General features: G+C 71.1%; 49 protein-coding genes and 2 tRNA genes (2 of these 51 only partly in view). 38 read left to right on the top strand and 13 right to left on the bottom strand.

Annotated elements, in window-relative coordinates:
• The 9 genes from ABT095_RS20370 to ABT095_RS20330 all read left to right on the top strand — a co-directional run.
• Window positions 1-853: the 3' end of an APC family permease gene (locus ABT095_RS20370; protein ID WP_350530858.1), read on the top strand. Its footprint begins 1268 nt before the window's first position; 853 of the gene's 2121 nt are visible here — the last part of the coding sequence; its start codon lies off the left edge, out of view; its stop codon occupies window positions 851-853.
• A 413-nt stretch (window positions 854-1266) separates the two neighbouring features.
• Complete coding sequence (locus ABT095_RS20365; protein ID WP_350530839.1) at window positions 1267-2607, top strand: class I SAM-dependent RNA methyltransferase; 1341 nt, start codon at window positions 1267-1269, stop codon at window positions 2605-2607.
• A 452-nt stretch (window positions 2608-3059) separates the two neighbouring features.
• A complete protein-coding gene (locus ABT095_RS20360; RefSeq protein WP_350530838.1) occupies window positions 3060-4322 on the top strand; it encodes a calcium:cation antiporter family protein in 1263 nt (420 codons plus the stop codon).
• Window positions 4323-4608: 286 nt separating this feature from the next.
• Window positions 4609-4851, top strand: coding sequence for a toxin-antitoxin system HicB family antitoxin (locus tag ABT095_RS20355; protein ID WP_104816130.1), 243 nt, complete (start codon window positions 4609-4611; stop codon window positions 4849-4851).
• The gene (locus ABT095_RS20350; RefSeq protein ID WP_350530837.1) at window positions 4848-5279 is read left to right on the top strand and encodes a fic family toxin-antitoxin system, toxin component; all 432 of its coding nucleotides are present in this window, start codon (window positions 4848-4850) and stop codon (window positions 5277-5279) included. Before ABT095_RS20355 ends, ABT095_RS20350 begins: the two co-directional genes overlap by 4 nt.
• Before the next feature lie 162 nt (window positions 5280-5441).
• Window positions 5442-6269 carry a putative RNA methyltransferase gene (locus tag ABT095_RS20345; protein WP_350530836.1) on the top strand — a complete coding sequence of 276 codons (828 nt, stop codon included), beginning with the start codon at window positions 5442-5444 and terminating at the stop codon, window positions 6267-6269.
• A gap of 87 nt (window positions 6270-6356) precedes the next feature.
• A complete protein-coding gene (locus ABT095_RS20340; protein ID WP_350530835.1) occupies window positions 6357-7646 on the top strand; it encodes an AAA family ATPase in 1290 nt (429 codons plus the stop codon).
• Between the two features lie 126 nt (window positions 7647-7772).
• On the top strand, window positions 7773-8111 hold the full coding sequence (locus ABT095_RS20335; RefSeq protein ID WP_350530857.1) for a nucleotide pyrophosphohydrolase: 339 nt from the start codon (window positions 7773-7775) through the stop codon (window positions 8109-8111).
• 243 nt (window positions 8112-8354) lie between these two features.
• The gene (locus ABT095_RS20330; protein ID WP_350530834.1) at window positions 8355-9386 is read left to right on the top strand and encodes a DUF6099 family protein; all 1032 of its coding nucleotides are present in this window, start codon (window positions 8355-8357) and stop codon (window positions 9384-9386) included.
• Between the two features lie 346 nt (window positions 9387-9732).
• Here the strand turns inward: ABT095_RS20330 and dapD are convergent, their stop codons facing one another.
• Window positions 9733-10722: a 2,3,4,5-tetrahydropyridine-2,6-dicarboxylate N-succinyltransferase gene (dapD, locus tag ABT095_RS20325; protein WP_502884936.1), complete on the bottom strand. Its 990-nt coding sequence runs from the start codon at window positions 10720-10722 to the stop codon at window positions 9733-9735.
• 125 nt (window positions 10723-10847) lie between these two features.
• Between dapD and ABT095_RS20320 the strand changes: the two genes are divergently transcribed.
• The 3 genes from ABT095_RS20320 to argF all read left to right on the top strand — a co-directional run bounded on the left by ABT095_RS20320 (window position 10848) and on the right by argF (window position 16462).
• Window positions 10848-12665, top strand: a complete 1818-nt coding sequence (locus tag ABT095_RS20320) for a 3' terminal RNA ribose 2'-O-methyltransferase Hen1 (RefSeq protein ID WP_350530832.1) — start codon at window positions 10848-10850, stop codon at window positions 12663-12665.
• Window positions 12662-15283 (top strand): polynucleotide kinase-phosphatase, encoded by a 2622-nt coding sequence (locus ABT095_RS20315; RefSeq protein WP_350530831.1) that lies wholly within the window; start codon window positions 12662-12664, stop codon window positions 15281-15283. The genes ABT095_RS20320 and ABT095_RS20315 overlap by 4 nt, the downstream gene beginning before the upstream one ends.
• Before the next feature lie 177 nt (window positions 15284-15460).
• Entirely contained in the window at window positions 15461-16462 is a 1002-nt protein-coding gene (gene argF, locus ABT095_RS20310) for an ornithine carbamoyltransferase (protein WP_350530830.1), read from the top strand.
• Window positions 16463-16512: 50 nt separating this feature from the next.
• Here argF and ABT095_RS20305 read toward each other — a convergent pair whose 3' ends face one another.
• The 4 genes from ABT095_RS20305 to ABT095_RS20290 form a co-directional block, all read right to left on the bottom strand.
• Window positions 16513-17061: a superoxide dismutase family protein gene (locus tag ABT095_RS20305; RefSeq protein WP_350530829.1), complete on the bottom strand. Its 549-nt coding sequence runs from the start codon at window positions 17059-17061 to the stop codon at window positions 16513-16515.
• 238 nt (window positions 17062-17299) lie between these two features.
• Window positions 17300-17707, bottom strand: coding sequence for a type II toxin-antitoxin system VapC family toxin (locus ABT095_RS20300; protein ID WP_350530828.1), 408 nt, complete (start codon window positions 17705-17707; stop codon window positions 17300-17302).
• 180 nt (window positions 17708-17887) lie between these two features.
• On the bottom strand, window positions 17888-18853 hold the full coding sequence (locus tag ABT095_RS20295) for a hypothetical protein (protein ID WP_350530827.1): 966 nt from the start codon (window positions 18851-18853) through the stop codon (window positions 17888-17890).
• A gap of 128 nt (window positions 18854-18981) precedes the next feature.
• The gene (locus ABT095_RS20290) at window positions 18982-19590 is read right to left on the bottom strand and encodes a SigE family RNA polymerase sigma factor (RefSeq protein WP_350530826.1); all 609 of its coding nucleotides are present in this window, start codon (window positions 19588-19590) and stop codon (window positions 18982-18984) included.
• A gap of 424 nt (window positions 19591-20014) precedes the next feature.
• Here ABT095_RS20290 and acnA point away from each other — a divergent pair, with 424 nt between their 5' ends.
• The 6 genes from acnA to ABT095_RS20260 all read left to right on the top strand — a co-directional run bounded on the left by acnA (window position 20015) and on the right by ABT095_RS20260 (window position 28124).
• Entirely contained in the window at window positions 20015-22660 is a 2646-nt protein-coding gene (acnA, locus tag ABT095_RS20285) for an aconitate hydratase AcnA (RefSeq protein WP_350530825.1), read from the top strand.
• A gap of 69 nt (window positions 22661-22729) precedes the next feature.
• Window positions 22730-23353, top strand: a complete 624-nt coding sequence (locus ABT095_RS20280) for a maleylpyruvate isomerase family mycothiol-dependent enzyme (protein WP_350530824.1) — start codon at window positions 22730-22732, stop codon at window positions 23351-23353.
• A gap of 108 nt (window positions 23354-23461) precedes the next feature.
• Window positions 23462-24751 carry a glycoside hydrolase family 18 protein gene (locus tag ABT095_RS20275; protein WP_350530823.1) on the top strand — a complete coding sequence of 430 codons (1290 nt, stop codon included), beginning with the start codon at window positions 23462-23464 and terminating at the stop codon, window positions 24749-24751.
• Window positions 24752-24900: 149 nt separating this feature from the next.
• Window positions 24901-26295 (top strand): N-acetylglucosamine/diacetylchitobiose ABC transporter substrate-binding protein, encoded by a 1395-nt coding sequence (ngcE, locus tag ABT095_RS20270; RefSeq protein WP_350530822.1) that lies wholly within the window; start codon window positions 24901-24903, stop codon window positions 26293-26295.
• A gap of 21 nt (window positions 26296-26316) precedes the next feature.
• Window positions 26317-27249, top strand: a complete 933-nt coding sequence (locus ABT095_RS20265; protein WP_350530821.1) for a carbohydrate ABC transporter permease — start codon at window positions 26317-26319, stop codon at window positions 27247-27249.
• A complete protein-coding gene (locus ABT095_RS20260) occupies window positions 27249-28124 on the top strand; it encodes a carbohydrate ABC transporter permease (protein ID WP_350530820.1) in 876 nt (291 codons plus the stop codon). Before ABT095_RS20265 ends, ABT095_RS20260 begins: the two co-directional genes overlap by 1 nt.
• Window positions 28125-28174: 50 nt before the next feature.
• On the opposite strand, the gene pepN is transcribed toward ABT095_RS20260, so the two are convergent.
• Window positions 28175-30745, bottom strand: coding sequence for an aminopeptidase N (pepN, locus tag ABT095_RS20255; RefSeq protein WP_350530819.1), 2571 nt, complete (start codon window positions 30743-30745; stop codon window positions 28175-28177).
• Between the two features lie 186 nt (window positions 30746-30931).
• Here pepN and ABT095_RS20250 point away from each other — a divergent pair, with 186 nt between their 5' ends.
• Window positions 30932-31567 carry a mycothiol-dependent nitroreductase Rv2466c family protein gene (locus ABT095_RS20250; RefSeq protein ID WP_350530818.1) on the top strand — a complete coding sequence of 212 codons (636 nt, stop codon included), beginning with the start codon at window positions 30932-30934 and terminating at the stop codon, window positions 31565-31567.
• Window positions 31568-31660: 93 nt separating this feature from the next.
• Here ABT095_RS20250 and ABT095_RS20245 read toward each other — a convergent pair whose 3' ends face one another.
• A complete protein-coding gene (locus tag ABT095_RS20245) occupies window positions 31661-33052 on the bottom strand; it encodes an amino acid permease (RefSeq protein WP_502884935.1) in 1392 nt (463 codons plus the stop codon).
• Between the two features lie 265 nt (window positions 33053-33317).
• Between ABT095_RS20245 and ABT095_RS20240 the strand changes: the two genes are divergently transcribed.
• Window positions 33318-33920, top strand: a complete 603-nt coding sequence (locus ABT095_RS20240; protein WP_350530855.1) for a biotin transporter BioY — start codon at window positions 33318-33320, stop codon at window positions 33918-33920.
• Between the two features lie 43 nt (window positions 33921-33963).
• A complete protein-coding gene (locus tag ABT095_RS20235; protein WP_350530817.1) occupies window positions 33964-34449 on the top strand; it encodes a ribose-5-phosphate isomerase in 486 nt (161 codons plus the stop codon).
• 62 nt (window positions 34450-34511) lie between these two features.
• Here ABT095_RS20235 and ABT095_RS20230 read toward each other — a convergent pair whose 3' ends face one another.
• The gene (locus ABT095_RS20230) at window positions 34512-35771 is read right to left on the bottom strand and encodes a GNAT family N-acetyltransferase (protein ID WP_350530816.1); all 1260 of its coding nucleotides are present in this window, start codon (window positions 35769-35771) and stop codon (window positions 34512-34514) included.
• A 130-nt stretch (window positions 35772-35901) separates the two neighbouring features.
• On the opposite strand from ABT095_RS20230, the gene ABT095_RS20225 reads away from it, so the two are divergent.
• Together ABT095_RS20225 and ABT095_RS20220 are read left to right on the top strand one after the other, a co-directional pair.
• A complete protein-coding gene (locus ABT095_RS20225) occupies window positions 35902-37134 on the top strand; it encodes a PP2C family protein-serine/threonine phosphatase (RefSeq protein ID WP_350530815.1) in 1233 nt (410 codons plus the stop codon).
• 456 nt (window positions 37135-37590) lie between these two features.
• The gene (locus ABT095_RS20220; RefSeq protein WP_350530814.1) at window positions 37591-37785 is read left to right on the top strand and encodes a hypothetical protein; all 195 of its coding nucleotides are present in this window, start codon (window positions 37591-37593) and stop codon (window positions 37783-37785) included.
• Window position 37786: 1 nt separating this feature from the next.
• On the opposite strand, the gene ABT095_RS20215 is transcribed toward ABT095_RS20220, so the two are convergent.
• The gene (locus ABT095_RS20215; protein ID WP_350530813.1) at window positions 37787-38554 is read right to left on the bottom strand and encodes a DUF6348 family protein; all 768 of its coding nucleotides are present in this window, start codon (window positions 38552-38554) and stop codon (window positions 37787-37789) included.
• A 140-nt stretch (window positions 38555-38694) separates the two neighbouring features.
• Window positions 38695-38765, bottom strand: a tRNA-Gly gene (locus ABT095_RS20210).
• Between the two features lie 142 nt (window positions 38766-38907).
• On the opposite strand from ABT095_RS20210, the gene ABT095_RS20205 reads away from it, so the two are divergent.
• From ABT095_RS20205 to clpX, 5 genes are all read left to right on the top strand, one after another.
• Window positions 38908-38981: transfer RNA gene (locus ABT095_RS20205), tRNA-Pro, on the top strand.
• A 261-nt stretch (window positions 38982-39242) separates the two neighbouring features.
• Complete coding sequence (gene tig, locus ABT095_RS20200) at window positions 39243-40625, top strand: trigger factor (protein ID WP_350530812.1); 1383 nt, start codon at window positions 39243-39245, stop codon at window positions 40623-40625.
• Window positions 40626-40891: 266 nt separating this feature from the next.
• Window positions 40892-41509: an ATP-dependent Clp protease proteolytic subunit gene (locus ABT095_RS20195; RefSeq protein WP_350530854.1), complete on the top strand. Its 618-nt coding sequence runs from the start codon at window positions 40892-40894 to the stop codon at window positions 41507-41509.
• 60 nt (window positions 41510-41569) lie between these two features.
• A complete protein-coding gene (locus ABT095_RS20190) occupies window positions 41570-42226 on the top strand; it encodes an ATP-dependent Clp protease proteolytic subunit (protein WP_350530811.1) in 657 nt (218 codons plus the stop codon).
• Between the two features lie 300 nt (window positions 42227-42526).
• Window positions 42527-43816: an ATP-dependent Clp protease ATP-binding subunit ClpX gene (clpX, locus tag ABT095_RS20185; RefSeq protein ID WP_350530810.1), complete on the top strand. Its 1290-nt coding sequence runs from the start codon at window positions 42527-42529 to the stop codon at window positions 43814-43816.
• A 49-nt stretch (window positions 43817-43865) separates the two neighbouring features.
• Here clpX and ABT095_RS20180 read toward each other — a convergent pair whose 3' ends face one another.
• Window positions 43866-44702, bottom strand: a complete 837-nt coding sequence (locus tag ABT095_RS20180; protein WP_350530809.1) for a hypothetical protein — start codon at window positions 44700-44702, stop codon at window positions 43866-43868.
• 122 nt (window positions 44703-44824) lie between these two features.
• Here ABT095_RS20180 and ABT095_RS20175 point away from each other — a divergent pair, with 122 nt between their 5' ends.
• From ABT095_RS20175 to ABT095_RS20165, 3 genes are all read left to right on the top strand, one after another.
• Window positions 44825-47434, top strand: coding sequence for a valine--tRNA ligase (locus ABT095_RS20175; RefSeq protein WP_350530853.1), 2610 nt, complete (start codon window positions 44825-44827; stop codon window positions 47432-47434).
• 206 nt (window positions 47435-47640) lie between these two features.
• Window positions 47641-48687 carry a rod shape-determining protein gene (locus ABT095_RS20170; RefSeq protein WP_350530808.1) on the top strand — a complete coding sequence of 349 codons (1047 nt, stop codon included), beginning with the start codon at window positions 47641-47643 and terminating at the stop codon, window positions 48685-48687.
• A 167-nt stretch (window positions 48688-48854) separates the two neighbouring features.
• Window positions 48855-49388 (top strand): hypothetical protein, encoded by a 534-nt coding sequence (locus ABT095_RS20165; protein WP_350530807.1) that lies wholly within the window; start codon window positions 48855-48857, stop codon window positions 49386-49388.
• A 124-nt stretch (window positions 49389-49512) separates the two neighbouring features.
• Here ABT095_RS20165 and wecB read toward each other — a convergent pair whose 3' ends face one another.
• Together wecB and ABT095_RS20155 are read right to left on the bottom strand one after the other, a co-directional pair.
• Window positions 49513-50649, bottom strand: a complete 1137-nt coding sequence (gene wecB, locus ABT095_RS20160; protein WP_350530806.1) for a non-hydrolyzing UDP-N-acetylglucosamine 2-epimerase — start codon at window positions 50647-50649, stop codon at window positions 49513-49515.
• A 13-nt stretch (window positions 50650-50662) separates the two neighbouring features.
• Complete coding sequence (locus ABT095_RS20155; protein WP_350530805.1) at window positions 50663-52075, bottom strand: XrtP-associated glycosyltransferase; 1413 nt, start codon at window positions 52073-52075, stop codon at window positions 50663-50665.
• A gap of 191 nt (window positions 52076-52266) precedes the next feature.
• Between ABT095_RS20155 and folC the strand changes: the two genes are divergently transcribed.
• The 7 genes from folC to mrdA all read left to right on the top strand — a co-directional run.
• Window positions 52267-53628, top strand: coding sequence for a bifunctional tetrahydrofolate synthase/dihydrofolate synthase (folC, locus tag ABT095_RS20150; RefSeq protein ID WP_350530852.1), 1362 nt, complete (start codon window positions 52267-52269; stop codon window positions 53626-53628).
• 2 nt (window positions 53629-53630) lie between these two features.
• Window positions 53631-53966 carry a DUF4233 domain-containing protein gene (locus ABT095_RS20145; RefSeq protein ID WP_350530804.1) on the top strand — a complete coding sequence of 112 codons (336 nt, stop codon included), beginning with the start codon at window positions 53631-53633 and terminating at the stop codon, window positions 53964-53966.
• Between the two features lie 99 nt (window positions 53967-54065).
• Window positions 54066-54479 (top strand): nucleoside-diphosphate kinase, encoded by a 414-nt coding sequence (gene ndk, locus ABT095_RS20140; RefSeq protein ID WP_350530803.1) that lies wholly within the window; start codon window positions 54066-54068, stop codon window positions 54477-54479.
• Window positions 54480-54796: 317 nt separating this feature from the next.
• Window positions 54797-55822 (top strand): rod shape-determining protein, encoded by a 1026-nt coding sequence (locus ABT095_RS20135; protein ID WP_073927935.1) that lies wholly within the window; start codon window positions 54797-54799, stop codon window positions 55820-55822.
• A 36-nt stretch (window positions 55823-55858) separates the two neighbouring features.
• Window positions 55859-56797, top strand: coding sequence for a rod shape-determining protein MreC (mreC, locus tag ABT095_RS20130; RefSeq protein WP_350530802.1), 939 nt, complete (start codon window positions 55859-55861; stop codon window positions 56795-56797).
• A gap of 2 nt (window positions 56798-56799) precedes the next feature.
• A complete protein-coding gene (gene mreD / locus ABT095_RS20125; RefSeq protein WP_350530801.1) occupies window positions 56800-57456 on the top strand; it encodes a rod shape-determining protein MreD in 657 nt (218 codons plus the stop codon).
• Window positions 57457-57483: 27 nt separating this feature from the next.
• Window positions 57484-57671, top strand: the start of a protein-coding gene (gene mrdA / locus ABT095_RS20120) for a penicillin-binding protein 2 (RefSeq protein WP_350530800.1). Its footprint extends 2029 nt past the window's final position; only the first 188 of its 2217 coding nucleotides appear in the window; the start codon lies at window positions 57484-57486; the stop codon falls past the right edge of the window.

Raw genomic sequence — 57671 nt, 5'->3', positions numbered from 1 at the left:
GCTGCGGACCGAGACGGATCCGAAGAAGCGCGCCCACATGCAGCGCAGCCGGGCGATCAACACCTTCGGCCTGGTGATGACCATGGCCGTTCTGATCGTGGTGCTGGTCACCAAGATCAGCCACGCCTGGATCGCGATCGCCACCATGGTGGTGCTCTTCGTGATGATGAAGGCGATCCGCCGCCACTACGACCGTGTCTCGGCCGAGCTGGTCGCGGCCGAGGAGCCGGACGACATCGTGCTGCCCACCCGGGTGCACGCCATCGTGCTGGTCTCCAAGCTCCACAAGCCCGCCCTGCGTGCCCTCGCGTACGCCCGTCTGGCCCGGGCCCACACGCTCGAAGCCGTCACGGTCAACGTGGACCCGGCCGACACTGCCGCACTGAGGCAGGAGTGGGACGAGCGCGGGATCGAGGTACCGCTCAAGGTGCTCGACTCGCCGTACCGGGAGATCACCGGCCCGGTGCTCGACTACGTCAAGAACCTGCGCCGCAGCAGCCCGCGCGACGTGGTGTCGGTCTACATCCCCGAGTACGTGGTCGGCCACTGGTACGAGCACCTGCTGCACAACCAGAGCGCGCTGCGGCTCAAGGGACGCCTGCTCTTCAAGCCGGGTGTGATGGTCACCTCCGTTCCGTGGCAGCTGGAGTCTTCGGAGCGGCGCCAGCCGCAGAAGGCTTGGTCGGCGCCCGGCGCGGTGCGCCGTGGTGAGCCGAGGCCGCAGAATGTACGGGCCGGGGTCTCCGGTGCTTCCGGTACTCCGGGCGCATCCGGTTCCTCCGACTCGGCCGCTGCCGACCGCGGCGCCGACGGCAGCTCTGACGCCAACCGCAGCAAGGACGCATCCTCGTGAGCCGCAACACCCCGCCCCGTTCCTCCGGCCAGTCGGGCAAGTCCGGCGCGAAGTCGGGCAAGTCCGGCTCCAAGCCCGGGCAGGTCGCCCGACCGCGTTGGGGGGTCAAGCCCACTCGCCCGGCCGCCACGGACCGGGACGGCTACACGGCGCAGACCGCTCCGCTGGCACCGGGGGAGTCGGCCGCTCCTGAGCGTCGGCCTTCGGCCGGTGGTCGGGGTCGTGCTGGTGCTGGTGCTGGTGCTGGTGCCGGAGCTGGGGCTGGGGCTGGGGCTCGAGGCGCCGGCGCGGGGTCTGCCGGCGCTGCGTCCGGTGCTGCGTCCGGCGAGGAGAAGGGTGCCGGCGCGCGGAAGGGGCGTGGCGGGCAGCAGGCCCGTGCGCCGCGCAAGCAGGGGGTCCGGCCGCCGAAGTCCGTGCGGACCGCTCAGCCGGCGCTGCGGGTGCCTGCGGGTGACCCGCTGGCCGGGGAGCGCTACGAAGTCGAGGTCGGCCCGGTCGCCCACGGTGGTGGGCACTGCGTCGCACGCCACGAGGGACGGGTGCTGTTCGTCCGGCACGCGCTGCCGGGTGAGCGGGTGATCGCCCAGGTCACCGAAGGGACCACCAAGTCGCGGTTCCTGCGGGCGGACGCGGTCGAGATCCTGACCCCGTCGAAGGACCGGATTGCTGCTCCCTGCCCGTTCGCGGGCCCCGGCAAGTGCGGTGGCTGCGACTGGCAGCACGTCACGCCGGGCGGGCAGCGCAAGCTCAAGGGGCAGGTGCTCACCGAGCAGCTGGCCAAGCTCGCCGGGCTGACCCCCGTCGAGGCCGGTTGGGACGGCAGCGTCGAGCCCGTCGGCGGCAAGCTCCCGGCCGGGGAGGTGCCGCGCTGGCGCAGCCGGGTGCAGTACGCCGTGGACCAGGAGAGCGGCCGGATCGGGCTGCGCAAGCACCGCTCGCACGACATCCAGCTGGTCGACCAGTGCCTGATCGCCGCAGAGGGTGTGGCGGAGCTGAACCTGGAGGCCCGCGATTGGACCGGCCTGGCCTCGGTCGAGATCATCGCCTCCTCCGGCTCCTCCGACCGGCAGCTGATCCTCACCCCGGTGCCGGGTGAGCAGCTCCCGCTGGTCGAGCTGGAGCGGCCGGTGTCGATCGCCCGGATCGACGAGCAGGACAACTTCCACCAGGTGCACGGCCGGACCTTCGTCCGCGAGCGGGCGGCCGGGCGGACCTGGCGCGTCAGCAACGGCGGCTTCTGGCAGATCCACCCGGAGGCGCCGGACACCCTGGTCGATGCCGTGATCGAGGGGCTGGACCCGCAGTGGGGCGAGGACGCGCTCGACCTGTACTGCGGTGTCGGCCTCTTCGCCGGGGCGCTGGCCGACCGGGTAGGTGACGACGGTGCGGTGCTCGGCATCGAGTCCAACAAGCAGGCCGTGATCGACGCTCGCCACAACCTGGCCGCGCTCGAGAACGTCCGGATCGAGTGCGACAAGGTCGAGACGCTGCTCCCGCGCACCGGGATCACCGCGACTGACCTGGTCGTGCTGGACCCGCCGCGGGCGGGTGCCGGCCGCGAGACCGTCCAGCACCTGGCCGGGCTGGAGCCGCGTCGTATCGCCTACGTGGCCTGCGACCCGGCGGCGCTCGCCCGGGACCTGGGGTTCTTCCGGGAGAACGGCTACCGGCCGGTCTCCCTCCGGGCCTTCGACCTCTTCCCGATGACCCACCACTTCGAGTGCGTGGCGATCCTGGAGCCGGCTGCGAAGTAGGCGCAGGGGGAGGACGGGCCAGCGCGGTCTCGTGGGGCTTCGGTGCTTTCGCGGGGGTGACATGGGTGTCCTCCATTGGGCTCGGACTCGGGCGTGGGCTCGGACTCGGGCGTGGGCTCGGACTCGGGCTCGGGCGTGGGCTCGGACTCGGGCGTGGGCTCGGACTCGGGCTCGGGCGTGGGCTCCGGTGTGAGCTCGGGCCCGGCTGGTTCGGTGGTTCGGTAGTTCGTTTGGCGTGCGGGTGGTGTCGACCGGGATCGGTCGGGGCCACCCGCTTCGCTGTTCGGGCGGGTCGGGTTGAGGCGGGTCGGGTCGGGCCGGGGTGGGCGGGCCGGAAGGGGCCGATCGGTCTAGCGCGGCGGGTGCGGGCCGGTGGTGCGCCCTAGCCTCCTGGTAGTGGGTGGGTTGGCTGGTGTGACGAGCTGCTACCGGAACGCTTGTGAGGTCGGCTGATGAGTGCTGCGCCCGAGGTACGGACGGCGGCGGGTGATGTTCCGGCGGCTGAACCGCCAAGTCGGCGAACGACGGCGCTGCGGATCGGTGTGGCCTGTCTGGGGGCGGCTCCTGCGGTGGTGTTGCGGCTGGCGGGGGTGCACCTCTCCCCGCTGCCGGGGATGGTGCTTTTCGGGATCGGGGTGCTGGCGGCCGCGCTGCTGTTGATGTGGGCGGCCGAGACGGCGCGGACGGACATCTCGGGGCCGCTGGCCCTGGCTCTGCTGGCGTTCATCGCGGTGCTGCCCGAGTACGCCGTGGACCTGTACTTCGCCTACACGGCGGGTAGCAGGCCGGAGTACGCGGCGTACGCCGCTGCCAACATGACCGGGGCCAATCGGCTGTTGGTGGGTGTGGGGTGGCCGTTGGTCGCGCTGGCGGCGTACTTCTCAGCCCGGCGGGCCGGGGTCCGGCCGGGGATCGTTCTGCGGCCACACCGCCGGATCGACGTGGCCTTCCTGGGGGTGGCGGCGCTCTTCGCATTCGTCATGCCGCTGACGCGGGAGATCTCGTGGGTGGTCGCGGTGGCGCTGATCGCCTGGTACGGCTATTACCTCTACCGGATCGGGCGCTGCAGCGAGACCGACGAGGAGGAGCTGGTCGGGGTACCGGCCCGGCTGGCGCAACTCCCGGCGAGGCGGCGGAAGGTGACCACGGTGCTGGTCTTCCTGGTGGCCGCCGGCGTGGTCTTCGCCTGTGCTGAGCCCTTCGCGACCTCCCTGGTGGACGCCGGGGCCTCGCTGGGGATCGACCGCTTCCTGCTGGTGCAGTGGCTCGCGCCGCTGGCCTCGGAGGCGCCGGAGCTGATCGTCGCGGTGGTCTTCGCCTGGCGGCTGCGGGGTGACGACGGGCTCGGTGCGTTGCTCTCCAGCAAGGTCAATCAGTGGACGCTGCTCATCGCCTGTCTCCCTCTGGCGTATACGGCGGGCGGGGGTGGTGGATCGCTGCCGTTGGTCGAGCGGCAGGTGGACGAGGTGATGCTGACCGCGGCCCAGACCGTGCTGGCAGTGGTGCTGCTGCTGGACCTGAGGTTTCTGTCTTGGAAGGCGGGGCTGCTCTTCGGGCTCTTCGTGGTGCAGTTCGTGCTGCCGGGGGAGAGCGCCCGGCTGGTGCTGAGCTACGTCTACCTGGGACTTGCGCTCGTACTGCTGAGTCGGAAATGGGCTGAGCTGCGGCCCACTGCGGTGGCGGTGACGGGCCGGGTGGAGGGCGACCCGCACTGAGGACGGAAGGTCACCGAAAGCACCGATCTTCGTTACCTTGGGTGACTGGTCATCACTCTAGGGCGACGAGTGTTCGATGGGAAGGGTCGTCAAGCAGGCTCACGCTCCCGGGGGACGAATTCGCTCGAGTGGCGGTAAAGCCTGCTGGGGGAAAGCGGCGGTGCAGGGGGAGTCGTAGCGCGCAGGCGTACGGGGTAAGGGGGTAGAGCGCGTGGCCGGGGGTGCGTGGCGCGGGGCGGCTTGAATGCGCCCTTGATGTGCTAGCACCTCGGCGCTAGCTTGAGGTATGGCCAAGAAGCAGCTGAATGTCCGGGTGGACGCCACCACCGCCGAGATGGCCCGCGAGCGGGCGGAGCAGCAGGGGATCAGCATGAACCAGTACATCGAACGGCTCGTCCAGCAGGACATGGGTGAGTCCGGGCGGCTGTTCGTGGAGAAGGCGGCCCAGTTCATGAAGGAGTACGAGACGGCGTTCCTCGCCGAGTTCGGCGAGCGTGGTCAGGCCGAACTGCAGGACGTGCGCCGTTGAAACTTGAGGTCGACCTCTCCTGGCTGCTGATGACAGCCGAGCAGTACACGCCGGGCGATCCGCAGGTCACCGACTACGGGTCGCTGCTGGCGGCGGTCGCCCGCCACCAGGCCGACATCTTCGACATCGCCGTCTACCCCGAGCCGCAGGACCGCGCGGCAGCGCTCATGCACCAGCTCATCCGGGTGCCCGCCTTGGAGCGCAACAACGAGCTGTTTGCCACCGCTGTCGCGTACGCGTACCTGTCGGCGAGCGGCTGCTCGGTCGCCACCACCGCACGTGAGGTGCGCAGCCTCGCCCGGGCGATCCGCGAGGGCAAGCTGGGCGTCGGCGGGGTGGCCGAACGGCTGGCCGCCTGGGTGGTGGACGAGCCGGAGGACGAGGAGGTCAGCGGCGAGGACGACGGGGAGGAGGGCGAGGCTGACTAGCCGAGCGTGAGGGCCGAGCGGGGCGATGCACCCTCGGCCGGGGCGGCCGCGTGAGGGTGGGAGCGGGTTCGAGCCCGGGCGGACGGCGCCGGCGCGCGCCGGGCGGCCTGCTCACGCTGAGTACCCTGGGAGTTCGAACCCCCAGGTGAGGACCGACTGACGTTGTTGCAGGACATCGAGCGCTATCTGGCCTGCCCGCACTGCGCGCAGCCGCTCACTCTCGACGGGCGCACCCTGCGCTGCACGGCGGGGCACAGCTTCGACCAGGCCAAGCAGGGCTACGTCAGCCTCCTGCCGGGGGATGCGCACACGGGCACGGGCGACACCGCGGAGATGGTGGCCGCCCGCAGCGACTTCCTCGCGGCCGGGCACTACCGGCCGATCGCGGATGCACTGGCCGCGGCGGCCGGCGACGCTGCCGACGGGTTGGTGACCGACCTCGGGGCCGGTACCGGGTACTACCTCACGCATGTCCTGGAGCAGGCGGCGGGCGGCGTGGGGGCGGCCCTGGACATCTCCAAGTACGCCTTGCGCCGTGCGGCCAAGGCGCACCCGCGGATCGGCGCCGTGGTCTGCGACGCCTGGCGGCCGCTCCCGCTCCAGGACGGCTGCGCGGACTTGGTGCTCAACGTCTTCGCGCCTCGCAACGGCCCCGAGATCCAGCGGGTGCTCCGGCCCGGCGGCCGGCTGCTGGTGGTAACGCCGACCTCCCGTCACCTGGGCGAGTTGGTTGCCGCGCTCGGTCTGCTCTCCGTGGACGAGGACAAGGACCGGCGGATCGACGAGAAGCTCGGGCCATGGCTCGAGCGGGGGGAACAGGCGGAGGTCGACTTCCGGCTGAGCCTGTCCCAGGCCGAGGCGGCGGCCGTGGTCGCGATGGGGCCGAACGCCTGGCACACCGATCCCGGCCGGCTGGCGGCGGCGCTGGCCGAGCTGGGGGATCCGGTGTCCGTGACCGGCTCGGTGCGGGTGACGACCTACTTCCGTTGAGGGGCTCCGAGGAGATCCGGACTCTTAGGGATGAATCTCCCGAGAAGGCACGTTTCGCCTCTTTCGGCGGAGGCTAAGGTCCCCCGAGTGACCAGTGAAGCCTCGCCCGGCCTTCGGACGGGGGAATCCCCGCCGTCCGCCACCCGCCCCACCTTCCGCCCTACCGTCGAGGAGCTCAGGCTCACGTCCTTCAAGTCCTACCGCCGGACCTCCCTGCCGCTCTCACCGCTGACCGTGCTTTACGGACCGTCAGGGGTCGGGAAGTCCAATGCGATGGACTCGCTGACGGTGCTTTCGCGGCTCGCGCTCGGCGAGGCGATCGCGCCCTCGCTGGACGGGTTCGGCGGCACGTCCGGACCGCTCGCCACACCCGTCCGGGGCGGGCTCGCGGGCTGTGTGCCGCACGGGCGCAACGCGATCATCCTGGGCTGCACGGTGCGGTCGGCGATCGGGCCGATCCGCTTGGAACTGGTGATCCGGACGGACGGCGTGGTGCGGGTGGCCAGGGAGTGGCTGACCTGCGACGGACGGACTCTCGTCGAGACCGGCGAGCAGGACGTGGCGCACGGGCGGATCAACGTCACCTGGCACAACGACACCCGGCAGGGTGACATCCGCGCGCCCTTCCCGAGCTGCGCACTGATCACGAGCCAGATCCCGCTCCGGGTGGCCGGCTCGTCCCCGGGCGAGCGGATGGTGCTCGCTGCGAGCGAGCAACTGCTCACCGCACTGCGAGAGGTGTTCCCGCTGCATCCTGTACCCGCGCAGATGCGCGGGTGGGCCAAGGCCGATCCGGAAGCCCGGCTGCTCGGCACCGCCGCCAATATCTCGCCCGTGCTGGCCCGGCTCAAGGGCGAGTGCACCAGGCGGTACGGAAAGCTGCTCAAGGCGGTGCAGGCCGCGGCGCCGCACCCGTTGCTCGGGCTGGACGTCGCGCGGCGGGGGCCGGAGGACCAGGAGCGGCTGATGGCCGTCTTCGACGAGGGCGTCCTCGGGCGGACCGGCGCGGACCAGGCCTCTGACGGCATGCTCCGGCTGCTGGCCTTCGCGGCGGTGCTGCTCACCGGCGCCGGGGTGCTCGACGTCGACCCGGCCGCCGAGGTGCCGCTGGCGCACCGTCAGCTCACGGTGCTGGCCGAGGACCTCGGTGCCGGGCTCGCCGCCGACCAGATCGCGGCTCTGCTGCGGTTGGCGCGCGAAGTGTGCGACCGGGAGGACGTGCGGTTGCTCGGTGCGTTGCAGGACCCGCAGGCGGCGCGGGAGGTGGGTGGGATCGACCTGGTCGAGTGCCGCCGGGATCCGGCGACCGGGCACAGCGTGCTGCGGCCGGAGACTCCGCGGGTGCCGGCCCAGGGAGCGGGTGGGGCGGACAGCTGAGGCCGGAACTCGTCGGGGCCGGCGGGGCAGTGCGCTCGAGTGCGGTAGACCTTGGGGGTGAACGATCGAGAGGTGGGTACGGAGTCGGCGGGCTCGGGGCGGTTTCCGGCCGGGCGGAGCGACGGGCTGGATGCTCTGCAGGAGCGGCTGACGGAGTTCGCCGCCGCGCGGGACTGGCAGCAGTACCACGTGCCGAAGAACCTGGCGGCGGCCCTGAGTGTGGAGGCGGGGGAGCTGCTGGAGATCTTCCAGTGGCTCACGCCCGAGCAGGCGGCGGCGGTGATGGACGATGCCGAGACCGCTCACCGGGTGCGGGACGAAGTAGCCGATGTGATGGCTTACCTGCTGCAATTCTGCACCTCCGTCGGTGTGGATCCGTTGGCCGCGTTGGCGGCCAAGATCGAGCGGAACGAGCTCCGCTTCCCGGCGCCGAAACGGCGCGGCGAGCGAGGAGAGCGAGAGTAGGCGACCTCGGGGCCGTCGAGGCGGAATCCCGCCAGGCCTGTGGACAACCGGGATGCCGGCTCACTCGATTGGGTCAACATCCCGCTGGAATGTCGTCCGTGTGGGTGACATGACTTGTCCACAGGGCCTGGTTATCCACAGCTTTTGACTGGTTGCTGCGCGGAGCTTGACCGCACAGCACGCTTGCGCCGTGAACGACCGTCTGAGAAGGCGGACCGACGTAAGCGAAGGGAGCGGCGAGAGATGGAAGCGCTGCGACTGATCAAGACAGCTCGGCACGCCCTGTCCCAGGCACGCACCGTGCCGGACGTGCTGACGGAGGCTTGGCAGGCCGGGACTCTCACCGAGTTGATCGGTGCCCGGATCGCAGAGACGGAGAGCGGCGAGGTCGGCGCTCTCGGCCAACTGCTCTGCGAAGCCGGGGCGCATGCCGTCAGTTCGGTGGAGCAGCCTGCGACGTCGGGTGGCACGGCCGAGGAGTCCGACTGGCAGCGGGCCGAGTGGAGCGGCGCGGGGCGGGCGGGCCGGTTGACGGAGCTCGGCGAGCTCGTCCCCGCGCTGGAGGAGCTTGAGCGGCTGCTCCACGATGTGGCCGACTCGCTGGTGGTGCTGGCGTGCGGTGCCGAGGGGGAGAGCCTCTACTGGTGCTGCATCGACGGTGTCGACGCCGGGGCGGAGTGCAAGGACCTGGTCGCGGACCTGCTGCAGACGGTCCGCAAGGAGCGCGGGGACGAGGCCGGGCCGACGGCGGTCGAGGCGGGAGAGGCCGAGGCGGCGGAATGGGCGGACGAGTTCGACGAGTCGGTGGCTCTGGAGCGGTCGAGCGAGGGCGCTGGTGCGGGTTCCGGTGTGGGCCGCTCGGGCCGAGGTGGTGCGGGCTTCTCAGGCACGGACCGGGAACGCCCCGGCCCGGGCCGTTCGAGGCCCGGGCCGGCTGTGGAGCAGGACACGGAGGAGGAGGTGCCGCTACTGCTGGTACCGCTCAGTCCGCCGGTCACGGGGCGTGGCTACCAACCGGTGGCCGAGAGGCCGGTGGAGTCGTCGGCCGCGATGCGGTCCTCGGCGGCGCGGGCGCCGGACGACTGCAGGTCGGCGTCGAGCCCGGCGAGGTCCGCGTTGACGGAGTTGAGCAGCTCCTGCATCTGTTCGAGCAGGCTCTTGGGCGCGGCCGGGGTTGCCGGGAGGACGTGCGGAGCGGACTCCAGGGGTGCAGCGGGTGTCTCGGACCAGGGCTCGGACATGAGGGGGCCCCTCCAGCTCGGTAGTGCGGTGTGAGTAGTCAGGGCAGTGACCGGGCGGCTGCCCGGGCCAGCCGCCCCGTTGGTGCAACGAAACGGCTTCCTGACTGGTCACGGCGGACCACTCGTAGCGGTCCAACCACCGCTGTGGTCAGCCGCAGGAGTGACGCCGGGTTTGCGGCGCACCGGCGGCCTCGGCTAACGCCGGCCTGACCGCGGGCCAGAACACAGCACCTCGGGCCGGAACGCAGCACTGAGCACCGGACCGCGGAACTCCCGGGCCGGACACAGCACCCGGGGCGAGATGCAGAACCCCCGGGCCGTCAGATGCGACGGACCGGGGGCAGCGTGGCCCGGTCAGGCCGGGCCTCGAGGAGAGGAGATCAGTTGTGCGCGTGCAGCTCGGCGTTCAGACCGCCCCACGAGCCGGACCGGGCGATGACCTCGACCGCGCCGCTCTGCGAGTTGCGGCGGAAGAGCAGGTTGTCCTGGCCGGACAGCTCCACAGCCTTGGCGATCTTGCCGTCCGGCGTGGTCACCCGGGTGCCCGCGGTGACGTAGAGGCCGGCCTCGACCACGCAGTCACTGCCCAGCGAGATGCCGATGCCGGCGTTGGCGCCGAGCAGGCAGCGCTCGCCGACGGAGACGACCTGCTTGCCGCCACCGGAGAGGGTGCCCATGATCGAGGCGCCGCCACCGATGTCGCTGTGGTCGCCGACCACGACGCCTGCGCTGATCCGGCCCTCGACCATCGAGGTGCCGAGGGTGCCGGCGTTGAAGTTGACGAAGCCCTCGTGCATGACGGTGGTGCCCACGGCCAGGTGAGCACCGAGGCGGACACGGTCCGCGTGCGCGATCCGGACGCCGGACGGTGCCACGTAGTCGGTCATCCGCGGGAACTTGTCGATGCCGTACACGGCCAGCTGGCCACCCCCGGCACGGACGGCGAGGCGGGCCCGCTCGACCTGGTCGACCGGCACTGGGCCGATGCTCGTCCAGGCGACGTTGGCCAGCAGGCCGAACAGACCGTCCAGGTTCTGCCCGTGCGGGCGGACCAGGCGGTGGCTCAGCAGGTGCAGGCGCAGGTACGCGTCGTGCGCGTCGATCGGCTTCTCGTCCAGCGAGGCGATGGTGGTGCGCACCGCGACGACCTCGACGCCCCGACGCGCGTCGGCACGCAGGGCCTCGGAGGCGCCTGCGCCGAGCTCGGCGTCGGCCTCGGCGGCGGTCAGGCGCACGGTGCCGGCCGGGCCGGGCTCCGAGACCAGCTTCGGCGCGGGGTACCAGGTGTCGAGGACGGTGCCGTCGGCGGCGATGGTCGCCAGACCGGAGGCGACAGCGCCGCTTGCGAGGGTGGAGGTTTCAGCAGTCACATCGTGCACGTTAACGAATCCCGGGTGCCGGTGCTGAACGCGCTCACCGTGCGGACAGCGGGGGCAGGGGCGTGGGAGACGAAACTCGATACCCCTGTTCGTGCTGCTCAGCGATACTCGGACGGGTGTTCATCTCGATCTCCACCACCGGTACGGCCGAACGCCCGGCTACTGACCTGGGCTTTCTGCTGCACAAACACCCTGACCGGGTCCAGCGGTTCGACACCTCGCACGGTGAGGCGCACGTCTTCTACCCCGAGGCCACCGAGGCGGTCTGCACGGCTGCCCTGCTGCTGGACATCGACCCCGTCGCCCTCGTACGCCGAGGTCGCGGCAAGGGACGCGGCGGCTCACCGGACTTCGCGCTCGCCCAATACGTCAACGACCGCCCCTATGCCGCTTCGTCCCTGCTGGCGGTGGCGCTGCGGACGGTGTTCCGAACGGCCATGAAGGGCGTCTGCGAACACCGGCCCGCGCTGGCGGAGGTGGCGATCCCGCTGCGGATCTCGCTTCCCGCCGTGCCGGTGAAGGCTGCCGGGGAGGGAGCCGAAGGGCTGACGGAGAGCGAGCCGGCCGCGATGGTGCGGCGACTCTTCGAACCTCTCGGCTGGCAGGTGACGGCGGAGCCCGTCCCGCTGGACGAGGAGTTCCCCGAGTGGGGCCTTTCGCGTTACGTCCGGGTGGAGCTGCAGGGAGACCTCCGGCTCGCCGAGGCGCTGCAGCAGCTCTATGTACTGCTTCCCGTCCTGGACGGTTCCAAGCACTACTGGGTCGCTCCGGACGAGGTGGACAAGCTGCTCGCCGCGGGCGGCGGCTGGCTGGTGAGCCACCCGGAGCTGGCCCTGATCACGCGGCGCTACCTGGCGCGTCGTTGGGCGCTGACCCGCACGGCGATGTCCAGGCTGGAGCTGGCTCGCCTGGCCGAGGCCGACGACCGCGAGGCGGAGGAGCTCGACAACGCGGTGGCCGAGCTGGCCGCTGACGAGCTGCCCGACGAAGCGACCGCCGGACTGCCCCGACTGCCCGGACTGCCCGGCCGCCCGGTCGGCGGACCGGTTGCAGGACTGGCCGGCGAGCAGGCTGACGGACCCTGCTTGACCGGGAAGACCAATGGTGAGGCCCTCACGTCTGCCAACCGCGCGGAGGAGGTGAGAGAGGAGATGACAGCTGTGGCGACCGAGCGAACGGACCACGAGGACGGGGCCGACCTGGCGGGCGAGCCGTCGGCGGAGAAGAAGCCGGTGACGCTCGCCGTGCAGCGGCGCCGCGCGATCCTGGACGCGCTGGCCGAGACGGGAGCGTCCCGGGTGCTCGACCTCGGTTGCGGTCAGGGCGAGCTCGTCGAGGCGCTGCTCAAGGAGACCAAGGTGGCCGAGGTACTCGGAGTGGACGTCTCGGTGAAGGCCCTGACGGTGGCCGCCCGTCGGCTCCGGCTGGACCGGATGACGGAGCGGCAGTCAGCCCGGGTCAAGCTCGTGCAGGGTGCTCTCACCTACACCGACGCACGGCTGAAGGGCTACGACGCCGCCGTCCTCTCCGAGGTGATCGAGCACCTTGACCTGCCCCGGTTGCCCGCGCTGGAGTACGCGGTCTTCGGTGCGGCCCGCCCCGGCGCGGTCGTCGTGACCACCCCGAACGTCGAGTACAACGTGCGCTGGGACAGCCTGCCCGCCGGGCACGTACGGCACTCCGACCACCGGTTCGAGTGGGACAGAGCGACCTTTCGGTCCTGGGCGGAGCAGATCGGGCGCACCTACGGGTACACGGTCACCATCCGCCCGGTGGGCCCGTACGACGAGGAGGTGGGTGCCCCGACCCAGCTCGCACTGTTCCGGGCCGGATCAGCCGACCCGGCCTCGGACATCACCAACACCAACACCAGCAACACCAACACCAACACCACCCACACCGACACCGCCTCTGAAGGGAGCGTGACCCGATGACCGAGGAGACCAGAGCCCACCAGGAACCGACGGAGCAGCCGGAGCAGTCTCCCCGGCGCCGCGTCCTGCCGGTCACCGACGTCTCGCTCGTGGTGCTGGTCGGGACCACGGGCGCGGGCAAGTCCAGCTTCGCGCGGGCGCACTTCAAGCCGACCGAGGTGGTCTCCTCCGACTTCTGCCGGGGGCTCGTCTCGGACGACGAGAACGATCAGTCGGCCTCCTCGGACGCCTTCGACGTGCTGCACTACATCGTCGGCAAGCGGCTCGCGGCCGGACGCCTGACAGTGGTCGACGCCACCAATGTCCAGCCCGAGGCGCGCAAGCAGTTGGTCCGGATCGCCCGCGAGCACGACGTGCTCCCGATCGCGATCGTGCTCGACATCCCGCCTGCCGTCTGCGCCGAGCGCAACCGGCACCGGCCGGACCGTCAGCTGCCCCAGCACGTGATCCCGCGTCAGCAGCGCGAGCTTCGGCGCTCGATCAAGGGGCTGGAGCGCGAGGGCTTCCGCAAGGTGCACATCCTGCGTGGCGAGGCCGAGGTGGCCGCGGCCGAGATCGAGCTGGAGAAGCGCTACAACGACCTGCGGCACCTCACCGGCCCGTTCGACATCGTGGGTGACATCCACGGCTGCCGCTCCGAGCTGGAGACGCTGCTCACCCGGCTCGGGTACACGCTCGCCCGGGACGAGCAGGGCCGGCCGGTCGACGCCGTCCACCCGCAGGGCCGTACCGCCGTGTTCGTCGGAGACCTGGTCGACCGCGGGCCGGACAGTCCCGGTGTCCTGCGCCTGGTGATGGGGATGGTCGCGGCCGGCCACGCCGTCTGCGTCCCCGGGAACCACGAGAACAAGCTCGGACGCTGGATGGGCGGTCGGAAGGTTACCGTCTCGTACGGTCTGCAGGAGACGCTGGACCAGATGGCGGGGGAGGACGAGGAGTTCCACCGTCAGGTCCGGTCCTTCATCCAGGGGCTCGTCAGCCACTACCTGCTCGACGGCGGGAACCTGGTGGTCTGCCACGCCGGTCTGCCGGAGAAGTACCACGGCCGAGCCTCCGGCCGGGTCCGCTCGCACGCGCTCTACGGGGACACCACCGGGGAGACGGACGAGTACGGCCTGCCGGTCCGCTACCCGTGGGCGGAGGAGTACCGGGGCCGGGCACTGGTGGTCTACGGGCACACCCCCGTACCCACCGCGAGCTTCGTCAACAACACCATCTGCCTCGACACCGGCTGCGTGTTCGGCGGCAGCCTGACCGCTCTGCGGTACCCCGAGCGGGAGCTGGTGAGTGTCGAGGCCGAGCAGGAGTGGTACGCCCCGATCCGTCCGCTGCACAGTGACGCGCCGGGTGGCCGGGAGGGGCGTCCGCTCGACCTGGCCGACGTCTCCGGGCGCCGGATCGTCGAGACGGCGCTGCACGGGCGGATCTCCGTCCGGGAGGAGAACGCCGCTGCCGCGCTGGAGGTGATGAGCCGCTTCGCCCTCGACCCGAGGCTGCTCGCCTACCTCCCGCCGACCATGGCGCCCAGCGCGACCTCCCGCCGGGAGGGCTACCTGGAGCACCCCGAGGAGGCCTTCGCGGCCTACCGGGAGGACGGCGTGCGCCAGGTGGTGTGCGAGGAGAAGCACATGGGCTCCCGCGCGGTCGTCCTGGTCGCCCGGGATGACGAGTCGCTGGAGAAGCGGTTCGGTGTCCCCGGCCCCGGGGCGATCTGGACCAGGACGGGCCGGGCATTCCTCAGTGACGAGGAGCTGACCGGTGCGGTGCTGGACCGGGTGCGGGCCGCCGCCGAGCGGGCCGGGTTGTTCGACGAGCTGGGCACCGGCTGGCTGCTGCTCGATGCCGAGCTGATGCCGTGGTCGCTCAAGGCCGTCGAGCTGCTGCGCCGTCAGTACGCGGCGGTCGGAGCGGCGGCCGGTTCGGCGCTGCCCACGGTGCTCTCGGCGCTGGACCAGGCCGGTGCCCGGGGGCTCGACCTCGGCGAGCTGACCGAGCGCCAGCGGCGCCGGGCGGCGGACGCCGAGGCGTTCACCGCCGCGTACCGGCGCTACTGCTGGCCGACGGAGGGCCTGGCCGGCATCCGGCTGGCGCCGTTCCAGGTGCTGGCAGCCGAGGGGGCGAACCTCGCGGTCCGCCCGCACGACGAGCACCTGGCGTGGATCGACCGACTGGTGGCGGCTGACGACCGCGAGGCGCCGATCCTCCAGACGACCGGTCGGCTGGTGGTGGACACCCTTGACGAGGAGTCCGTCAGCGCCGGTGTCGCCTGGTGGGAGGGGCTCACCACGGCCGGCGGCGAGGGCATGGTGGTGAAGCCGCTCTGTTCGCTCGCACGCGGCACCGCCGGGAAGGGCGGCCCCAACGGGCTGATCCAGCCGGGCATCAAGGTCCGTGGGCGGGAGTACCTGCGGATCATCTACGGTCCGGACTACACCGAGTACCTGGACCAGCTGCGCCAGCGCTTCCTCGGCCACAAGCGCTCGCTGGCCCTCCGGGAGTACGCCCTCGGTCTGGAAGCGCTGGACCGGCTGGCCACGGGCGAGCCGCTCTGGCGGGTCCACGAGGCGGTGTTCGCCGTCCTGGCACTGGAGTCGGAGCCGGTGGACCCCCGGCTGTAGGTAGGTCAGCAGGCAGGTAGGCAGGCAGGCCCGGGCCAGGAGGGTAGGTCGGGGTCGGAGGGCGTGTGTCCGGGACGGGGAAGAAGAAGGGAGTGCATAAGAATGCGCGTCTTCGTATACACTTCCCCATCTCGGCACCCGGCCACCGTCCCGCCCACGCAACCCCAGGAGCCCGGCATGGCGTTCAACCTTCGGAACCGGCACTTCCTCAAGGAGCTCGACTTCACTCCGCAGGAGTTCCACTTCCTGCTGGGTCTCTCCGCGCAGCTGAAGGCAGCCAAGTACGCCGGGACGGAGCAGCCGAGGCTGCGCGGCAAGAACATCGCGTTGATCTTCGAGAAGACCTCCACCCGGACCCGGTGCGCATTCGAGGTCGCGGCCCATGACCAGGGCGCGACCACGACGTACCTGGACCCGGCCGGTTCGCAGATGGGGCACAAGGAGTCGATCAAGGACACGGCCCGGGTGCTCGGGCGGATGTTCGACGGGATCGAGTACCGCGGTCATGGGCAGGAGGTCGTCGAGGAGCTGGCGGAGTACGCCGGAGTGCCGGTCTGGAACGGGCTGACCGACGAGTGGCACCCCACCCAGATGCTGGCGGACGTGCTCACCATCCAGGAGCACGGCGCCAAGCCGCTGACCGAGACCACTCTCGTCTACCTCGGCGACGCCCGCTGCAACACCGGCAACTCGCTGCTCGTCACCGGTGCTCTGCTGGGGATGGACATCCGGATCGTCGCGCCCAAGCAGCTATGGCCCACCGAGGAGGTGCAGAAGGCGGCCGAGTCGCTGGCCGGGTCGACCGGTGCCCGGATCACCCTCACCGAGGACGTGGCCGCCGGAGTCGCCGGCGCCGACTTCCTCTACACCGACGTCTGGGTCTCGATGGGCGAGCCCAAGGAGGTCTGGGCCGAGCGGATCGCGCTGCTCAAGCCGTACCAGGTCTCGATGGACACGGTCCGGGCCACCGGCAACCCGGACGTGAAGTTCCTGCACTGCCTCCCGGCCTTCCACGACCTCGGCACCGCGATCGGCCGTCAGATGTACGAGACGACGGGCATGTCCGAGCTGGAGGTGACCGACGAGGTCTTCGAGTCCCGGCACTCGGTGGTCTTCGACCAGGCGGAGAACCGCCTGCACACCATCAAGGCCGTGCTGGTGGCGACCCTGGGCGCCTGAGGTCCCAGCGGGAGTGACCGGGTGCGGGCCCGGTCGGGAGCTGAGCCCCGTCAGAAGTCCACGTCGATGCAGGCCGCGCGGTCGGCGGCGGCGTGGGTGCCGGTCGGGGTGTCCGCCGGGGTGCCCGCGTGGAGGACCAGGGAGCGGGCCTCACCCGGGCGGAAGTCCCAGTCGACCGTGCTCTGGGCCGTGCCGGTGCCTTCGTCGTCGGTGAGGACAGTGAGCCGCAGCTCGTTGCTGTCGTTCGCGTAGGCCGGATCGGTGGAGGGCTGCACGGGGTCGAGCTGGTCCTGGTAGTGGGGGCCGGCGGCGGCCGGGTCCGCCCCGCAGCGCCCGGTGTGGGCGTGGACGGGGAAGGAGTGTCTGGCTGCGACTCCCGAGAGCCGCAGCTGCACGGTCGTCCGGCCGCCGGCCCGGACGACCGTCACGTGGGCGTGGGCACCGAAGGGCACGAGGTCCTGGGCGTAGCTGACCGCTGTCGGCGGCAGGAAGGCCGTGGCCGGGGCGAAGTCCGCGTCCATGGTGGTCACGGGGGCGGCGAACGACGGCAGGACCGCCAGCGGCAGCAGGGCGGCGGGGACGGAGAACGGCAGGGGCATCGCGGCGGCCTTTCAGGACGGGCGCCCGGGGAGCAGGGCACCTGGAGCAGGGTCACCGCATACCGTGGCGGCCCGCCCCGGCCGAGCCTCGCTGCCGTGCCGGAGTGTCACCCGCTGGGGTGTCACCCGTACGAGCGGCCTGACCCCGGTCCCCGTTCTGGCCCCGGTTCCCGTTCTGGCCCCGGTTCCCGTTCCGGCCCGGGCTCGCCCCAGCCGTCCTAACGGCGAACCAGGGCAGTCAGCTCCCGGACGGGCCGATGCCCCGGATCTCGCAGCGGGGTCCGCTGGCCCGCATCAGCCGGAGGTCGGCCGTCACCAGTGGGGCGTCCAGGGATTCGGCGACCGCCACGTACGCGGCGTCGTCCGGGGTCAGGTTGTCCTTCAGTTCCCACACCCGGTCGAGCAGCGGACCGAGGGCGACCTTGTGGAAGGCCAGCACGGGGAGCCGGGCCGCGATGGCCGCGACCTCCTCGGCGGTGTTCTCCTTCGCGAGGTAGCGCCCGCGAAGTGACTGCATCACCTCGATGAGGAGGTGTTCCGGGGCTGCCCAGGCCGGGTCGGCGGCGAGGGCGGCGCGAGCCGCGTCGCCCCGGGGGCCGCGGTCAGCGAGGGAGAGCACCAGGGCGGAGGCGTCGACGACGATCACGGGAGGCTCCGGAGCGGGAGGTGGCGGGCGGGTCCCTCACCGTAACGGGGAGCCGACACCCCCGGGCCTGGCGGGTCGTCAGCTCCGGAGCAGCGAGTTCCTGAGCGGCGAGCTCCGGAGCTGCGGGACCCGGGGCGTCGGCCTTGGGCGTCCGAGCTCGGGATGTCCGAGCTCCGGCCGTCAGTTCCGGCCGACCTGCGGGAGTGCTCCAGCGGTCGTGCCGCCGTCCAAGTAAGACGTGATCGTGCGCCGTGCCTTCGCGGCGAACTCCTCGGGCACCGAGGCCTGGAGTTCGGGGCTGGTCGCGGCGGCCTTGAGCTGGTCCAGAGTGACGGTCGGGGGCGTGGGTGAGGGCGTGGGTGAGGGCGAGCCGGGCCCGTTGGTGTACTGGAGGCGGTCGGCGGAGGCGACGACCAGGGTGCCGTCCGCGCGGAGCAGCCAGACGTCCCGCGTGGTCATGCCGTAATCGGTGACGTCCTCGCTCAGGCGGAGGCGGCTGCCGTCCGGCAGGGTGCTCGTGGTGCAGGCGCGGTAGTTGCCGGGGGCGGGGTGGGTGCAGCCGAGCAGGGTGTCCAGGGGCTGCTTCAGGCTGAAGCGGGTGCCCGTCCACGGGTTCGTGGTGCCCTGGTCGTGGCCCGGTCCGTAGCCGGTGCGGAGCGAGACGTTGACGGTCTCGGTGTATGCCGGGGCGCTGGACGCGTCGGCTCCGGCGAGGGTAGCGCTGCTCAGCACCGCCACCTGCCGGCCGTTTCCGGCCGGCAGAACGAGCTGGGAGCCCTGAGCCAGGAGCCGGGGCGTGCCGGCCGGGAGCGCGTCGTAGAGTGCGAGCAGCGCTGCCTGGCCGGTCAGGGGGGTGCCGTGGGTCTGCCCGGTGGTGGCAACCGTGGTGGCAGCCTTAGGGCTCTCGGTGGCCCCGGCGGCGGCCGAGGTTGAGGCTGCACCGGGGACGAGCAGCAGCCCGCCGCCCACCCCCAGGGCGGCGACCGCCGCCACCGAGGCGGCGATCCCCGCCCGTCGGCGCCGCCGCAGCGCACGACCCTGGGCGGCGGCGCCGACCACCAGCGAGGTCAGCTCGGGGTGGACGGCGGTCATGGTGCGGTGAAGGGTCTCGGAGAGCTGCTGTCCGCTCTGGTCCAGGTCTTCCATGGGAGGAACTCCGTTCTGGTGGATGGCGGCGGGAGTACAGGCCGGGAGAACAAATGGGGGGTACAGGCAGGGAGAACAGACGGGGGTACAGGCAGGGAGAACGAGCAGGCAGGGAGCCAGGCTGGTCGTCAGGGCCCCAGGAGGAGGTCGGCCCGGGGGCTGAGGGCCGCGCGGAGGCGGGTGAGGGAGCGGAGGCACTGGCTGCGGACGGCGCCGGGGGTGAGCCCGAGTTCGGCGGCGGTCTCCTCGACGCTGCGGTCCTCCCAGTAGCGGAGGACGAGCACGGCGCGGTCGCGCGGCGGCAGGCCGCTGAGCGCGGTGAGCAGGGTGAGGCGCAGGGCGGTGTCGCCGTCGCTCTCGGCCGGGAGTTCGGGGAACTCGCCGAGGGTGGGCTGTTCGGAGCTGCGGCGCAGTCGGCGGTGCGAGAGGTAGGTCCGGAGCAGAACGCTGCGGCTGTACGCCTCCGGGCTGTCGGCCCGCTGGACCCGCCCCCAGGCCGCGTACAGCTTGGCGAGGGTGGTCTGGGTGAGGTCCTCGGCGAGGTGCCAGTCACCGCACAGCAGGAGCGCGGTCCGGAACAGGTGCGCCCCCCTGACCTGGGCGAACTCCTCGAACCCGCCCGCCGAGCCCGTCGAGCCCGCCGAGCCCGTCGAGCCCGCCGCGCCCGCCGCGCCCGCAGCAGGTCCCGCGGCTGAGCCCGCCGCAGAGCCCGCCGCGCCCGCCACGGATCCCGCCATCGATCCCGCCGCGTCCGACCGCCGTCGACGTGTCCCGATCACTCGTCCCCCAGAAGTCCCCGGCCCGGCCGTCCGCCGTGCCCAGGCCCGGCGGTCTGCCGCGCCTGGTGGACTTGACGCCTGAGCGGGCGGCCCGCGTTACGCGCTCCCGGTGGAGGAAATCCGCGCGGCACCAGAGAGTGGTGGGGGCGGGAGCTGACAGAGACGGTCGTGGGCCCCGTCGGAGGGCATGCCTGACGTCATCCGTGCAGGGGCATGCATTATGGTTTATCTCGACATCGAGATAACTCCGCGCTAGGATTTATCTTGACGTCAAGATACTTGCCGGAAGGCGCACATCACCCAGCCTCGGCCGGTCGAGCCAAGTAAGGCTTACCTTACCAGCGCCCCACGCACCGCACGAAGCACCTAGAAGGAGTCAGTCGTGTCCGCGAACAGCTTCGACGCCCGCAGCTCGCTGCAGGTGGGCGACGAGTCGTACGAGATCTTCAAGCTCTCTGCCGTCGAGGGTTCCGAGCGGCTGCCGTACAGCCTCAAGGTGCTGCTGGAGAACCTGCTCCGCACGGAGGACGGCGCGAACATCACCGCCGACCACATCCGCGCCCTCGGCAACTGGGACGCCACCGCCGAGCCGAGCGAGGAGATCCAGTTCACGCCGGCCCGCGTGATCATGCAGGACTTCACCGGTGTGCCGTGCGTCGTCGACCTCGCCACCATGCGTGAGGCCGTCAAGGAGCTGGGCGGCGACCCGGCGAAGATCAACCCGCTGGCCCCGGCCGAGCTGGTCATCGACCACTCCGTCATCGCCGACAAGTTCGGCACCAAGGACGCGTTCACCCAGAACGTCGAGATCGAGTACGGCCGCAACAAGGAGCGCTACCAGTTCCTGCGCTGGGGCCAGACCGCGTTCGACGAGTTCAAGGTCGTCCCGCCGGGCACCGGCATCGTGCACCAGGTCAACATCGAGCACCTGGCCCGCACGGTCATGGTCCGGGGCGGCCAGGCGTACCCCGACACCTGCGTCGGCACCGACTCGCACACCACCATGGTCAACGGCTTGGGCGTGCTGGGCTGGGGCGTCGGCGGCATCGAGGCCGAGGCCGCGATGCTCGGCCAGCCGGTCTCCATGCTGATCCCGCGCGTGGTCGGCTTCAAGCTCAACGGCCAGCTCCCGGCCGGCACCACCGCCACCGACCTGGTGCTCACCATCACCGAGATGCTGCGCAAGCACGGTGTGGTCGGCAAGTTCGTCGAGTTCTACGGCGAGGGCGTCACCGCGATCCCGCTGGCGAACCGCGCCACCATCGGCAACATGTCGCCGGAGTTCGGCTCGACCTGTGCGATCTTCCCGATCGACGCCGAGACCATCAACTACCTCAAGCTCACCGGCCGTGACGAGCAGCAGCTCGCCCTGGTCGAGGCGTACGCCAAGGAGCAGGGCCTCTGGCACGACCCGTCGGTCGAGCCGGTCTACTCCGAGTACCTCGAGCTGGACGTCTCCACCGTCGTCCCGTCGATCTCCGGCCCGAAGCGCCCGCAGGACCGCGTGATCCTGGCCGAGGCCGCCACCAAGTTCGCCGAGGTGCTGCCGACCTACTCGGCCGAGGCGAGCAAGCCGACCGCCGTCACCGCCCCCGACGGCTCGTCCTACGAGATCGACAACGGCGCGGTCGTGATCGCCTCGATCACCTCCTGCACCAACACCTCCAACCCCTCCGTCATGCTGGGCGCCGCCCTGCTGGCGAAGAAGGCCGTGGAGAAGGGCCTGCACGTCAAGCCCTGGGTCAAGACCACCCTGGCCCCCGGGTCCAAGGTCGTCATGGACTACTACGAGAAGGCCGGCCTGCTCCCGTACATGGAGAAGCTGGGCTTCAACCTGGTCGGCTACGGCTGCGTCACCTGCATCGGCAACTCGGGCCCGCTGCCCGAGGAGGTCTCGGCCGCGGTCAACGCCTCCGACCTGGCCGTCGTCTCGGTGCTCTCCGGCAACCGCAACTTCGAGGGCCGGATCAACCCCGACGTCAAGATGAACTACCTGGCCTCCCCGCCGCTGGTGGTCGCCTACGCCCTCGCCGGCAACATGAACGTCGACATCACCCGTGACGCCCTGGGCCAGGACGCCGACGGCAACGACGTCTTCCTCGCCGACATCTGGCCGTCGGAGAAGGAGGTCGCCGACGTGGTGGCCGCCTCGATCGACCAGGACATGTTCGACAAGGGCTACCAGGACGTCTTCGCGGGCGACCAGCGCTGGCAGTCGCTCCCCGTCCCGACCGGCAACACCTTCGAGTGGGACGCCGAGTCCACCTACGTCCGCAAGCCCCCGTACTTCGAGGGCATGGCCAAGACCCCGAGCCCGGTGAGCGACATCTCCGGCGCCCGCGTGCTGGCCAAGCTGGGCGACTCGGTCACCACCGACCACATCTCCCCGGCCGGCAACATCAAGCCGGGCACCCCGGCCGCGCAGTACCTCACCGAGCACGGTGTGGAGAAGCGCGACTTCAACTCGTACGGGTCCCGTCGTGGCAACCACGAGGTGATGATCCGCGGTACCTTCGCCAACATCCGCCTGCGCAACCAGATCGCGCCGGGCACCGAGGGCGGTTACACCCGCGACTTCACCCAGGCCGACGCGCCGGTGTCGTTCATCTACGACGCCTCGCAGAACTACCAGGCCGCCGGCATCCCGCTGGTCGTCCTGGCCGGCAAGGAGTACGGCTCCGGTTCGTCCCGTGACTGGGCCGCCAAGGGCACCGCGCTGCTCGGCGTCAAGGCCGTCATCGCCGAGTCCTACGAGCGCATCCACCGCTCGAACCTGATCGGCATGGGCGTCCTGCCGCTGCAGTTCCCGGCCGGCCAGAACGCCGAGTCGCTGGGCCTGACCGGCGAGGAGACCTTCGAGTTCACCGGCGTGACCGAGCTCAACGAGGGCCGCACCCCGAAGACCGTCAAGGTCAAGGCCGGCGAGATCGAGTTCGACGCGGTCGTGCGCATCGACACCCCCGGCGAGGCGGACTACTACCGCAACGGCGGCATCCTGCAGTACGTGCTGCGCAGCCTCATCGGCTGAGCCAGTAGGTAGTACCGAGGGTCGGACCGCCGAGCAGCGGTCCGGCCCTCGGCGTGTTACCACGGAGGTGTGAGCACCGACCCGTGGGCCCTGATCCACGCCGAGCGCCGGGCGCTGCTGGCGGACGTGCAGCAGCTGACCCCCGAGCAGTGGCGCACCCCCTCGCTCTGCACCGGCCGGTCGGTGCGGGACACCTTGGCGCACATGGCCGCCACTGCCCGGATGACCCCGCCGGGCTTCTTCCTGAAGATGATCCGGGCCGGCTTCAGCTTCGAGGCGATGACCGGCCGCGAGATCGCCGAGCTGACCGAGGGGACGATCCAGCAGACGGTGGACGCCTTCGCCGCGCAGCTGGACTCGACCTCCCACCCGCCGGGCCCGGACGACAGCTGGCTGGGCGAGACGGTGGTGCACGGTGAGGACATCCGCCGCCCGCTGGGCATCCGGCACGCGTACCCGCCCGAGGCGCTGGCCCGGTGCGCGGACTTCTACCGCAAGTCCAACCTGCTGATCGGCGGCAAGCGCCGGGTGGCCGGGCTGCGGCTGCGAGCGAGTGACACCGACTGGTCGGCGGGGGAGGGGCCCGAGGTCAGCGGCCCGATGCTGGAGCTGCTGCTGGCGATCACCGGCCGCCCGGCGGGCCTGGCACAGCTGTCCGGCGAGGGCCTTCCTATGCTCGGCGGCCGGATGTGAGCCCCTGCCCCTTGTGCGGCACCACCCAGGTGGACTAAACCTCTGTCTCAGCTTGGTCTGGACCAATGCCCCAGGCCGATTGACGCTGATTCGGAGAACGGGTCCATCATGCCCAGAAGAACGTCAGCACTGCTCGCGGCCGCCACGCTGGCCGCCCTGATCACCGCCCCCGCCACCGCGGCCCAGGCTCGTGAGAGCCTGCACGGCCAGCGGGTCGGCTACTTCACCCAGTGGGGCATCTACAGCGGTTTCTCCGCCAAGAAGGTGCAGACCTCCGGCCAGGCCGGGAAGCTCACCGTGCTCAACTACGCCTTCGGCAACGTCTCCTCGGACGGCACCTGCTTCGAGGTGAACGGCGCCGGGGTCGGCGACGCCTGGGCCGACTACCAGCGCCCGGTCGGTGCGGACGAGTCGGTGGACGGCGTGGCCGATGCCGACGGGCAGGCGGTGAAGGGCAACTTCAACCAGCTGCGCAAGCTCAAGGCCGCCAACCCGCAGCTCAAGGCCGTGATCTCGCTGGGCGGTTGGACCTGGTCCAAGTACTTCTCGGACGCCGCCGCCACCGACGCCTCGCGGAAGAAGTTCGTCTCCTCCTGCCTGGACCTCTACCTCAAGGGCAATCTGCCGGGCGTGGCAGAAGGTGCGGCCGCAGGGGTGTTTGACGGCATCGACATCGACTGGGAGTACCCCGGCGGCGGTGGCGACCCGGGCAACGTGGTCCGGCCCGAGGACGGGCACAACTACACCCTGCTGATGCAGGAGTTCCGCCGTCAGCTGGACGCGCTCGGCCGCACCCAAGGGCGCAGGCACTACCTGCTGACCGCCGCCGTCCCCTCGAACGAGACCAAGGCCGACCGGCTGGAGATCCCGGCCGTGGCCAGGGCGGTCGACTGGCTCAACCTGATGACCTACGACCTGCACGGCACCTGGGAGTCGGCCACCGACCACAACGCCAACCTCTACTCGGACAGCGCCGATCCGGCCGCCGACAACCGCTCGTACAGTGCCGACCGCGTGGTGCGGCACTACCTGTCCAAGGGGCTGCCGCCGCGCAAGGCCGTGCTGGGCGTGCCGTTCTACGGCTACGGCTGGACGGGTGTGCCGGCGGGTGACAAGTTCGGGCTGTACCAGGGCTCGACCGGTCCGGCCCGGGGTGGCAACCTGCCGTACAACCAGATCAAGGACCTGCCCGGCACCGTGCACTACGACTGGGCGCACGGTGCGACCTGGAAGTACGACGGCACCGAGTTCTGGTCCTTCGACACCCCGCAGCTGCTCACCCGCAAGGCGCAGTACGCGAGTTGGCACGGGCTCGGCGGGGTGATGGCCTGGGCGCTGGACAACGACGACGCGCAGGGGTCGCTGGTGGCCGCGCTGGACAAGGGGCTGCGCGACTGAGCCGTACCTGACAAGATAGTCCCGGCGCAGCTTTGCGCGACATCGCCTGGTGGATGTTGCGCAAAGCTGCGCATTTCTATGTTCAAGCGAGCAGTAACGCGCTACATTCTGGCCTCGAATGGCAACGAAGACGGAGAAGCGAGGCTCGGATGAGTGCGGCAGCTGGGTACAACCGTCGTGAACTCTTCAGGCGTGCGGCGGGGCTGACCGCGCTCGCGGTGACCGGCGGGCCGCTGCTCGCCGCGTGCGCCGGCGGGGGCGGCGGGGCCACGGGTACGGCCAGTGCGGTGGCGACCAGTGCGGGCAACCCGCTCGGGGTGGAGGCCTCGGCGCCACTGGAGGTGGTGATCTTCAAGGGTGGCTTCGGTGACGACTACGCCAAGGCCTTCGAGGCGCTGTACACGAAGACGTACGCGAGCGCGAAGATCACCCACACGCCGACCCAGGACGTCACCGGCCTGCTCCAGCCGCGCTTCAACGCCGGCAGCCCGCCGGACGTGGTGGACGACTCCGGCGCCAAGCAGATCAAGCTCGACGTCCTGCACAAGGCCGGCCAGCTCGCGGACCTGACCCCGCTGCTGGAGGCCCCCTACCTGGACGACCCGAGCAAGAAGGTCAAGGACGTCCTGCAGCCCGGCACGATCGAGCACGGCTCCTTCGACGGCAAGATGTACTCCCTCAACTACGTGTACTCGATCTCCGGGCTCTGGTACTCCGGCAAGCTCTTCAAGGAGAAGGGCTGGACGGCGCCGAAGACCTGGGCCGACTTCATCACCCTCTGCGCCACCATCAAGGCCGCGGGCGTCGCGCCCTTCTGCCACCAGGGCAAGTACCCGTACTACATCAACGTCGTCATCATGGACCTGCTCGCCCGCCAGGGCGGGGCGGACATCATCCACCGGGTCGACGCGCTCGACACCACCGTCTGGGACGGCCCCGAGGCCAAGGCCGCGATCGAGGCGGTCTACCAGCTGGTCGACCACGACTACCTGCTGCCGGGCACCAACGGCATGACCCACACCGAGTCGCAGACCGCCTGGAACCAGTACAAGGCCGCCTTCGTGCCCTGCGGCTCCTGGCTGGAGAACGAGCAGCTCAAGCTCACCCCGGACGACTTCGAGATGACCTTCCTCCCGATGCCGAGCCTGCCGGGCGACAAGCTGCCGCCCACCTCGCTGCGCGCCGGGGCGGACGAGCCCTTCATCGTGCCGGCCAAGGCCAAGAACGTGCAGGGCGGCATGGAGTTCCTGCGGATGATGCTGACCAAGGAGGGCGCCGGACAGTTCGCCCAGCAGGCCAACGCCGTCACCGTGCTCAAGGACGGCATCGGGCCGGACGTGAAGCTGCGCCCGGGCACCAAGTCGGCGGTGGCCGCGCTGACGGCGGCCGGATCCGACGTCTTCAACTACGACTACCCCAACACCCAGAGCGCCTTCGACATCGAACTCGGCAACGCCAGCACCGAGTTGATGGCGAACCGGATCAAGCCGGACGAGTGGCTCAAGCGGGCCAAGTCGGCTGCCGAAAAGGCCAAGAAGGCCTAGGTACGGGGAAGGACGACGCTCATGCGGCACCGCCGGTACCCGTTCATCATCGGGTTCCTCATCGCTCCGGTCACGCTCTACGCGGCCCTGGTGCTCTGGCCGTACCTGCAGACCTTCGGGTACTCGCTGACCGACTGGAACGGCCAGTCCCAGGAGATGCACTTCGTGGGCCTGGGCAACTACGGCAAGTTGCTGCACGACGAGGTCTTCCTCGGCGCGCTGGGACACAACCTGCTGCTGCTGGCGGTGCTGCCCGTGGCGACGATCCTGCTCGCACTGTTCTTCGCCTTCATGCTCAACGTCGGCGGGCGCGGCGGCGCCGGAGGAGTGCGGGGGGTGCGCGGGGCGGCGGCCTACAAGGTGCTGTTCTTCCTCCCTCAGGTGCTCTCGGTGGCGATCCTGGCCGTGCTCTGGGAGGCGGTCTACCGCCCGGACGGCGGCGGGCTGTTCAACGGCGTCCTGCAGGTGCTCGGCCTGCAGGACGCCGGCCACCCGGTCGAGTGGCTGGCCGACCCCGACCTGGTGCTCTGGTGCATCCTCGGGGTGCTGATCTGGGCCGGAGCCGGCTTCTACCTGGTGCTCTTCTCGGCCGCCATGCAGTCGGTGCCCAAGGACATCTACGAATCCGCGCTGCTGGACGGCGCCGGGCGCGGCCAGACCTTCTTCCGGATCACCCTGCCGCTGCTGTGGGACACCGTGCAGACGGCCTGGGTCTACCTCGCGATCGCCGCGATGGACGTCTTCGCACTGGTCTCCACCATGACGGTCGGCGCCAGCTACGGCGGCGGCCCGGACCACCGCAGCGAGATCATCGCGACCTACCTGATGCGCAACTTCCTCTTCTTCGGCAAGGCGGGCTACGCGTGCGCGATGGGCGTCGTGATCTTCTTCTTCACCCTCGTGCTGTCGGCCGTCGCGCTGCGGGTGACCCGGCGCGAGCGGATCGAGTTCTGATGGGCGCGCGCAAGGAGCGGACCAGCCCGCTGAACGTGTTCTCGCACGGGTTCCTGCTGCTGTGGGCCGTGATGATCGTGCTGCCGCTGCTCTGGGTGGTGCTCGGCTCCTTCAAGAGCGATGCCGAGATCGGCGGCAGCGCGTGGTCCTGGCCGGCGCACTGGGGCTTCGACGCCTTCGCCCGGGCCTGGAGCAAGGGCGGCATCGGCGGGTTCTTCCTCAACACCGTGATCGTGCTGGCCGGTTCGCTCACCCTGACGATGCTGCTCGGGGCGATGGCCGCGTACGTGCTGGCGCGGTACGAGTTCCCGGGCAACCGGGTGATCTACTACTTCTTCGTGGCCGGGGCGATGTTCCCGGTGTACCTGGCGCTGGTGCCGCTCTTCTTCATGGTGCGGCGGCTCGGTGAGATCTCCCCGCTGCTCGGGCTGAACAGCTACCTCGGGCTGATCCTGGTGTACGTCGCGTACTCGCTGCCGTTCACCGTCTTCTTCCTGCACGCCTTCCTGCGGACGCTGCCGACGGCCGTGCACGAGGCGGCGATGCTCGACGGGTGCTCGCACAGCCGGGCGTTCTTCCAGGTGATGCTGCCGATGGCCCGGCCGGGCCTGGTCAGCGTCGGGATCTTCAACCTGCTGGGGCAGTGGAACCAGTACATCCTGCCGGTCACCCTGATGCAGCCCACGTCCGGGACGGACGCGAACCGCTCGATGCTGTCGCAGGGGCTGGTGAACCTGGCGCTGCAGCAGGGGTACGCGGGGGATCCGGCGGCGCTGTTCGCGGGGATGACGATCGCGATGCTGCCGGTGCTGGTGGTCTACCTGTCGTTCCAGCGGCAGGTCCAGGCCGGCCTGACGGCCGGGACGCTCAAGTAAGGGAAACCACCGGGGGCGCGGGGCCCGCGCCCCCAGGCGGGTGGTGCAACTCAGGCAGATCGGTCGCAGGCCTGGGCGCGGAGGGCCCGGGCCAGGTCGTCGCGGCCCTCGAGGACGAGGCGGCGCAGGGCCGGGGCGGCCTGCGGGTGCTCGGCCAGCCAGGCGTCGGTGGCCGCGAGGGTGGCGTCGGTGGTCTGGTAGCGCGGGAAGAAGCCGCCGACGATCCGCATCGCGATCTCGATGCTGCGCTGTGCCCAGGCCGTCTCGAGGAGGCCGAAGTACGGCTCCAGGTAGCCGGCCGTCAGCCCGCGCTGGCCGGCCAGGTTGAAACCGGCGATGTTGGCCTCGACCAGGGCGTTGGGCAGCTCGTCGGAGTCCACCACCGCCGTCCAGGCGGCGGCCTTGGCCTCTGCCGTGGGCCGGGCGGCCAGGCAGTGGGTGAGGTGCTGCTTGCCGCTGGCGGTGTTGTCGAGCGCGAGCTCCGTCCGCAGCTCGGCCTCATCCGCGTGCCCGGCGGCGGCCAGCGCCAGCCACAGCTCCCAGCGCAGCTCCTGGTCGACCTCCAGACCGTCGATCCGGGCCGTGCCCGCGAGCAGCCCCTGGACCAGCTGCAGGTGCTCGGCCCCGCCCGCGTTCTGGGTCAGGAACCGGGCCCAGGCCAGCTGGTGGTCACTGGCGGGCTCGGCGGCGCGCAGCTCGCGCAGCGCGCCCTCCGCCAGCAGCCGGGCGCCCTCGGCGCGCCACTCGGGCGCGGCGTACAGGTCGAGCGCCGCCTTGGACTGCTGGTGCAGCGACTGCAGCACGCCGATGTCCGACTCCGTCCCGGCGAAGCGCAGCACCAGGTCGATGTAGTCGCGGGCGGGCATCAGCCCGTCCCGGGTGAGGTTCCAGACCGCCGACCAGGCCAGGGCACGGGCCAGCGGATCGGCGACGTCGCCGAGCGAGGAGCGCAGGGTGGCCAGCGAGTGGTCGTCGAAGCGGATCTTGCAGTACGTCAGGTCGTCGTCGTTGAGCAGCACCAGCGCGGGGCGCGGCCGCCCGGCCAGCTCGGGGACGACCGTGCGGGCGCCGGTCACGTCCAGCTCGATCCGGTCGGTGCGGACCAGTGTGCCGTCCGCGGCCCGGTCGTAGCAGCCGACCGCGAGGCGGTGCGGGCGCAGGCCGCTCGCGTCGTCCTGCTCGATCGCGAACTCGGTGATCCGGCCCTCGGCGTCGCAGGTCACCTGCGGGGTGAGCAGGTTGACCCCGGAGGTCTGCAGCCAGGCGGCCGACCAGGCCGTCAGGTCACGCCCGCTGGTGGCCTCCAGGGCCTCCAGCAGGTCGCCGAGCACCGTGTTGCCGAACGCGTGCCGCTTGAAGTACTGCCGGACACCCTCGAGGAAGGCGTCCCGGCCGACGTACGCCACCAGCTGCTTGAGCACCGAGGCGCCCTTGGCGTAGGTGATGCCGTCGAAGTTGAGCTTCGCGGCCTCCAGGTCGGGGATGTCGGCCGTGATCGGGTGGGTGGTGGGGAACTGGTCCTGCCGGTAGGCCCAGGCCTTGCGCCTGTTGGCGAAGGTGATCCAGGCGGCGCGGTACCGAGTCCCCGCCTCGATCTGCGAGAAGGAGCCCATGAAGTCCGCGAAGGACTCCTTCAGCCAGAGGTCGTCCCACCACTTCATGGTGACCAGGTCGCCGAACCACATGTGCGCCATCTCGTGCAGGACGACGTTGGCCCGGCCCTCGTACGCGGCCTCGGTGACCTTCGAGCGGAAGACGAACTCCTCGCGGAAGGTGACGCAGCCCGGGTTCTCCATGGCGCCGATGTTGTACTCCGGCACGAAGCACTGGTCGTACTTGCCGAAGGGGTAGGGGAAGTCGAACTCCTCGTGGAAGAAGTCCAGGCCCTGCTTGGTGACGGTGAGGATCTCGTCCGCGTCGAAGTACCGGGCCAGCGACTTGCGGCAGGTGGCGGCGAGCGGGATCTCCAGCGTGCTGCCGTCGGAGAGCTTGCGGCTGTAGTGGTCGCGGACCACGTGGTACGGACCGGCGACGACGGCGGTCAGGTACGTGGAGATCGGCTGGGTGGGGGCGAACTGCCAGACCTTGGCGCCGCCCTCGGCGGTGACGCTCTCGTGCACGGCGTTGGCGTACACGTCCCAGGCGGCCGGGGCGGTCACGGTGAAGCTGAACGGGGCCTTGAGGTCGGGCTGTTCGAAGTTGGCGAAGACCCGGCGCGAGTCGGCCGGCTCGAAGTGGGTGTAGAGGTAGGTCTCACCGTCGGCCGGGTCGAGGAAGCGGTGCAGGCCCTCGCCGGTGCGGCTGTACGCGCAGTCGGCCTCGACCACCAGCTCGTTCTGCTCCGCCAGGCCCTCGACGCTGACCCGGGCCCCGTCGAACACCACGGCCGGGTCGAGGGCGCGGCCGTTGAGGGTCACCGCGCGGACGGCCGGGGCCAGCAGGTCGACGAAGGTGGCCGCGCCCGGGGTGGCGCAGCGGAAGTTCAGCGTCGTGGTGGAGCGGAAGGTGGCCTGCGCCTGGTCCTCCGCGGCCGACACATCGAGGTGGACGCGGTAACTGTCCACGGTGAGGATGTCGGCCCGCTGCTGGGCTTCCTCTCGGCTCAGGTTCTTACCCGGCACGGGCGGTACTCCTTTGTCCGGCTCGCACGGTTGCGGTTGGCGGTGGGTTCTTCCCCGGGGAGCATCCTCGCACGCACCCCCGCCCGTACCATTGCACAGGTCCGTACCGGCCGACCGGAATGCTCGGCGGGGGAGGCGCGTTGGGCAGGGAGGTAATCTCCCTCCTCCGAGCGAAGGACGCCGTCCGTGACGACTGCCGACTCCCGCAAGATCGCCGACTTCTGGTTCGACCCGATCTGCCCCTGGGCCTGGATGACCTCCCGCTGGATGCTCGAGGTCGAGCAGCTGCGCCCGGTGGACACCCGCTGGCACGTGATGAGCCTCGCGGTGCTGAACGAGCACAACGAGAACCTGCCGGAGAAGTACCGCGAGGGCCTCAAGAAGGCCTGGGGTCCGGTCCGCGTGGTGATCGCCGCCGCGCAGGCGCACGGTGAGAAGGTCATCGGCCCGCTCTACACCGAGCTGGGCACCCGGTTCCACAACCAGGGCCTGCCGAACGAGCGCGCCACCATCGAGGCCGCCCTCACCGCCGCCGGCCTCCCGGTCGAGCTGGCCGACGCCGCCGACACCGACGCCTACGACGAGGCCCTGCGCGCCTCGCACCAGGAGGGCATCTCGCTGGTCGGCGAGGACGTCGGCACCCCAGTGATCGCGGTCGACGGCCCGGACGGCGACCGCGTCGCCTTCTTCGGACCGGTCGTCACCCCCACCCCGCGCGGCGAGGCCGCCGCCCGCCTGTGGGACGGCACCGTGCTCGTTGCCAGCACGCCTGGCTTCTACGAGATCAAGCGGACCCGGACTGCCGGTCCCAACTTTGAGTGAGTGAGTTGCACTATCCAGGGGCGCGAGGAACTGCGCTGCCGACCAGGCACCTTCGTAGAGGCCCGGTCGCGCAGTTCCTCGCGCCCCCGGTGGTTAACGCTTCAGTTTTCCGACCAGGGCCAGCACGGCCGCCAGCCCGGCCGTGAAGTAGAGCTGCACCCGGTTGTCCGCGTCGAGCGTCATCAGCGCGAGCACCGCGAGGATGCCCACCAGGGCCGCCCAGGTGAGGTAGGGGTAGAGCCACATCCGGACCGTCAGTTGCTCGGGTGCCTCGCGCTCCAGCCGCCGCCGCATCCGCAGCTGCGCCACCGCGATGAACGCCCAGACCACGAGCACGGCCGCGCCGACCATGTTGAGCAGCCAGTGGAAGACGGTCTCCGGCCACCAGTAGCTGAACAGCACCGCGAGGAACCCGAAGGCGCAGGAGGCCAGGACCGCGAGCCGCGGTACCCCGCCGCTCACCTTCGCGAGCACCCGCGGCCCCTGCCCGCGCTGGACCAGCGAGTAGGCCATCCGCGAGGAACCGTAGATGTTGGCGTTCATCGCAGAGAGCAGCGCGATCAGCACGACCACGTTCATCAGCTGCCCGGCCCCGGGGATGCCGAGGGCGTCGAGCACCGCGACGTACGGCCCGTCCTTGACCACGGCGGCGGAGTTCCACGGCACCAGGGTGACGATCACGGCCATCGAGCCGACGTAGAAGAGCGCGATCCGCCACATCGCGGTGCGCACGGCGCCCGCCACGTTGCGGCGCGGGTCCTCGGACTCGGCGGCGGCGATGGTGACGGTCTCCAGACCGCCGTACGCGAAGACCGAGGCGAGCAGGCCGGTGATCAGGCCGCTGGTGCCGTTGGGCAGGAAGCCGCCCTGGCCGGTGAGGTTGCCGGTGCCCGGGGCGTGGGTGCCGGGCAGCACGCCCAGGATGGCCAGCACGCAGACGACCAGGAAGCCCGCGATCGCGGTGATCTTCACGGCCGCGAACCAGAACTCGAACTCGCCGAAGTTCTTCACGGCCGCCAGGTTGGTGCCGCAGAAGAAGGCCATGAAGAGCGCGACCCAGACCCAGGAGGGCACCCCGGGCAGCCAGTTGGCCATCACGTGCGAGGCGCCGATCGCCTCGGCCGCGACGCCCACGCACAGCAGCGTCCAGTACATCCAACCGGCCGTCAGCCCGGCCCAGGGGCCGATCTCCCGCTCGGCGTGCACCGAGAAGGAACCGCTGGCCGGGTGGGCCGCCGACATCTCGCCGAGCATCCGCATCACCAGCATGACCAGCAGGCCTGAGACCGCGAAGGCCACCACGATGGCCGGCCCGGCGGCGGCGATGCCCGCGCCGGAGCCGACGAAGAGCCCGGCGCCGATCACGCCGCCGAGGGCGATCATCGACAGGTGGCGCGGCTTGAGGCCGTGGCCGAGCTGACCGCCGGTGGTGCCGGACGCGTCGTCCTGCGGCACCAGCGTCGGCTGGGGGGTGGAGGTCGGCATGGGCAGGTCCAGACTGTACGGATTGCGGAGAGGTCCGCTCCACTATTCGGTACGCCCGGCGGGAGCGCCAAGGAGCTCCCCCGGATGGACCGGTATACGGACGGAGTGGTGACCCGACGTGATCAGATTGCTACCCGACCCGACAGATCTGTGCCGGTTCCGACAAGTTCGGACCCTGACGCTTTGTCGGGGACGACGCCGTGCGGGTGCGACCTGCCGCGTAGGTTCGCAGGTGTCCACCCTCGTCGATCTTGGAGCCCGCCTGATGGCCACCGTCACCGCCGCACCCGCCACCACCCCCGTCCTCGCCGACCTGCTGCCGAAGGCCGCCACCCGGCTCGGCGCCCAGGCCCGTGAGCTGGCGCTGGTCGGCGGCGGCGCGGCGCTCACCGGCCTGGCCGCCCAGCTCTCGGTGAACGTGCCCGGCTCCCCGGTGCCCGTCACCGGCCAGACCTTCGCCGCCCTGCTGGTCGGCACCGCGCTCGGCGCCCGCCGGGGCATCGCCTCCCTCGGCCTCTACCTGCTGGCCGGCGCGGCCGGACTGCCGTGGTTCGCCGGGGCGAGCTCCGGCTGGGCGATGGCCAGCTTCGGGTACGTGATCGGCTTCGTGCTCGCCGCCGGGCTCACCGGCGCACTCGCCCGCCGCGGCGCCGACCGCGGCCCGCTGCGCACCGGCCTGGCGATGGTGCTCGGCAACCTGGCGATCTACGCCGTCGGAGTGCCGTACCTGGCGCTGGCCCTGCACGTCCCGCTCGCCCGCGCCGCCGAACTCGGCCTCTACCCCTACCTGGTGGGCGACGCGATCAAGGCCGCGCTGGCCGTCGGCGCCCTCCCGCTGACCTGGAAGCTGCTGGGCCGCCGCGGCTGAGCCGGTCACCCGTCAGCTGCACGCGCATGCCACACTCATACGCATGCGCGTGTACCTGGGTTCCGACCATGCCGGATATGACCTCAAGAACCACCTCGTCCAGTGGCTGAAGGAGGCCGGCCACGAGCCGGTCGACTGCGGGCCGCACATCTACGACGCCGAGGACGACTACCCGCCGTTCTGCCTGCGGGCCGCCGAGCGCACCGCCGCCGACCCGGAGGCGCTGGGCATCGTGATCGGTGGTTCGGGCAACGGTGAGGCGATCGCCGCCAACAAGGTCAAGGGTGTGCGGGCCGCGCTGGCCTGGAGCGAGCAGACCGCTGCGCTCGGCCGCGAGCACAACAACGCCAACGTGATCAGCATCGGCGGCCGGATGCACACGGAGGAGGAGTCGACCAAGTTCGTCGAGGTCTTCCTCAACACCCCGTACAGCGGCGCCGAGCGCCACACCCGCCGGATCGAGATGCTCAGCGAGTACGAGACCACGGGCGAGCTGCCCCCGATCCCGGCCCACCACCCCCAGGGCTGACATTTTCGCTCAGTTGTAGCTGCACCATCCGGGGGCGCCCCGCGCCCCCGGTGGTTGCTCACTCAGAAACCGTGCGGCAGCCAAGGGGCCAGGTCAGAGCCGAAGGCGCGCGAAGCCTCCGCGAGCGCCCCCGGCCGTAGCTCGGTCACCCGCCCCGCGCCCGCGAGCGCCGCGAGCGAGACGCCGCCCAGGTAGGCCGCGCCCAACTCCCGGACGGAGAGCGCCAGGTCGGCCGCATCCTCGGTCCGTTCACAGCTGACGGCCTTGCCGGGGCCGGCGCACCGCAGCCGCCACCGCCCGGCGTTCCACGGGCAGAACTCGTCGGCCACCTCGAACACCACCGACACCGGCGCCAGGTAACCCCGCCCGGCCAGCGCCGCCCCGACCTCCACCAGCCGGACGAACAGCGCGTCGCCCAGCGTCGGCCGCACCCGCCGCACATCGCTCAGCAGGTGCAGCACCGGATCGTCCACCGGCCGGCTGTAGAGCGTGACGGTGTCCACCAGGTCCAGCTCCAGCAGGTACGCCCAGAGCCGGGCGTACACCTGCGGGGTGAGCGCCTGGACGTCCCGGACCTTCGCCTCGCCGCCCGGGACGTCCCCCTCCCAGCTGGTCCGCACCGCGTACCGCGCGTACCCGAGCGGGCGCCCGGTCGCGGCGTCCTCGGCGAGCACGCACTGCAGCGGGGAGAAGCCGTCGCGCGAGCCCGGCGCATCGGTGACCCCCAGGCGCTCCCAGCCCGGGCGGCGCTCCAGCATGCCGGGACGCAGCGGGACCAGGGCCGCATACACCTCCTCGCAGGCCGGGACGGCCGCCGCCGGGTCGACCAGGCGCAGCCGGACGCCCGGGCCGGGGGAGTGGGGGAGGGTGACCCGGCGGCTGGGCACCGAGAGGGCGGCCCGCCAAGTCGCCTGCCCGTAGCCGAACCGGCCGTAGATCACCGGTTCGGAGGCGCCGAGGACGGCGAGCGCCTCGCCCCGGGCGCGGACGTCGTCGAGCTGGTGGCGCATCAGCGCGGTGAGCAGCCCGCGGCGGCGGTGCGTGGGCAGCACCCCGACCATGGTGACCCCGGCCGCGGGGAGCACCGCGCCGCCCGGTACGGACAGCCGGAAGCTGAACGCCCCGGCGCAGCCGACGACCTCCGAACCGTCGCGGACGGCCAGCGAACGGTCGAACTCCGTCAGCCCCCGCCACAGCGCGCGCTCCTCCGGCGGCTCCTCCTGGCCGCCGAAGGCCGTCTCCAGGCAGCGGTACCACTCGTCCCAGTCCTCGGGACGCAGCGGTTGGACGGTATGAGGGCCGAAGGGCAGGTCAGCAGTCATGTGTCACAGCTATCACCTGTTTGTGTCGTGCGCGACCGATTTGCCCGCCTCCGGCAGATCGGCCCAAACGGTGGCCGACACTGACCGCCCCGTCGACGCCGGGGTACGCCGGTGGATAAGGTCGGACCCCATGGCTGGCAGCACGCCGGGCACTGCGCCCCAGACGACTGCGAAGGGCTCCCCCGCGACCGCGGCTCCGGAGCCCTGGACGGCCCGGTGGCGCGCGCGGCTCTACCGGGCCCGACGAAGGCTGCGCCGCACCGGGGTGGACTACTTCCGGGGCGACGCCTCGGACTGGCTGGCCTTCGCCGTCTTCCTGGCCGCCGTGCCGCTGCTGGTGATGCTCAACGTCTGGATCCCCGCCTGGGTCCCGCCCACCGCCCTGGTGCTGCCGATCCTCGCGGGTTCGCTGCTGCTGCGGCCGGGCACCCTGGTGCTGCTGTACGCGGCCGCCGCGATGGGCCTGTCCACCGAGTCGCTGATCCACACCGGCGAGCGGGTCGCCAGCAGCAGCCCCGACACCTATGTCTTCGGCGTGACACCCGGTGCCGCCCTGGTGGTCGGTGCGGTCGGGGTCGCCGGGCTGCTGCTCGCGCAGTTCCGCAGCCGGGTCGGGGTGCCCTGGCGGGGCGGCGGCTCGATGCTCTTCGACCTGCGCGAGCGGCTGCGGGTGCAGAGCATGGTGCCCGAACTGCCCGCGGGCTGGCACGCCGACATGGCGCTGCGCCCGGCCGGCGGGCAGTCCTTCTCCGGCGACTTCGTGGTGGCCGCCCGCACCGGCCCGGGGCGGCGGGTGCTCGAGGTGGTGCTGGCCGACGTCTCCGGCAAGGGCATGGACGCCGGCTCGCGCGCCCTGCTGCTCTCCGGCGCCTTCGGCGGCCTGCTCGGCTCGCTGCCGGCGCACGAGTTCCTGCCCGCCGCCAACGGCTACCTGCTCCGGCAGGACTGGGAGGAGGGCTTCGCCACCGCCGTCCACCTGGTGCTCGACCTGGACAGCGGCGAGTACGAGCTGCTCTCCGCCGGGCACCTGCCGGGCATGCAGCGGCTCTCGGGCGCCGGGCACTGGGAGGTCAAGGAGTCGGTCGAGGGGCCGCTGCTCGGGATCTACGACGGCGCGAAGTTCGAGGGCGTACGCGGGCGCCTGAACCGGGGCGACGTGCTGCTGCTGTGCACCGACGGGATGGTCGAGGTGCCGGGGCGGGATCTCACCGAGGGCATGGACCGGCTGATGGGGGAGGCCGACCGGCTGGTGGCCGCCGCTCAGCTGGCGGCGGGTGGCCGGGGTGCGGCGGTACGGCTGATCGAGACGGTGGCCAAGGACGTCAACGACGACCGCGCGGTGCTGCTGCTGTGGCGGCAGTGAGCCGAGGGGTGGCGGGGGTGAACGGGGTGTGACCGGTGCACGTCGGGTGAGCGGGCGGTGTCAAGTCCGTGCGGTGATCTTCGGCCAAACCTGACCCGGGCCCGGGCGAGTGGATCTACGTACCCGGAGCGCACCGCCGTCATGGGCCCTGAGCTGCCTGGATGCCCCCGGTCGACGGTCCGTCAGGGGCCGTCCGCTATCGTCTCGGTCGGCGGAAATTCGTCTCACATCGCAGGATCTTCGAGCCGGGGTTCCGGCAAGTGCTTTACGCAGTCCGCACGAACGACCACACTGAGTCCGGGCGGGGCTGGACGGTTCTTCGGGGGGCATGGGGGCACCGGGTCGACTTCCGCCCGGGACGGTCCGCGCCGCAGGGCGCGGGGGCGTCGCCGCGGGGCCTCACACGGAGGTCCCGTAACGCAGCCTCGCTACGAAGAAATAGGGAAGTGAACTCGGGTGGCCTTCTCCGTCTCCGCGCTGTTCCTGTTCGGTGTCATCGTCGTCATCTTCATCCGGAACAAGCAGATGAAGCTGAGCCACGCGATCCTCGCCGCGCTCTTCGGCTTCATGGTCAGCCAGTCCACGGCGGCCAAGCCCATCCAGGACTTCCTCAGCCAGCTCGCGAAGACCATCTCCTCCGTCGCGAGCTGAGTCAGCGCTCCGCTCGGCGGGCCCGCCACCAGCGCCCGAGCGCACCACGCCCGGCTGCCCGGGCGGGCAGCGGCACGGCTGTGGTCGGTACCTCCGGCACGGGCTCGGGAGCCCGGTCGCGGGCCAGCAGGACGAACAGCCGGGCCCAGCAGAGGCGCTCGCCGCGCGGCCACGGCAGGGCGCGCAGCGCGGCCGAGGCGGCCTCGGCCACCTCGCCGTTGACCCGCACCTCCGCCACGTCCTCACCCGTCCGGCCGCCGAGGAAGAGCTTCACGCCGTTGATCTCGGGGCCGGTCAGTTCCGGCCCCAGTGCCGCGGCGAGATCCGGCAGCACCTGGTGGTCGGCGAGCCAGCCGGCCAGCCGTTCGCTGCCGAAGCCGAAGACGGCCGCCGGGCCCTGCACCGCGTGCCACCCGGGCAGCGCCTCGGGCCGGTAGTGGTCCCCGTGCGCCCCGCGCCGCTCGGTGAGCTCCACCACGGCCGAGGCGGTGGTGGTGGCCCACATCCGCACCGCGCTGTCGAGCTTCTCCTCCTCGGTCTTGCCGAGGCCGGCCGTGCAGTCCCAGACCACCGGCCCGTCGGCCCGGCCGAGCTCCAGCACGTAGCCGAGATCGACGTGCCCGCCGTCCCCCGGGTGCTCCCGGACGGCCACCGCCGTGCTGCCGGGGCCCCGGACCAGCTCGCCCTCGACGTGGAACTCCTGCCCGTAGCGCGCCATCTCGCGGACCACGCTGCGCTGAATCACGGCCAGCCGCTCCTGCGGACGCACCGGCAACTCCTTGGTCGAACACCTGTTGTCTGACTCGAACGGGCAGAGCGTAGCCAATGCTGAGGGGTGCTCAGAACGCCCGCGACGGAGCCGGATACGACTTCGGCCCCAGGTCGGTGACCTGGGGCCGAAGGCTGCTGAGCGGGTGACGAGAATCGAACTCGCGTGACCAGTTTGGAAGACTGGGGCTCTACCATTGAGCTACACCCGCAACGCACCGCACGGCAGCTGCCGCGAGGACGGGAACAGCGTACCTGGTCGGGCCGGTTGCGCGCACACCACTTGGCGCGGAGACCCCCCGATAATGACGCCGGGTGAGGGTAGGGCTACGTGTACGCTTCTGCTCGGCACCACGGGGTGTGGCGCAGTTTGGTAGCGCGTCCGCTTTGGGAGCGGAAGGCCGTCGGTTCGAATCCGGTCACCCCGACTTTTCGACAGGGCCCCGTCCGGCGGACGGGGCCCTGCCTGTTCATCTCGTGGTACCGGTAGGATGGGCCGCTGGCGGTGGTCCCTGCGCATGCGCGCAGGTCAGCCGCCCGAGGGCGAGGAGTCAAGCTCACCGTCCACCCCGTACGGGAGATGCAGCTCCTTTCTGCCCATCGCCCGTCTCGCCCGTCCGTACCGGCCACCAGGCCGGGCCGGTGCCGGGCGCAGACATCCAGACCGCAAGCCCCTAGGAGACCCAACCGTGAAGAGCGCCGTCGAGACTCTGAACCCCACTCGGGTTCGACTCACCGTCGAGGTGCCCTTCGAGGAGCTCAAGCCCAGCCTCGACGCGGCGTACAAGAAGATCAACCAGCAGGTTTCCATCCCCGGCTTCCGCAAGGGCAAGATTCCCGCCAAGGTGATCGACCAGCGCTTCGGCCGTGCCGCGGTGCTGGAGGAGACCGTCAACGACGCTCTTCCGCGCTTCTACACGCAGGCCGTCGACGAGGGCAAGATCGAGGTCCTCGGACAGCCGGACATCACCGACATCAAGGGCGTCGAGGACCTGGACGCCAACGGCCTGACCTTCGTCGCCGAGGTGGACGTCCGCCCCGAGATCACCCTGCCGGACTTCTCCACCATCGAGGTCGTCGTCGACCCGATCGTGGTCGAGGACGCCGACGTCGAGAAGTCCCTGGAGCAGCTGCGCGAGCGCTTCTCCTCGGTCAAGGACGTCGAGCGCGCCGCCGCCGAGGGCGACGTCGTCGTGATCGACCTGGAGGCCAAGGTCGACGGTGAGGTGCCGGAGGACGGCACCGCCACCGGCGTGAGCTACGAGATCGGCTCCGGCCGCCTGCTGGACGGCATCGACGAGGCCGTCGTCGGCCTCGCCGCCGGTGAGTCCAAGACCTTCACCACCGAGCTCAAGGGCGGCTCGCAGGCCGGCCAGAGCTCCGAGGTCACCGTCACCGTGACCACCGTCCAGGAGAAGGAGCTCCCGTCCCTGGACGACGAGTTCGCCCAGCTGGCGAGCGAGTTCGACACCCTGGACGAGCTGAAGGACGACTCCCGCAAGCGCCTGGAGCGCATGCGTGAGTTCGACCAGGCCACCCAGGCCCAGGAGCGGGTCCTCGACGAGCTGCTGAAGCTCATCGAGATGGAGTACCCGGAGAAGCTCCTCAAGGACGAGATCCAGACCCGTCGCCACAACCTCGAGCACCACCAGCTCGAGCCGATGGGCCTGACCCTCGACACCTACCTCAAGTCCCAGGACAAGTCCCTCGAGGACTTCGAGGCGGAGACCGAGGAGCAGGCGAAGAAGGGCATCAAGACCCAGTTCGTCCTGGACGAGATCGTGGCGAAGGAGGAGATCGGTGTCGACCAGCAGGAGCTGACCGAGCACCTGATCCGTCGCGCCGCCGGCTCCGGCATGACCCCGGACCAGTTCGCCCAGCAGGTCGTCGAGGGTGGCCAGGTGCCGCTGCTCGTCGGCGAGGTCGCCCGCGGCAAGGCGCTGGCCACCGTGGTCGAGGCCGCCAAGGTCACCGACACCAACGGCGAGCCGGTCTCGTTCGAGGACGACGAGGACGAGGCCGAGGCCGAGGGCACCGAGGTCGAGGCTGCCGCCGAGACCACCGAGGCCTGATCCAGGTAACGCTCCAGCAGGCGGGCCCGGCACCCCTTTCGGGGGTGCCGGGCCCGCCTGTTCGCGTCCGTGCGGACCCTGCGCTCACAGCGAACAGCTCTGCGTGGGGGATTCAGCGGCCCGGCCTGCGCGTTAGGGTCCATAGACAGCGATACTGCGCCTCCTGTAGCGATGAGGGCGGCGTGGTCCCACCGAAGCATTGACGGCTGCCCGGCGGCCTTCAATTCGATTGAGCAGGTGCCTAAGTGACGTTCCCGCAGATGCAGATGCCTGGCCTGATGGCGCCGCACGCCGCCGCTGGTGACGTGCTCGGCGGCCTGGGCGACCAGGTCTACAACCGGCTGCTCAACGAGCGCATCATCTTCCTCGGCCAGCAGGTCGACGACGACATCGCCAACAAGATCACCGCTCAGCTGCTGCTCCTGGCCGCCGACCCGGACAAGGACATCTACCTCTACATCAACTCCCCCGGCGGCTCGATCACCGCGGGCATGGCGATCTACGACACCATGCAGTACATCAAGAACGACGTGGTGACGATCGCGATGGGCATGGCGGCCTCGATGGGCCAGTTCCTGCTCACCGCCGGCGCCAAGGGCAAGCGCTTCTCGCTTCCGAACGCCAACATCCTGATGCACCAGCCCTCCGCGGGCCTCGGCGGCTCCGCCACGGACATCCGGATCCAGGCCGAGCAGCTGCTGCGCACCAAGAAGCGGATGTCCGAGCTGATCGCCCAGCACAGCGGCCAGTCCTTCGAGCGGGTCACCGCCGACTCCGACCGTGACCGCTGGTTCACGCCGGAGGAGGCCAAGGAGTACGGCCTGATCGACTCGATCATGCACAGCGCCGCGGACGTCCCCGGCGGTGGCGGCACCGGCGCCTGACGGCCGCCGCGCAGCTCAGAGACTTGACCTGACCGTACGCTTCGGAGGACAGAACACCCCATGAACACCCCCCAGTCGCCCCGCGGCGAGTTCTACGGCGCCCGCGCCGAGGGCCGGTACATCGTCCCGCGCTTCGTCGAGCGCACCTCGCAGGGCGTCCGCGAGTACGACCCGTACGCCAAGCTGTTCGAGGAGCGCATCATCTTCCTCGGCTCGCAGGTGGACGATGTCTCGGCGAACGACATCATGGCCCAGCTGATGTGCCTGGAGTCGATGGACCCGGACCGTGACATCTCGCTCTACATCAACTCCCCGGGCGGTTCCTTCACCGCGCTGACGGCGATCTACGACACCATGCAGTTCGTGAAGCCCGACATCCAGACGGTCTGCATGGGCCAGGCGGCCTCCGCCGCCGCCGTGCTGCTCGCGGCCGGCACCCCCGGCAAGCGGATGGCGCTGCCGAACGCCCGGATCCTGATCCACCAGCCGTACACCGAGACCGGCCGCGGCCAGGTCTCCGACCTGGAGATCCAGGCCAAGGAGATCTTCCGGATGCGCGAGCAGCTGGAGGAGATGCTCTCCAAGCACTCCAACAAGGACGTCGCCACCGTCCGCGAGGACATCGAGCGCGACAAGATCCTCACCGCCGAGGAGGCGCTGGAGTACGGCCTGATCGATCAGATCATCTCGACCCGCAAGACGTCGCTGACCGACTGACGGCGTGCTGCAAGGGGGCGGGGCGGGGCGTACGTCACTCCCCGCCCCGTTCCGGTCGGGCGCTCGGCCCGGCACAATTCAGTGGTGGGCCGGTACCGCGCACTGCGGTGCCGAACCCCGCGCGGCGGCATCTGTTCGGTATCAATTCGCCCAGGGCGTACGGCAGACCTGCCGAAGACGGCGGATTCACCGGCTCGGCAGAGTACCGTCGAATAGCGAGACCGGCTGGCTGACTGCGGCCCGGCTCACAGCACCAGGCCCCGGACCCCCGCGGGGCCCCTGGCGAAGGGGAAGCACCTCGTGGCACGCATCGGAGACGGTGGCGACCTGCTCAAGTGCTCGTTCTGCGGCAAGTCGCAGAAGCAGGTGAAGAAGCTGATCGCCGGGCCTGGCGTGTACATCTGTGACGAGTGCATCGATCTCTGCAACGAGATCATCGAGGAGGAGCTCGCCGAGACCTCCGAGGTCCGGTTCGAGGAGCTCCCGAAGCCCCGCGAGATCTACGAGTTCCTCGACCAGTACGTGGTCGGGCAGGACTTGGCGAAGAAGTCGCTCTCGGTCGCGGTCTACAACCACTACAAGCGCGTCCAGGCGGGCGAGGCCGGCCGCAGCGGCGGCAACGGCCGCGAGGACGCCATCGAGCTGGCGAAGTCCAACATCCTGCTGCTCGGCCCGACCGGCTCCGGCAAGACGCTGCTCGCGCAGACCCTGGCCCGGATGCTGAACGTGCCGTTCGCGATCGCCGACGCCACCGCCCTCACCGAGGCCGGCTACGTGGGCGAGGACGTCGAGAACATCCTGCTCAAGCTCATCCAGGCGGCCGACTACGACGTCAAGAAGGCCGAGACCGGGATCATCTACATCGACGAGATCGACAAGGTGGCCCGCAAGAGCGAGAACCCGTCGATCACCCGGGACGTCTCGGGCGAGGGCGTGCAGCAGGCGCTGCTGAAGATCCTGGAGGGCACCACCGCCTCGGTGCCGCCGCAGGGGGGCCGTAAGCACCCCCACCAGGAGTTCATCCAGATCGACACCACCAACGTGCTCTTCATCGTCGGCGGCGCCTTCGCCGGCCTGGAGCGGATCATCGAGGGCCGCGCGGGTGCCAAGGGCATCGGCTTCGGCGCCAACATCCGCTCGAAGCGCGAGATCGACTCGAGCGACCACTTCCGCCAGGTCATGCCGGAGGACTTGGTCAAGTTCGGCATGATCCCCGAGTTCATCGGCCGTCTGCCGGTGATCACCAGCGTGCACAACCTCGACCGCGAGGCGCTGCTGCAGATCCTCACCGAGCCGAAGAACGCGCTGGTCAAGCAGTACCGCAAGCTCTTCGAACTCGACGGCGTGGAGCTGGAGTTCACCCGGGACGCGCTGGAGGCCATCGCGGACCAGGCGATCCTGCGCGGCACCGGTGCCCGAGGCCTGCGGGCGATCATGGAGGAGGTGCTGATGTCCGTGATGTACGAGGTGCCCTCGCGCCAGGACGTCGCCCGCGTGGTCGTCACCGGTGACGTGGTCTCCAAGCACGCCATCCCGACCCTCGTCCCGCGCGACATGATCAAGCGCGAGCGCCGGGAGAAGAGCGCGTAAGTCCGACGGAGAAGGGGCGGCCCGCTTCGGCGGGCCGCCCCTTCCTGCGTTACAGCGGAACTTCGGCGGTGCGGCGCAGCTCGCGGGCATCGGCGGCGAGCGCGCTGACGTCGAGGGTCTTGCCCATCTCCGTGACCGTCACAACGGTGCTGTTGTCCGCCCAGGTGCAGGCGCCCAGCTGGACTGCTCCGTTCGGGACGATGGCGCATTTCATGGTGCCGCCGAGCGGCCCCGGGGCCTCGCTCTGCGACACGACGGGGGTCGTCGCCGAGGAGGTGAAACCCTTGAAGAAGGCGTCCACGTGCCGACCGGGGTCGACGGAGGTGCTGCCGTAGCTGCCCGCGACCATGATGATCTGGCTCATGTCGGGGGAGCTGTAGAGCGCGCTGACCGTCGCGGTCGAGGTCCAGCCACCGCCGTCCTTGCCGTAGTTGTCGGACACGCTGCTGTTGAGCCGGCCCGCCGTGGGGCTGCTGTCGTTCCGCTGCAGGCCCTTGAACTCGTTCGGAAGCACCACCTTGTGCTTCGGTCCGGCGAGCGGGGCTCCGCCCTTGCTGGTGAGCGCGTACACCCCGAGGCCGCCGCCGACCAGCACCAGGGCCCCGACGACCAGCCCGATCACCAGGCCGGCGCGGTTCTTGGGCGCGGGCTGGGGCGGCGGGTAGCCGCCGGGCGCGCCGTACGGCTGCTGCGGGTAGCCGTAGGCGGGGGCCTGCTGCGGGTAGCCGTAGGCCGGGGGCTGCTGCTGCCCGTACGGCTGCTGGGGCTGTCCGTACGGCTGCTGTCCGTACGGAGGCGGGGTCGGCTGCTGGCCGTACCCCGGCTGCGGCGCGCCGGGGTGCGGCGGCTGTCCGTAGGGCTGCTGTGGCTGTGGTTGGCCGTACATCGGCGTCTCTCCCCCGGGTCGGTCACTGTCCGCACCCGAATCAAGATCGCTCAGGCACCGGGGCACGCTACCGTAAACTGTGCGTCGTGACCGACACCACGAACCAGCGCCCCGAGCAGCCCGTGCTCCCCGGGGACGAAGCAGCCACCCTCCCTACGACCTACGCGCCGGCCGACGTAGAGGGCGAGCTGTACCAGCGCTGGGTAGACCGCGGTTACTTCACGGCCGACGCGAAGAGCGAGAAGCCGCCGTACACCATCGTCATCCCCCCGCCGAACGTGACCGGTGCCCTGCACCTGGGCCACGCCTTCCAGCACACCCTGATGGACGCCCTGACGCGCCGTAAGCGCATGCAGGGCTACGAGACGCTCTGGCTGCCCGGCATGGACCACGCCGGCATCGCCACCCAGAACAAGGTGGAGCAGCAGCTCGCCGAATCCGGCCTCTCCCGCCACGACATCGGCCGCGAGGCCTTCGTCGAGAAGGTCTGGGAGTGGAAGGAGAACTACGGCGGCAAGATCCTCGGCCAGATGAAGCGCCTGGGTGACGGCGTGGACTGGTCGCGCGAGCGCTTCACCATGGACGAGGGCCTGTCCAAGGCCGTCCAGACCATCTTCAAGAAGCTCTTCGACGACGGCCTGATCTACCGCGCCGAGCGCATCATCAACTGGTGCCCGCGCTGCCTCACCGCGCTCTCGGACATCGAGGTCGAGCACGAGGACAGCCCCGGCGAGCTGGTCTCGATCCGCTACGGGGACGGTGACGATTCGATCGTGGTCGCGACCACCCGCGCCGAGACCCTGCTCGGTGACACCGCGATCGCCGTCCACCCGGAGGACGAGCGCTACGCGCACCTGGTCGGGAAGACCATCGCGCTGCCGCTGACGGACCGTCGCATCCCGGTCGTGGCCGACGCCCACGTGGACCCGGAGTTCGGCACCGGCGCCGTCAAGGTGACCCCGGCGCACGACCCGAACGACTTCGCCATCGGCCAGCGCCACAACCTGCCGAACCTCAGCGTGATGGACGAGCACGGTGTCATCACCGCGCACGGCCCCTTCCTGGGCCTGGACCGCCTGGAGGCCCGTGCCGCCGTGGTCGGCACCCTGCGCGAGCAGGGCCGGATCGTCGCCGAGAAGCGCCCCTACATGCACGCCGTGGGCCACTGCTCGCGCTGCCACACCATCGTCGAGCCGCGGCTCTCGCTGCAGTGGTGGGTCAAGGTCGAGCCGCTGGCCCAGGCCGCCGGCGACGCCGTCCGCGACGGCCGGGTGCAGATCCACCCGAAGGAGATGGAGCGCCGCTACTTCGACTGGGTCGACAACATGTACGACTGGTGCATCTCGCGCCAGCTGTGGTGGGGTCACCGCATCCCGGTCTGGTACGGCCCCGACGGCGAGGTCGTCTGCGTCGGCCCCGACGAGCAGCCGCCCGCCGGTGAGGGCTGGCACCAGGACCCCGACGTCCTGGACACCTGGTTCTCCTCCGGCCTGTGGCCCTTCTCGACCCTGGGCTGGCCCGAGCAGACGCCGGACCTGGAGAAGTTCTACGCCACCGACGTGCTGCTCACCGGCCACGACATCATCTTCTTCTGGGTCGCCCGGATGATGATGTTCGGCCTGTACGCGATGGACGGCCAGGCGCCGTTCCACACCATCGCGCTCACCGGTCTCGTCCGTGACGAGTTCGGCAAGAAGATGTCCAAGTCCAACCCGAACGCCGTCGACCCGCTGGACTGGATGGACGCCTACGGCGCCGACGCCGTCCGCTTCACCCTGGCCGGCGGCGCCAACCCCGGCGCGGACGTGCCGATCGGCGAGGACTGGGTCAAGGGCTCGCGCAACTTCTGCAACAAGATCTGGAACGCGACCCGCTTCGCGCTGATGAACGGCGCCACCGTCGAGGGCCCGCTGCCCGCGCCGGAGGAGATGACGGCGGTCGACCGCTGGATTCTCTCCCGCCTGCAGGCCGTCACGGCCGAGGTGGACGCGCTCTACGAGGACTACCAGTTCGCCAAGCTCTCGGACGCGCTGTTCCACTTCGCCTGGGACGAGGTCTTCGACTGGTACGTCGAGCTCTCCAAGACCACCCTGGCCAAGGGCGGCCCGCAGGCCGACGCCGCGCGCCGGGTGCTCGGCGAGGTGCTCGACGTGACGCTGCGCCTGCTGCACCCGGTCGTCCCCTTCGTCACCGAGGCGCTCTGGACGACGCTCACCGGCGCCGAGTCGCTGGTGATCGCCGAGTGGCCGAAGGCCGACCCCACCCGCCGGGACGAGGCCGCCGAGGCCGAGATCGCCACCCTGCAGCAGGTCGTCACCGAAGTCCGCCGGTTCCGCTCGGACCAGGGCCTCAAGCCCGGCCAGAAGGTGCCCGCCACCCTCACGCTGGACGGTACTCAGCTTGCCGCCCACGAGGACGCGATCCGCTCGCTGCTGCGGCTGACCGCGCCCGAGGAGGGCTTCTCGGCCACCGCCTCGCTGCCGGTGGCCGGGGCCACCGTGGCACTGGACCTCTCCGGCACCATCGACGTCGCCGCCGAGCGCAAGCGCCTGGCGAAGGACCTCGCGGCCGCCGAGAAGGAGAAGGCGCAGTGCGCCGGCAAGCTCGGCAACGAGGGCTTCCTGGCCAAGGCCCCGGACGACGTGGTGGCGAAGATCAAGGCCCGCCAGGAGACCGCCGAGGCCGACATCGCCCGCATCACCGCCCAGCTGGCGGCGCTGCCCGCGAGCTAGTCGCCGCGCGTACCGCAGGGGTATCCGGACGTCGTCCGGGTGCCCCTGCGGCGTTTTTCCAGGGTCCAAAGTCCTGCTTCGTCAGGGACCTTCGGGCCGAGCGCTATTCGGCAGGTAATCGCCCGTTCCTGATAGGCCGTTCGGCCGAAATTCCTGACGTACCCTTGGCCCTCTGCGGACGTGCACGAAGAGAAAAGGGCGGGCCAATGGCGAGTACGCAAGCAAGGCGCGGTCAGGACATTGGCATCGATCTCGGAACGGCCAACACCCTGGTCTACCTCCGCGGCAAGGGGATCGTGCTCAACGAGCCTTCCGTGGTCGCGATGGACCGGCGCACCGGCGAGGTGCTCAGCGTCGGCGCCGAGGCCAAGCGCACCCTCGGCCGCACCCCTGGCGACATCGTGGCCGGCCGGCCCCTGCAGGACGGTGTGATCGCCGACTTCGAGGGCACCCGGCACCTGCTCCGCCACCTGCTGGCCAAGGTCACCGGCCGGCCGGGCCGTTTCTTCGGTGCCAAGCCCCGGGTCGTGGTCTGCGTGCCGAGCGGTATCACGGGCGTCGAGCGACGGGCCGTCATCGAGGCCGTGAGCAGCGCCGGAGCCCGCTCGGTGCACCTGATCGAGGAGCCGATGGCGGCCGCGATCGGGGCCGGGCTGCCGGTGCAGGAGCCGACCGGCTCGATGGTGGTGGACATCGGCGGCGGCACGACCGAGGTGGCGGTGCTGTCGCTCGGCGGGATCGTCGCCGCCCAGTCGATCCGCTGCGCGGGGGACCGGCTGGACGCCGCGGTGATCCGCCAGGTGAAGAAGGACCACGGCCTGCTGATCGGCGAGCGCACCGCCGAGGACGTCAAGCTGGTGATCGGCTCGGCCGAGCCGGGCTCCTTCGGCCCGGAGGAGCCCGCGGAGGTCGAGGTCCGGGGCCGGGACGCCGTCGAGGGCCTGCCCCGGACGGCCGTGGTGACGGCGGAGCAGATCCGCGCGGCCCTGGACGAGCCGGTGGCCGAGATCGTCGCGGCGGTGAAGCTGACCCTGGACGAGGTGCCGCCCGAGCTCTCCGGCGACGTGATGGGCCAGGGCATCGTGCTCACCGGCGGCGGCGCGCTGCTGCGCGGCCTGGACCGGCGCCTGGCCCGGGAGACCGGGCTGCCGGTGCGGGTCGCGGAGAATCCGCTGGACTGTGTGGCCGTCGGGTCGGGGAGTTGCGTCGAGGAGGTCGAGGCGCTTCGGCGGGTGTTCGCGGTGAGCGCGTAGGGGGCGGATTCCGTTTCGGCCGACGGGAATTGACGGCGAAACCCCGGGGGCTTTCCGGTTATTGCGGCGGGTGGTAATTGTCGCGGCCAGTTGTGTTGCGTGCGCGAGTTCACCAGAACTTGCAGTTCCACTGTGTACGGTGAGCAGAAGTTCTGCAGCGGTGGCGCATGACGGGAGGGCACGGCGTGGTGATGACCGTGGAGTTGGCCGACGAACTGCCCGCGGCCGAGGTCGAGGCGGCGAAGGCGCGGGCGGCCACGCTGCTGCTGGCCTTCCGGCACGGCAACCAACTCGCCTTCGACCGGCAGCTGGACGAGCTCTTCGAGCGGCACGTCGAGCGTGAGGTGACGACGCTGCTGGTCTGGATCGCCGCGGAGTCCGTCCGCAAGGCGTACGCGCCCGAGGTGGGGGACCGGGTGCTGCGGGTGATGGCCCAGCGGGCGCCGTCCGACACCTCGGCCGTCGCGGTGGACGAGGAGGCGGCGGACGTCGCCCGGCTGGTGGAGGCGGTGGGGCAGGGCGACGTCGCCCTGGTCCGGGGGCTCGTTGCGGCGACCCCGGACACCACGTACCTGCTGGGCGGGCTGTTGCAGGCGGTGGCGATGATGCTCCCGCTCCTCCCGGAGGGGGAGGCGGAGGAGATCACGGCCGAACTGCGGCGGCGGCACTGCTCCCGGATCCCCGAAGCCAGGCACTCGTAGGGGGCCCTTCGGGCAGGGCGCGCGGTTGCACTACCCAGGGGCGCGAGGAACTGCGCGCGGCGGGAGGGTGCGGGCCGTGCACGGTTGGCAGCGCAGTTCCCCGCGCCCCTGGGGTGGTTGCCACTTAAGCGGCTGCCTGAAAGGGACCGGCCAGTTCGGTGGTCAGGCGGGCGATGCGGGCGGAGGCGAGGCCGTCGCCGTACGGGCTCGGGGTGGTGGCGAGGCAGGCGAGGCGGGCGGGGGTGTCGGCCAGCCATTCCGCGGCGAGGCGGCCGAGTTCGGGGCCGGGCTCGACCAGGGTGGCGAAGCCGGCGGCGACGGCCTCGGGGCGTTCGGTGGAGCGCCGGACCACGAGCAGTGGGCGGCCGAGCACGGTGCACTCCTCCTGCACCCCGCCGGAGTCGGAGACGAGCAGCGCGGCGTGCCGGGCCAGGCCCAGGAACTCGGCGTACCCGACGGGCTCGGTCACCCGCAGCCCGGCGAGCAGCGGGGTGAGCCCGAAGCGCTCGACGGCGGCCCGGGTGCGGGGGTGCATGGGGAAGAGCACCGGGCGGCCCAGCGCGGCGAGTTCGGCGAGCACGGCGCCGAGCGCCTCCGCGGTGTCGGTGTTCTCGGGGCGGTGCACGGTGGCGAGCACGTACTCGTCGGGCCGCAGGCCGTACCGGGCCAGCAGGGCCGCACGCTCGGCAGCGGACGGCAGGCCGGCGCGGACCACCTCGACCACGGTGTTGCCGGTGAGGGCCACCCGCTCGGCGGGGACGGCTTCGGCGCGCAGGTTGGCCAGGTTGTCCTCGGTGGCGGCGCAGAGCAGGTCGGCGATGTGGTCGACCATGACCCGGTTGTGCTCCTCGGGCATCGCCCGGTCGTGGCTGCGCAGCCCGGCCTCGACGTGCACCAGCGGGATGCCCCGGGCGTTGGCGGCCAGCGCGCCGGCCAGGGTGGCGTTGGTGTCGCCCTGGACGACGACGGCGCCCGGGCGCTCGGCGGCGAAGGCGGCGTCCAGCTGGTCGAGCGAGGCGGCGATCTGCCCGGCGCGCGGGCGGCCGCCCACTCCGGTGAGCAACTCGGGCTCGGGCAGGTCGAGTTCGCGCAGGAAGCGGCCGGACATCGCCTCGTCCCAGTGCTGGCCGGTGTGCACCAGGCGGGCGGCGGGCCCGAGTTCGTGGATCAGCGGGGCGAGCTTGACCAGCTCGGGGCGGGTGCCGAGGACGACGGCGATCCGGGGCGAGCCGGTGCGGCGGGGGAGGTGGTGCACGGTCATCTCGGGTCTCCGATCAGGCTTCGAGGGCGGTGGGCGCGCCGGCGGTGGTGGTCTCGGCGTTGCGGCGGGTCTTGGCCCAGCCGTTGCGGCCGAGCAGGATGCGCAGCGCGGCCCGGGTGGCCACGAGGAAGAGGTGGTAGGTGAAGAGCCAGAAGAGCAGGCCCCAGAGCAGCCCGGTCAGCCACCGGCGGTCCGGCGTCACCAGCCGCCGGTAGGTCAGGCCCCAGAGCATCAGGGGCGTGGCGGCGACCACGAAGGCCAGCAGCATCCACGGCCCGAACCGCTCCTCGAAGCCGGCCGCGTCCGAGGGGTAGAAGACCCGGGTGGCGAAGGAGATACCGATCGAGACGGGCGTGAGCAGCACCAGCGCCACGGCGGCCAGCGGCTGGAGGAAGGTGTAGAACACCTCGGCCTTGCCGCTCGCGGTGTACTCCTTCGAGCGCAGCACCCGCCCGGTGTACCGCAGGCACTGCAGGTTGCCCTGGGCCCAGCGGGTGCGCTGGGTGAGGAAGCGCCGGGCGGAGACCAGGCCCTCCTGGGAGACGCTGGTCTCGTGCACGTGGGTCAGCCGCCAGCCGGCCAGCCGCAGCTCGAGGCCGGATTCGTAGTCCTCCAGCAGGGCCCGCTCGGGCCAGGGGGAGCCGTGGCCGCCGGTGAGCGAGTCGAGCGCGGAGAGCCGGACGAACTGGCCGTTGCCGCCCAGGCCCACCGAGCCGGTGCGGCGGCGCAGCAGCTGCATTCCGGCGTTGCCGGCCTGGAACTCGATGTCCTGCATCCGCACCAGCGCGCGGGCGAAGGCGTTGGCCAGGCGGCCGCGCTCCGGCAGCGGCTGCCGCGCGTCGGCGTTCCGCATCCGGACGCCGATCTGCACCGCGCCGGTGTCGGGGCGGCCCATCGCCCGGTCGTTGGCGACCTGCGCGAGCGCGTCGGCGGCGAGCTGCCCGTCGGCGTCGATCACGCCGAGCACCACCCGGCCGCGGTCGGTGCCGGGCGGCAGCCAGGCGGAGATCTCCCGGTACGCGGCGTTGAGCGCGGCGCCCTTGCCGATCCGGGCCTCGGGGCGGCGGCGCTGCACCAGGTGGATGCCGCCCTCCCGCTCGGCGGCGGCCAGCACCAGGGTGCGGGTGGCGTCCTCGCTGTCGTCGTCCACCACCCACAGGTGGGCCTGCGGGCAGGCGGCGCGCAGCCGGGCCAGGGTCTGCTCGACCACGGCCTCCTCGTCCCGGCAGGGGATGACCAGGTGCCAGTGGAAGGAGGCGGGGTCGCCCGGGGTGGCGGGCCGGTTGCGGCGGAAGGCGTGCGCGGAGCCCGCCCAGTAGAGCAGGAAGCGGCCGAAGACGAAGAGCATGTAGGCCAGCAGCAGGAGCGAGAGGGTGTGTGCCACCAGGAGGACGGCAGCCTCATGGGCCTGGAAGAAGCTTCGCAACAGTGACCCCCGTGGGTAGAAAGCCTTGGATACTTAGGCACAACGTCACTGTTCGCCTGCGAATGAAAGACTATATGATCAACTTGGGGAAGTCTTTACCAAGTGGGGGAGGTCACCGCGCCGTCGGGGTGCCCGGGGCCCGTCCGTAGACTGGGCGCGTGAGTGACAAGGCCGAGCAGAACCCGTACACCATGCGCCCCGCCGAGCAGGCCGAAGGCGCCGATCCGCTGCGCGAGGTGGAGTTCGCGCTCTCGCAGCGCTGGCCCGAGAACAAGCTGGAGCCCTCGCTGGTCCGGATCGAGGCGCTGCTCGACATCCTGGGCGAGCCGCAGCGGGCCTATCCGGCCATCCACATCACCGGCACCAACGGCAAGACCTCCACGGCGCGGATGGTCGAGCAGCTGCTCAACACCTTCGAGCTGCGCACCGGCCGGTACACCAGCCCGCACGTCGAGTCGGTGACCGAGCGGATCAGCCTGGACGGTGCCCCGATCAGCGCCGAGCGCTTCGTCGAGACCTACCGGGACATCGAGCCCTACCTCGCGATGGTGGACGAGCAGCAGCCCGTCGCACTGTCCTTCTTCGAGGTGCTCACCGCGATGGCGTACGCCGCCTTCGCCGAGGCCCCGGTGGACGTCGCGGTGGTCGAGGTCGGCATGGGCGGCTCCTGGGACGCCACCAACGTGATCGACGCGCCGGTCTCGGTGATCACCCCGATCTCGCTGGACCACACCGACAAGCTGGGCAACACCACCGGCGAGATCGCCGTGGAGAAGTCCGGCATCATCAAGCCGGGCGCCGTCGCGGTGGTGGCCCAGCAGCCGCTGGACGCCGCGCAGACCATCCTGCGCCGCGCCGTCGAGGTGGACGCCACGGTGGCCCGCGAGGGCATGGAGTTCGGTGTCCGGCACCGCGAGATCGCCATCGGCGGGCAGCTGGTGACGCTGCGCGGGCTGAGCGGCGAGGACTACGAGGACATCTTCCTGCCGCTGCACGGCGAGCACCAGGCGCAGAACGCGGCCGTGGCGCTGGCCGCCGTCGAGGCCTTCTTCGGGGTCGGCGGCGCGCGCGGCGGCAAGCTCGACATCGACAAGGTCCGCCAGGCCTTCTCGGGCGTCAGCTCCCCGGGCCGCCTGGAGGTCGTCCGGCGCAGCCCCACCATCCTGCTCGACGCCGCGCACAACCCGGGCGGCGCGCAGGCCACGGTGGCCGCGCTGACCGAGTCCTTCGGCTTCACCAAGCTGGTCGGCGTGATCGGCACCAGCGGCGACAAGGACGTCTCCGGCTTCCTCGAGGCCTTCGAGCCGGTGCTCGCCGAGGTGGTCATCACCCAGAACTCCACCCACCGCCGGATGCCGGTGGACGAGCTGGCCGCCGTCGCCGTGGAGATCTTCGGCGAGGACCGCGTGCAGGTCGAGCCCCGCCTCGACGAGGCGATCGACGCCGCCGTCACGCTGGCCGAGGAGGGCGGTGACCTGGGCGGCTGCGGCGTGCTCGTCACCGGCTCGGTCATCACCGTCGGCGAGGCCCGCCTGCTGCTCGGGAGGAACTGACCGTGCGTACCCTCTGCTCCTCGACGCTGATCGGCGAAGTCCTGCTGGTGCTGTTCGCCGCGCTGGTGGCGATGCGCTCGACCGACGTCTCCACCGGTGCGATCTGGGCCGTCAGCGGAGTCGCCATGGTGCTGTGCGTCCTGCTGTGCGGCATGCTCAGCCGTCCGGGCGCGGTGGCGATCGGCTGGGCGCTGCAGCTCGGCCTGATCGCCAGCGGTTTCATCCTGCCGACGATGTTCGGACTTGGTGCGGTGTTCGCCGGTCTGTGGTGGTGCTCGGTGCACTACGGCCGCAAGATCGACACGATCAAGGCCGAGCGGGCCGCCCAGGCGGCCTGACCAGGGCCCAGGGGTATGCGGCCCGGCCTGCTCACGCAAGGTAATGTTTCGGGCAAGGCCGCATACACCATGCCGAACCGAATCCCCAGGAGCCGCACCGTGTCCCAGCGCACTCTCGTCCTGCTCAAGCCCGACGCCGTCAAGCGCGGCCTGGCCGGCGAGATCATCAGCCGGATCGAGCGCAAGGCGGGCTGGCAGCTCGCGGCGGTCGAGCTGCGCACGTTCGACCGCGCCACGCTGGAGCAGCACTACGAGGAGCACGTCGGCCGCCCGTTCTACGAGCCGCTGCTCGAGTTCATGACCTCCGGCCCGTCGATCGCCCTGATCGTCGAGGGTGAGAACGTCGTCCCCGGCATCCGCGCGCTGGCCGGCGCCACCGACCCGCTGCAGGCGGGCCCGGGCACCATCCGCGGCGACTTCGCGACCATCACCCGCGAGAACCTGATCCACGCCTCCGACTCCGAGGCCTCGGCCGAGCGCGAGATCAAGATCTTCTTCCCCGCGCACGCCTGATCGCGGCGCAGGCAGGCCCAGGTGGGGCCGGGTGCTGACCGACACCCGGCCCCACCTGTCGGCCAACGGTGTTAACACCAGAGTTTGATCGTCAAATCACGGAACTCCACGCTCCGACACGGCGTCCCAATCCAGTGAGACGCGGTCGCACCCCGGACAATGGGCGGTATGCCGGACATCGCGTCCGAGCTGACCGGCGTGGCTACGATGGACTCAACTCTTGGGCCCGGTACGGCGCTGAAGCTGAATTCCGCCCATCTCCCCGCCATCTGATGACTCCGAGCCCGGGAAGGCTTCCACTCTCCATGGCCAACAACCTGTCGTTCATCGGCCGTGACATGGCGATCGACCTCGGCACTGCCAACACGCTGGTGTACGTCAGGGGCAAGGGGATCGTCCTCAACGAGCCGTCCGTCGTCGCGGTGAACACCAACACCGGCGGCATCCTCGCGGTGGGCTCCGAGGCGAAGAAGATGATCGGCCGCACTCCCGGCAACATCGTCGCCATCCGTCCGCTCAAGGACGGCGTGATCGCTGACTTCGAGATCACCGAGCGGATGCTCCGCTACTTCATCCTCAAGATCCACCGCCGTCGCTACCTGGCCCGCCCGCGGGTCGTGGTCTGCGTGCCCAGCGGCATCACCGGGGTCGAGCGCCGCGCCGTGATCGAGGCCAGCTCGCAGGCCGGCGCGCGCCAGGTGCACATCATCGAGGAGCCGATGGCGGCCGCCATCGGCGCCGGCCTGCCCGTGCACGAGGCCACCGGCAACATGGTGGTCGACATCGGCGGCGGCACCACCGAGGTCGCCGTGATCTCGCTCGGCGGCATCGTCACCGCGCAGTCCATCCGGGTCGCCGGCGACGAGCTGGACAACGCGATCGTCCAGCACATCAAGAAGGAGTACAGCCTCCTGCTCGGTGAGCGCAGCGCCGAGCAGATCAAGATGAGCATCGGCTCGGCCTTCGCTCTGGAGGGTGAGAAGGACGAGCACGCCGAGATCCGCGGGCGTGACCTGGTCAGCGGCCTCCCCAAGACCGTGGTGATCTCGGCCGCCGAGGTCCGCGAGGCCATCGACGAGCCGGTCAACTCCATCATCGACGCCGTCAAGACCACGCTGGACCAGTGCCCGCCCGAGCTCGCGGGTGATGTGATGGACCGTGGCATCGTGCTCACCGGCGGCGGCGCCCTGCTCCGCGGTCTGGACGAGCGGCTTCGCCGCGAGACCGGCATGCCCATCCACATCGCGGAGAACCCGCTGGACTCCGTCGCGCTCGGCTCCGGCAAGTGCGTCGAGGAGTTCGAGGCCCTCCAGCAGGTGCTCGACGCGCAGCCGCGCCGCTGACACCACCTCAAATCCAGAAGGGGCTGCTCCACCACCGTGAGGGACACCCGAGAGAGCCGACTCCTGCTCATCCTGCTGGTCGCCGTGGCGTTCGCGCTCATCACGGTCGACATCAAGGGCGGGGAGAGCTCGCCGCTGGGCGGCGCCAGACGCGCCGCCGCGAGTGCGCTCGGGCCGGTCGAGCGGGCCGCCTCGGGGGCCGTCGACCCCGTCGCCGGGACGATCCGGGCGGTCCGGGACGCGAGCACCCACCAGCAGCGGCTCGACCAGATCACCCGGGAGAACACCGAGCTGCGCCAGCGGGTCGCCTCCTCCGACGCCGCCACCGGCCGCACCAAGCAGCTCGACGAGCTGCTGCGCACCGCCGGAGCCGGCGGCTACACCGTCAAGGCGGCCCAGGTCATCGCGATCGGGGCCGCCCAGGGCTTCTCCTGGACCATCACCATCGACGCCGGCAGCGACGACGGCCTCACCCGCGACATGACCGTCATCAACGGCCAGGGCCTGGTCGGCCGGGTCACCACCGTGGCCCGCACCACCGCCACCGTGCTGCTCGCCTCCGACCCCGGCTTCACCGCCGGGGCCCGGCTCGAGGGAAGCGGGGAGATCGGCTTCGCCAACGGCCAGGGCACCGGCCCGCTGCGGGTCTCCCTGCTCAACGGCAAGGCCCAGGTCAAGCCGGGCGACCGGCTGGTCACCTTCGGCTCGCAGAGCGGCCGCCCGTTCGTGCCCGGCGTGCCGGTCGGCAAGGTGGTCAAGGTCGAGGCGACCCCGGGCGAGCTGACCAAGACCATCCAGGTCGAGCCCTTCGTCCAGTTCACCCGGCTCGACCTGGTCGGTGTGGTGGTCGTGCCGCCGCGCACCGACCCGCGGGACGCCGTGCTGCCGCCCGCCCCCGCCGCGGGCGCCCCGGCCGCCCCCGCACCGCAGCAGCCCGCCGCACCGCCCGCGGCCGCACCCACCGGGGGGAACTGACCGTGCGCCTCAGCCGCATCCCGCTCGCCGCCGTCCTGTTGCTGCTCGCCCTGGTGCTCCAGGTCAGCGTGCTCGGCCGGCTCCAACTGCCCGGTGCCACCCCCGACCTGCTGATGCTGGTGGTGGTCGGCCTGGCCCTGGTCTACGGCCCGGCCGCCGGCTGCCTGGTCGGCTTCTTCGGCGGCCTGCTGACCGACCTCGCCCCGCCCTCGGACCACGCCATCGGCCGCTACGCCCTGGTGCTCTGCGTGCTCGGCTACGCGGCCGGCCTGCTGCGCCCCGACGGCGGCCGCCAGCGCTCCGCGCTCAGCGCGCTGATCGTGGTCGCGGGTGCCGCCGTGCTCTCCACGCTGCTGTACGCGATGGTCGGCGCCCTGGTCGGCGACGGCGCCGCCCGCCATGTCGGCCTGGTCGGGCTGGCATTCAGCGCGCTGCTCTACGACGTGCTGCTCGCGCCGTTCGTCGTGCCCGCCGTGATGGTGCTGGCCCGCCGTTTCGACTACGACCCGGTGGCCGCCGAGAGCGGCGACAGCTCCGGCTCGGGCCTGGGCACCCTCGCGCGCTACCGCACCACCCGGGAGGTGTCCGCCGTGCCGACGTACGGCAAGCGCGCCTTCGGGCGGAAGAAGCGCATCCCCGGCCTGGCCAAGCGGCCGTAATCGTCCGAGTCGCAGGAGCGAACCCCGTTGAGCAACATCCCGGAGACCGGCCGCACCCAGCGGGTGACGATCCGTCTGGTCGTCCTGCAGGTGCTCGTGCTCTCGCTGCTCGCCACCCTCGGCGGGCGGCTCTGGTACCTGCAGATCCGCACCGGTGACCAGTACGTCGCCAAGGCCCAGGGCAACCACATCCGCGAGGTGGTCGAACCGGCCAT

Origin of the sequence: Kitasatospora sp. NPDC002227, assembly GCF_040296285.1 — a bacterium.
In the GTDB taxonomy this organism is placed as follows: domain Bacteria; phylum Actinomycetota; class Actinomycetes; order Streptomycetales; family Streptomycetaceae; genus Kitasatospora.
The sequence above is the reverse complement of the archived record's forward strand: the minus strand, read 5'-3'. Positions and strand labels throughout refer to the sequence as shown.

Excerpts from the sequence above, each read along its gene's own strand:
- ABT095_RS20355 (WP_104816130.1), top strand. The coding sequence starts at position 4,609 with ATGGCCAAGAAGCAGCTGAATGTCCGGGTGGACGCCACCACCGCCGAG.
- ABT095_RS20330 (WP_350530834.1), top strand. The coding sequence starts at position 8,355 with ATGGAAGCGCTGCGACTGATCAAGACAGCTCGGCACGCCCTGTCCCAG.
- ABT095_RS20165 (WP_350530807.1), top strand. The coding sequence starts at position 48,855 with ATGACGGGAGGGCACGGCGTGGTGATGACCGTGGAGTTGGCCGACGAA.
- ABT095_RS20195 (WP_350530854.1), top strand. The coding sequence starts at position 40,892 with ATGCCTGGCCTGATGGCGCCGCACGCCGCCGCTGGTGACGTGCTCGGC.
- ABT095_RS20170 (WP_350530808.1), top strand. The coding sequence starts at position 47,641 with ATGGCGAGTACGCAAGCAAGGCGCGGTCAGGACATTGGCATCGATCTC.
- ABT095_RS20360 (WP_350530838.1), top strand. The coding sequence starts at position 3,060 with ATGAGTGCTGCGCCCGAGGTACGGACGGCGGCGGGTGATGTTCCGGCG.
- ABT095_RS20230 (WP_350530816.1), bottom strand. The coding sequence starts at position 35,771 with ATGACTGCTGACCTGCCCTTCGGCCCTCATACCGTCCAACCGCTGCGT.
- ABT095_RS20295 (WP_350530827.1), bottom strand. The coding sequence starts at position 18,853 with ATGGAAGACCTGGACCAGAGCGGACAGCAGCTCTCCGAGACCCTTCAC.
- folC (WP_350530852.1), top strand. The coding sequence starts at position 52,267 with ATGCGCCCCGCCGAGCAGGCCGAAGGCGCCGATCCGCTGCGCGAGGTG.
- ABT095_RS20235 (WP_350530817.1), top strand. The coding sequence starts at position 33,964 with ATGCGCGTGTACCTGGGTTCCGACCATGCCGGATATGACCTCAAGAAC.
- ABT095_RS20290 (WP_350530826.1), bottom strand. The coding sequence starts at position 19,590 with ATGGCGGGATCCGTGGCGGGCGCGGCGGGCTCTGCGGCGGGCTCAGCC.
- ABT095_RS20225 (WP_350530815.1), top strand. The coding sequence starts at position 35,902 with ATGGCTGGCAGCACGCCGGGCACTGCGCCCCAGACGACTGCGAAGGGC.
- ABT095_RS20305 (WP_350530829.1), bottom strand. The coding sequence starts at position 17,061 with ATGCCCCTGCCGTTCTCCGTCCCCGCCGCCCTGCTGCCGCTGGCGGTC.
- wecB (WP_350530806.1), bottom strand. The coding sequence starts at position 50,649 with ATGACCGTGCACCACCTCCCCCGCCGCACCGGCTCGCCCCGGATCGCC.
- ABT095_RS20315 (WP_350530831.1), top strand. The coding sequence starts at position 12,662 with ATGACCGAGGAGACCAGAGCCCACCAGGAACCGACGGAGCAGCCGGAG.
- ABT095_RS20240 (WP_350530855.1), top strand. The coding sequence starts at position 33,318 with ATGGCCACCGTCACCGCCGCACCCGCCACCACCCCCGTCCTCGCCGAC.
- ABT095_RS20180 (WP_350530809.1), bottom strand. The coding sequence starts at position 44,702 with ATGTACGGCCAACCACAGCCACAGCAGCCCTACGGACAGCCGCCGCAC.
- ABT095_RS20275 (WP_350530823.1), top strand. The coding sequence starts at position 23,462 with ATGCCCAGAAGAACGTCAGCACTGCTCGCGGCCGCCACGCTGGCCGCC.
- argF (WP_350530830.1), top strand. The coding sequence starts at position 15,461 with ATGGCGTTCAACCTTCGGAACCGGCACTTCCTCAAGGAGCTCGACTTC.
- ABT095_RS20190 (WP_350530811.1), top strand. The coding sequence starts at position 41,570 with ATGAACACCCCCCAGTCGCCCCGCGGCGAGTTCTACGGCGCCCGCGCC.
- ABT095_RS20245 (WP_502884935.1), bottom strand. The coding sequence starts at position 33,052 with ATGCCGACCTCCACCCCCCAGCCGACGCTGGTGCCGCAGGACGACGCG.
- ngcE (WP_350530822.1), top strand. The coding sequence starts at position 24,901 with ATGAGTGCGGCAGCTGGGTACAACCGTCGTGAACTCTTCAGGCGTGCG.
- ABT095_RS20260 (WP_350530820.1), top strand. The coding sequence starts at position 27,249 with ATGGGCGCGCGCAAGGAGCGGACCAGCCCGCTGAACGTGTTCTCGCAC.
- ABT095_RS20265 (WP_350530821.1), top strand. The coding sequence starts at position 26,317 with ATGCGGCACCGCCGGTACCCGTTCATCATCGGGTTCCTCATCGCTCCG.